Here is a 57,671-nt window from a genome sequence, read left to right on the forward strand (position 1 = left end):
CGCCACCGGAGCCTTTGCCTTCGCCCCCGCCACCGGTGCCGCCACCGGACTTGCCGCCACCGCTCCCGGCACCCTCACCGCCGCCGCTCTTGCCGCCGCCGGTTCCACCGCCCTTGCCGTCGCCATTGCCGCCACCGGTTCCGCCGCCACCCTTACCCCCACCGCCGCCGGTACCACCACCAGGATTACCGGTCGGCTCCTTATAGTTGTAACTGCCCGGCAGATCACCGGTAGCACCCATCAGCTTGTTCGGATCAGCGAACACCGGAATCAACCCCGCAAGCTGCGTCACACCCCCGCGATAACCCTTCTGACTACTCTGCGCATCACCCTTGTCCCAGAACGTCCGCATCGCGGTCAACGCACCATTCACATCAGTAGAACCATTGATATCGGTAACCTGACCACCCGCGTCATACTTCTTGAAATCCTCATACTCATATGAACGGTTTTTGATGAAAACGTTGAAATCGGCCGTATTACCGACAACATTCGACATCGACTCCATACCCCGCTGCAACGTATCCGTCGCCTGCAGATACTTCTCCAGGAAAGCCACCGCACGTTCGGCGCCACGACCCTCCCAATACCCATTCTTGAAAACAAAATCGACCTCGTCGACGAACTTCTGCACCGACCGCCGCCACAACACCCCCAACGCCTTCCACTCACCCGCGAGCCAGAACGTATTACCACCATTCTTCTCGATCATCGCAGCGATATTGGCGAAATCGAGCAGAACGAAGAAGTCACCACTCTCGATCGCCCCCTCGATCCGCCCCTTCGCACCCGAATCGAAACTCACACCCGAACCAGCAGTCGTCGGCAACCCCGGACCCGACTGCCAAGTGTTAGGCGCAGTAGCATGAAACTTCGACAACTCCGGCCAATGATCCGTCCCCTTCTCCGGGGCACTAAAAGTATGCGCATTATCATCATCGGTACTGCTATACGACTTATGCGCCGCAACAAACGTATTCGCCATCACCGTGACAATCGCCTGATGATTCTTCAAAATATCGACCAGCTCGACAGTCCGCTTGTCCTCGAACCTGTCGAACAACATCTTCATACTGTCCAACGTCGTCACACGTTGCGCGGCACTACCGACCGACAAATCCTTCTTGTTATCGATCGTCCACACGAACTTCGCAAAATGCTCCCCCGACACCAAATCGATAAACCCCTTGATATCGGCCGCGAACCCCTCAGCCGCCGACACCAACTTCCCCAGCCCGCCGCCATCAACTTTCAACAACTTCAACTTGCCGTCCTGCGCGCCCTTCAACAACCCAGACCACTCGGTCTGATCGAAACCAGGCCCACCCGACGTCATCCCACTCCTACCGTCAATTCACTGCGTCCGCCCTGAGTTTCTAGCACCGAACATTCGGGCGGTCACGCTGTAAGGCGACCGCAGCCCGGTCCGTACACCATCCGTTAACCAACGCCTTGCGATGGCTCGTCGCGGGACCGGCGCCCCAGCACGAGACGACGGCTTCCTACGCGCTCAGTCGCGTCGAGCGAACGAGCGAGGGCCGCTGGAGCACTGCGTCCAGGCGCATCAGTTCGCCTTCTTCCACCATGCGCCGGACCATTCCGTCACAAGGGATTTCGGCTCGGAAACAGGCACCGGCACCGTCGAGACTGCCGTGCGCTACGGCCACCTGCAGCAGGTCACGGGAGTAGTGCGCGAAATGGCGTGCCATGGCGCCGCCGCTGCTCGCGGCCTCGGTGGCTCGCACCAGCCAGCTCTCGAAACTCGGGTAGGGGTAGTGCAAAATCATCGGCGCAGTGACTGTTCCGCTCGCGCCGGTGAATCCGGTGAAGCTGTGTGTATCGACCGGCTCGATATCCGAATCGAGCCGGACGGCACTGCGATTCGCGGGCGCGTCGAGGAATGCGGAGCGCCCGCTGACGCGGAACAAGGTGCACTCGCGGAACGGGTCGGCGACCGGGTGCGGCTTCGGAACTGCCTCGTGGGCGATAAAGGAAACTTGCCCCGCCCCCGGGATCTGCCAGCGGCGCCTGCCGTCGTCGTAGAACAGTTCCCGCGGGCCGAGGGGAAGCAGCCAGGCCATACCGGCGGAACGCGCGGTCGCGACGGCAGCGTGAATATTGGCCACCGCACGCTCGACCGGATCGGCTACGGGAACACTGTTGTCGCACAGCAGTATCGGGTGCTCAGTGTCGCGTGCGAGTTCGCGCACGGCCGGATCATCGGAGTAGACAATGATCAGGTCCGCATGCACCGCATGGTGGTCGAGCCAGTCCGTTAGCCCGGGTTGCGGCCCGTCGACGGAGACGCAGATCGCCGTCGGCTCGGCCCGTTGCCGGTACCCCGCGCCGATTCCCCGATACACCGTCGTTGTCAGGTCGATCTCGTGCTGTATCAGGTAGTCGTAGTACTCCGCCCACGTGTTCACCCCTGCTGCGCGGGCCGCCGCGTAATTCGGGCCGCCGACCGGTCGGGTATGCCGCACGGTCACCGCGTCGACAATGGCGATCGACGAGGTGTCCGGCACGAATCTGGGCCAATGGAAGTCCAGGCCCCACCCGGTCTGGGTGGCGTTGAAGGTCGGCAGGCAGCGGAGCAGGAAATCCCGGCGAAAACACGGCGCCATGATCTCGACGAAATTCGTATACCGGAGCTCGAACCTGCGATCGACCAGCGTGATCTCGTGGGAGTAGTAGCTGTCCTCGGTGAGTGCGGGCTGGGACAGCGCGAGCCGATAGCGGGCCGCGTATTCGAACAGCTCATTGATGGACGCGGTGTCGGTGGCCAGATCGTCGTCCGGGAGCCAGATGTAGTCGTAGTCCTCGATCGTTTCGGCCAGATCGACGGTGAGCACGTGATGCAGCGCAGGCCATTTGGGGCCTTTGCGGTCCACCCGACGCACGTCGCCCGTGCGATAGCGGCGCGGGTCGTCACCGAAATAGCTCACGACCAGATCCCAGGTGCGCGGCTCCGGTCCGGCGAGCCATTGTTCGTGCAACGAGGTGTCCCCCGCCCGTAGCACCACCAGGTTCCGTCGCCGTCCGCCTGCGCGGAATACACTCGGCCGCTGCCGAATCGGCCCGCTTGTCACGCGGCGTACCAGCCCTCTCCCCAAAGCGTGCCGAGACGTTCGAAATACGTCTCGTACTGCGGGGCAACGGCATCGGTGGAGAATTTGGACACCGCGTAGTCGCGAATCCCTCGGTAGTCGAGCTTGTCGACCGCATCCGCGGCCTCGCAGAATTCGCGCAGCGTCCGGCAGCGAAAGCCCTGCACGCCCTGTCGCACAGTCTCGGTGAACACGCCCCAGTCGGTGGTGATCACCGGAGTCCCGCACAGCATCGCCTCGGCATGCACGCCGCCGAACGGTTCCAGGTACAGCGAGGGCACGAAAACCCCACGGGCCCGGCTCATCAGCTCGCCCCGGCGCACATGGTCGACCACGCCGACATACTCGGCGACCTCCGCAGGCGGTGCCACACCCGCGCCCGCGACAACCAACTTCACGCCGAGCCGCTGACAGGTGTCGACGGCGATCTGAATACCCTTCGCCTCGACCAGCCGGCCCATGAAGAGGAAGTAGTCGTCCTTCTCGTCGGAGAACGGAAAGTCCTCCACCTCATAGTAATTGGGGATGACCGCATCATAGAACTGACCGCGGGCGCTCATCACGCCTGGCACCGTGGAACGCGAACCGTAGACGGAGTGCATCCACGCGTAACTTTCGAACACCCGGTAGTTCGCGAACACTCCGCTGTAGCCGATGCCGAACTCGACGGTCATCAGCTCGGGGAACGTGTCCGCGATCGCCTGCTGGCAGGTGCCGCCGAGCACGCAGATGAAATCGCGATCCTGTCTGCGCTTGGCGATCTCGGTGATGGCGCGCTCATTGGTGGTGGTCCAGTGCGGATCGTAGGCGTTCCAGGTGAGGTTGTTGGGTTCCTTGTACAGATCGTTGCCGCCGAACCATTCGGCCTGCTCCGACTTCGACGCGATGGTGACGAATTCCGTGCAGGCCGCGTCGTTCTCCTCACCGCCGTACAGAAACACCTCGTGGCCCAGACCCGTCATCATTCCGGCGAAGCGCCGGATCTTCTGGGTGTAGGCGCACGGCTGATAGTGCTTGGTGGTCTGTGTATTGGGGAAATTCACGACATGAAAACGCATGGCAGAGCTCACGTTTCGGCTCGAAGGATGGACTGGTCAGCGGTCGATGATGGGCCGGACCGACAGGGGATCTTCGCCGACCGCCTCCTCCAGGTGCTCGGTACTGTCCAGGTAGGCAGCGCGTTTGCGCTGCTGTTGCTGTTGCTGTTGCCCGCCGGGGGCGCCGCCGCCCATGCCGCCACCCATCGGGTAACCGCCGTAGGGCATCGCAGCCGAAGGGGCCACGCCGGCCCGCGCGGTCACCGCTTCAGTGGAGTTGCCTGGCGCCGCTGCGCGAGGGAACAGTTTGTCCTCCAAGGGGTTTGCAGGTTTGCCTGCCCCGGCCGCGCTACCACCCGCCGAGCCACCACCCACACCGGCCGGCTTGATGTCGAAGCCGAACGGGCCGGAGGCGCCGGTGGGTCCTGAGGCGCCCCAAGGGCCGGAGGCGAACGGCAGCGAGGGGCCGGACACCATTCCTGATGCCAACTGCTGCAATGCCTTCGTCAGTGCCGACAGTGGTCCGGTTGCGCCGACGACCGGACCGGTGGCCCCACCGGGAACCATGTCTTTCCCAGACGATGGTGGGCGGGAAGATGATTCGGTTCCGCCGCCGGAACCCGGCGGCTTGCTACCAGATCCAGGTGGTTTGCTGCCCGCACTGCCCGCACCGCCGCCGGTGCCTTTGCCTTCGCCACCACCTCCAGTGCCGCCGCCGCTCTTGCCGCCGCCGGTTCCGCCGCCCTTGCCGTCGCCGTTGCCGCCACCGGTTCCGCCGCCACCCTTACCCCCACCGCCGCCGGTACCACCACCAGGATTACCGGTCGGCTCCTTATAGTTGTAACTGCCCGGCAGATCACCGGTAGCACCCATCAGCTTGTTCGGATCAGCGAACACCGGAATCAACCCCGCAAGCTGCGTCACACCCCCGCGATAACCCTTCTGACTACTCTGCGCATCACCCTTGTCCCAGAACGTCCGCATCGCGGTCAACGCACCATTCACATCAGTAGAACCATTGATATCGGTAACCTGACCACCCGCGTCATACTTCTTGAAATCCTCATACTCATATGAACGGTTTTTGATGAAAACGTTGAAATCGGCCGTATTACCGACAACATTCGACATCGACTCCATACCCCGCTGCAACGTATCCGTCGCCTGCAGATACTTCTCCAGGAAAGCCACCGCACGTTCGGCGCCACGACCCTCCCAATACCCATTCTTGAAAACAAAATCGACCTCGTCGACGAACTTCTGCACCGACCGCCGCCACAACACCCCCAACGCCTTCCACTCACCCGCGAGCCAGAACGTATTACCACCATTCTTCTCGATCATCGCAGCGATATTGGCGAAATCGAGCAGAACGAAGAAGTCACCACTCTCGATCGCCCCCTCGATCCGCCCCTTCGCACCCGAATCGAAACTCACACCCGAACCAGCAGTCGTCGGCAACCCCGGACCCGACTGCCAAGTGTTAGGCGCAGTAGCATGAAACTTCGACAACTCCGGCCAATGATCCGTCCCCTTCTCCGGGGCACTAAAAGTATGCGCATTATCATCATCGGTACTGCTATACGACTTATGCGCCGCAACAAACGTATTCGCCATCACCGTGACAATCGCCTGATGATTCTTCAAAATATCGACCAGCTCGACAGTCCGCTTGTCCTCGAACCTGTCGAACAACATCTTCATACTGTCCAACGTCGTCACACGTTGCGCGGCACTACCGACCGACAAATCCTTCTTGTTATCGATCGTCCACACGAACTTCGCAAAATGCTCCCCCGACACCAAATCGATAAACCCCTTGATATCGGCCGCGAACCCCTCAGCCGCCGACACCAACTTCCCCAGCCCGCCGCCATCAACTTTCAACAACTTCAACTTGCCGTCCTGCGCGCCCTTCAACAACCCAGACCACTCGGTCTGATCGAAACCAGGCCCACCCGACGTCATCCCACTCCTACCCGCTCAGCCGCTGCTGCCGGACACCTAACCACGAGCAACCAACCACGTCAGTCCGCCCGCAACCCGAACCACCAATCGGACACCTACGGTTAACCCTTGGGCGCTCACCGCGCATACCGTCCTGGTTCCAGGGAAGGGAAACAGACATGACCCCCGCAGATCTGATCGCCACCCTCGGCGCACGCGCATTGCAGACCCGCTGGTTGGTGCGCGCGCCGATCCGGCTTTACCGCGCCGGACTCGGGTTTCTTCTCGGTACCCGCGTCCTCATGCTGGAGCATGTCGGGCGCAAGTCCGGGGAGAAGCGTTACGTCGTGCTCGAGGTTGTCGACCAGCCGGGATCCGGCGAGTACATCGTTGTCTCCGGGTTCGGCCCGAAAGCGCAGTGGTACCGCAACATTCGGGCGCAGCCACAGGTGCGTATCTCTACCGGCCGCCTGCGGGACGCACCGGCGATCGCTACGCCGATGAACGAGGATGACGCGGCCGATGCGCTGGAGCACTACATCCGCCACCATCCGGCCGCGTGGAAGAGGCTGCGGAGCAGCATCGAGCGGGCGACCGGGAAGCCGGTCGACACGTTGCCGATGGTGCGGCTGCGTCTCGCCGGCTGAGGCACTTCGGGTTTTGCCTCGGATCTTGCGGGTAGTAGCCGTGACGGAAGGAGGGATGCCGACGAGACAGCCAGTTTTTGGGAAAAGTCCAGGTGGCAGGGGTATCCAGACCTTGCCGGACGATCGTGGAAACGGGGTGAGCACGATGGCGGAAACCCACGTCGACGACGATTTGTGGGACGAGTTCCATCGCGTCGTGAATATGTCTTCCCGCGAGTTGCGGGATTGGCTGCGTACCGCGAGCGCGGGCCCGGACGCCGAGGCGTTGCCGGACCACTCGGGGCCGCAGCTCGGTCAGCGGGTGCTGGCCATTCTCGGTAAACGGCGCACCGATCTGGTGGCCGAGGATGCCGAGGCGATGCGCAGAGTGGTGCGCGAGGTGACCGATGCGCGCCGAGCCGACTTGGAACCGGTTGCCGGCCAGGCACATTGGCGGCACCGGCTGATGTCGCTCGGCCACGATCCACTGAAGGGACCGTGACCATGCAGCATACGAAACTTCGCGAGATCGTCGAACGGGACGGCCCGTTCGCCTCGCTGTCCATCGACGCCTCGCACAACCCCGAGGATGCCGCGCAGCAACGCGACTTACGTTGGCGCGCTATCGAATACTCGAGCGCGCGGCCCGGCAGGTTGCCCATGTGGTCGCGGTGGTCGACCGTCGCGGCTCCGATATCTACACCGTCGACTCCGACGGCGCGGTGGTCGGGGAAACCGTGCAGGGCGAGGGTCATCCGCTGCACAAGATCCGCCACGGCGGCGGCTGGGCGGCGTGGTCGATTCAGCATCGGGTCGACGAGAAGATCCGCCGCAATATCGACGAGGTGGCGCACGAGGTCGGCAGACTCGCCGAGCAGGTGCAGGCCCGCGTCATCGTGATCGGCGGCGAGGTGAGCTCCCGTGCGGCGCTCGCCGACGCGCTGCCCGCACACGGCGCCGAGGTGGTAGCCGTCGAGGCGGGCGCCAGGGCAGCCGGCGCGGATCAGGGCGAATTCGACGAGCAGGTGCACAAGGTCGTCACCGAGGCGGCCGAGCGCGAACAGCGCCGTGTGCTGGAGCAATACGCCACCGAACGCGGCAGGCCCGACGGGTTGGCGGTAGCCGGGTTGGCCGAAACGACAGCCGCGTTGGGCGAGGCGAATGTGGACCGGCTGCTGATCAGCGGGATCGCGCTGGGTGATCGCCTGGTGCAAACCGAACCCGCGCCGATCCTTCCGGTCGACGAGGTGCGCGTCGCGGCGGGCGACACCCTGACCGCGAGCATCTGCCGTGCCGACGAAGCGCTACCGGTGGCCGCCTTGACCTGCGGGGCCACGATCACGCCGATCGACGAAGCGAGCGCACCACCGGAAGGTGTGGGCGCGCTGCTTCGGCACCGGCGGAACCACCCGCCGACGATGACGAGATCACGGGTGATCGCCCGGTACGCGAACGAAACTCCTAGATCAACCAACTCCGCCCGGAATCCCACACGGGTCGTGCGTATTTCCGGCATCGGTAGCCTGGTTCGAGGGCAGGAAACCGTTCCGCGCCGAACGGACAGTGTGGGGGCAGTAATGAGCAATGAATCGGTCGGACGGCCGAAGGGGTTGGGTAAGCGGGCGTGGGTGACCACGAAGCTGGTGCGTCGCATACTGCGCGCGCTGGCCTGGTCGAGGTTCGTGCGGGTCACCGTGCTCGGCCGCGAAGCCGTGCCGACAACCGGTCCGGTGATCGTGGCGAGCAATCACATCTCGATGCTGGACGCGGTGTTCCTCTGGGGCGCGCTGCGGCGGCGAGCCGTCGCCATCGCCATGGCGGAACTGTGGTCCTGGCCGGTCGTCGGGTGGCTGGTGCGGCTCATGCTCGTCGCCGCCGACGAGCATGAACCGTATAAACCCGGTGTCGCGAAACTGGCTCTGGCGACCGGGGTGCCGATCATTCCGGTCGGCACCACCGGCACCGATCGGGTGCTGCCGTTGCGCCGCGCCCGCGGCACCGGGCCTGCCTTCGATCGCCGCCAGCAGGTGACCATTCACTTCGGTGCACCCATCGACCCCGCCGACTTCGACGATCCCGACAAGCTGCTCGATCAGCTACGGCAGCGGATCGAGGACCTGCGCGCGGTGGAGTGACCCTGACGCTATTCGGTCGGAACTCCGATCGGCGTAGGGAGGAATCCGGATTTCATGAAGGCGCCGATATAGGTGTCGAGCACGCTCGCGTCGATCGGCAGGCAGGTGATCGCGCTTCCCGCGAGTGCGCGTTTCGTGTTGCCGCAGTCCACCACGAGGTTTGCCGTGCCACCCGCGTAGTTGCCGCCGAGCAGTGCGGCGCGCACCAGCGAGTCGTCGCCTGTCAGGTAGCGAGCATTGGCTTGCTCGGCGAGGCGCAGTTGTACGGCTTCGAGAGACGTTGTCTCGATGGGTATTCCGTGCCGGCGCAGACACTCGAAGATGTCTCGGATCGGCAGTGGTAGCTCGCTCACCAGGTGGTAGGCGGTGTCGGGCGCGGTGCCGAGGGAGATCTCCACGATGGCACGCGCCACATAGTTCACCGGGGCGAGCGAGATCGTCGCCGCTCCCACGTAGGGGGCCATGCCGAGGATCGCTGCCGCTCGGATCATGTTCCAGAACGAGTCGTCGGCGCTGTTCACCCCGACCTGCAAGTCACCGGAGACCAGGCCGGGCCGATAGATCCTGATCGGCACACCACGCTCCCCCGCCTGCAGGATCAGTTGCTCGGCCGCCCATTTGCTCGCAATGTAACCCTGTGCGGGCAGCTCGGCGGCGGTGATTCGAGTGTCCTCGTCGACCGGGGCGTCGGCGTGGACCGTGGACATCACCGTGTTGATCGTGGAGACAAAATGCACGGGCTTGATCCGTTGAGTTGTCGCCAGCCGCAACACCTCTCGGGTTCCGTCGACATTGGCGGCCCGCAGCCGTGCGTACGGCTCGAGGTGATTGACCTGAGCGCCATTGTGATAGATGACGTCGATCCGTTCGGCGAGCCATGCGTGACAGGTGTCGGACAGCCCCAGCGACGGGGCCGCGAGATCGCCCGGCACCGGGACGATTCGGGACTCCGGGACGTCGCCGCACAGCCGATACCGCTGCAACGCCTGGTAGATCCGGTCGCGTCCCGCAGCGACGGTGTCGGCCCGGACCAGGCACCACACGACGGCGTCGGTGCGGTCGAGTAGTTCCCGTAGCAGGTACGCCCCCACGAAACCGGTCGCTCCGGTCAGCAGCACGTCACGTGCGCGCCCATGGTGGATCGGCGCGATGCCGACGCCCGAAATCTCCGGTCCGAGCACGGCATCGGCGGCAATCAGCACCGGACTGTGCACCGGTGCATCCTCACCGGCTATGCGTGCCGCCAAGCTGCGCACAGTGGAAGCACTGAACAGCGACGGCACCGGCAGCTCGACACCGAGCCGGGCTGTCAGCGCGTGTTGCAGGGTAAGGGTGAGCAGCGAGGTGCCGCCGCGGGCGAAGAAGTCGTCGTCCGCGCCGACCTGGTCGACACCCAGCACCTCCGCGAACACCTCCGCGACAATCTCTTCGATCGGCGTCGACGGCCTCCGGAACGCTACAGCGTCGAACCGTGGCTCGGGCAACGCCTTTCGGTCCAACTTGCCCGCGGGCGTCAGCGGAAGACCGTCGAGTTCCATGATCACCGCGGGGACCATATGCCGTGGCAAGCTGCGTTCGGCATATTCGGTGAGCCCATCCGCATCGAACTCCGCGCCCGTCACACGCACATACGCCACCAGAACCGTTTCACCGGTAGGAGTTTCGTGGCCGACCGTCACTGCGAAGTCGACACTTTCGTGACCGCCGAGCACCGCGTCGATTTCACCGAGTTCGATGCGGAAGCCACGGATCTTCACCTGGAAGTCCGAACGCCCGACGTACTTCAACTCCCGAGGAGCGAGGGAGGCATCGGCCTGCTGCTCCGGTAGGCACCAGTGCACCAGGTCCCCCGTGCGGAACATGCGCGCACCCGGCTCGCCCCACGGATTCGCGACGAACCGTTCCGCCGTGAGCCCGGCCCGCGCGCGATAGCCACGGGCCAATGTCCCACCAGCCAAATACAATTCACCGGTGACACCGGGCGGCACCGGATGCAACCGCTGATCCAGCACCAACGCGGACACACCCTGCACCGGCCCGCCGATGGTGATGTCTCGACCCGCGGTCTGTGCGCCGAAGGTCGCGGCGATAGTGCCCTCGGTCGGCCCGTAGGCGTTGATATACCTCCGGCCCGGCTGCCACTTCGCCACCAGTTCCGGCGCGGTGACATCACCGCCGACCAACAGTGTTCCGGTCGCCACGCCGGTGGGATCGACCGTGCTCAATACGGCCGGGGTGACGCTGCAATGCGTCACCCGTTCGTCGCGTAGTACCGCAGCGAACTCGGGTCCGCCGATCACCGTAGGCGGCAGGATGACCAGGGTCGCGCCGACCGACAACGTGCACAGCCACTCCAATGCCGCCGGGTCGAAGCTCGGCGAAATCGAGTGCAGCAGATGATGTTGCGGCTCGAGTTCCAGGACCCCGACCGTGTGCTCGATCAGCCCGGCCAGCCCGGCATGGGTGACCAGCACGCCCTTCGGCACACCCGTCGAACCGGAGGTGTAGATCAGGTACGCCGGATTGTGCGGCCGCAGTGGAGCTGTCCGATCGGCGTCGGTGATCGGTCGCGCGGACCGCCGTGCGCACCCGGCCTCGATGGCCGGATGGTCGAGCATCAGCCACGTCAGCTCTTCAGGCAGGCGATCGACATACTCGGTGGCGGTCAGCCCGATCACCGCCGACGCATCGGTCACCATGTGCCGCACCCGATCCGCCGGATACGTCGGATCGATCGGGAGGTACGCGGCACCAGTCCTGGCGACCGCCAGCACCGCGGCCAGCATCTCGTAAGAGCGCGGGAAGGCGAGCGCGACAACACGTTCCGGGCCGACGCCGAGATTGATCAGGAATCGCGCCAGCCGGGCCGAAGAATCATCCAGTTCGCCGTAGGTGATCGATCGGCCCCGGTCCCGCACCGCGATTCGGTCGCGGCCCCACCGCACACCACGCAGCAGCAGGTCCGGCATCAGGGCACCTGTCATCGCCCGGGCGGGCTGGACCCTGGTGAGCGCGGCGTACTCGTCGTCGGCGAGCAGCGGAAGATCGCCCACCGGCATGTGCGACCGCGCGACGATCGCCGCCAGCAACCGCGTGAACCGGCCCGCCATCACCCGGATGGTGGCCTCGTCGAACAGCTCTCGCGCGAAGGAGAATTGCGCGGCCATGCCGCGGGCGGTCTCCCGGACGGCCAGCGACAGATCGAACTTCTCGATGCGGGGATCGAAATCGACTGCGGCAACGTCTAATCCAGACAGCTCGAAGGAGGCTTCCGGCAGATTCTGGAACGCGAACCCGACCTGAAACAACGGATTCCGGGCGGTGGATCTGGCCGGGTTCAACGTCTCCACCAGCCGCTCGAACGGGATATCCGCGTGCTCGAACGCCCGCAGATCGTCGTCGCGGACCTGCTCGAGCAACGCGGTGAAATCGTCCTGCGTACGGATCCGGGTGCGCAGCACCAGCGTGTTGACGAACATACCGACCACCGCATCGAGTTCGGCCTCGCCCCGGCCCGCGACCACCGTGCCGACCGCGATGTCGCCGGTGCCCGACCAGCGGGCCAGGAATAGCGCGAACGCGGTGTGCAGCACCATGAACACCGTCGCGCTCTGCGCACGGGCGAGCTCGGCCACTCCGCGCTGCACCTCGGGGTCGATCGAGAACAGCACCTGCCCGCCGGCGAACGATCGCGTGGCCGGGCGCGGCCGGTCGAAGGGCAGGGCAAGCTCATCGGGCAGGCCGGCCAGCGTGGTGCGCCAGTACTCGGCCTGTTGCGAGATCAGGCTGCCCGGATCCGACTCGGCACCGAGCGTGGCCCGCTGCCAGAGACTGAAGTCTGCGTACTGCACCGGCAGTGGCGCCCAATCCGGCTCCGCACCAGCGCATCTGGCCGCGTACGCCACCATGACGTCACGGGTCAACGGCGCCATCGACCATCCGTCGCTGCAAATGTGGTGCGCGACGAGCACCAGGACATGCTCGGAGCTGTCGATCCGCAACAGGCTGGCGCGCAACGGAATCTCGGTCGCGACATCGAACCCGGCGGAAGCCACCTCGATGATCCGCGCCAGCACAGCGGCGGCCTCGACCGGTTCCGGTGTGAGATCGAGAACGGCCTGCTCGGCGGGCAGGATCGACTGATAGGCCACACCATCGTGCTGCGGATATACCGTGCGCAGTATCTCGTGCCGCGCTATCACATCGTCGATGGCACGGCGCAGCGCCGGGACCGCCAGGTCGCCGGTCAGCCGCACCGCGACGGGGATGTTGTAGACCGCCGAACTCCGATCGAACTGGTTCAGGAACCACATGCGCTGCTGTGCCATCGACAGCGGAATCCGTTCCGGCCGGGGCCCTGCCACCAGTGCCCGGCGGCCGCCCGCCTTCAGATGCCGCCTCAGCTCGGCAGCCAGCGCGGCCACCGTCGGTGCGGTGAACAGCAGCCGCGCGGGCACTCGTGCGTCCAGTGCCGCGCCGAGCCTGGCCGCGACCTGCGTGGCCAGCAGCGAGTTGCCGCCGAGGGCGAAGAAGTTGTCGTCCAAGCCGGTTCGGTCGACGCCGAGCACCGTCGCGAACACGTCGGCGACCGTTTGCTCGAGCGGATGTTCCGGCGCACGGAATACCGCGGTCTCGACCACCGGTGCGGGTAGCGCTGCCCGATCCAACTTGCCATGTGCGGTCAGCGGTAATGCATCGAGGGCGACGAACGCCGACGGAACCAGGTAATCGGGTAGCACCGTAGCCAGCTCGCTGCGCAGCGTCGCCACCTCGGGTCGTCCGACTACATACGCGACGATGCGCTGGTCGCCCGGAGAATCGGTCCGGACGACAACGGCGACTTGGTGAACCGACTCCAGCGCCAGCAGGGCGGCCTCGATCTCACCGAGCTCGATGCGGAACCCGCGCACCTTCACTTGATCATCGGCCCGCCCCAGATACACCAGGTCGCCGTCGGCATTCCACCTGGCGAGGTCGCCGGAGCGGTACAGCCGGGAGCCGCCGGGGGTGAAGGGATTCGCGACGAACCGTCCCGCCGTCATACCCGCGTGGCCGAGATAGCCTCGCGCCAATTGCGTACCCGCGAGGTAGATCTCACCCGTCACCCCGGTCGGGACAGGGTGCAAGCGGTCGTCCAACACCCAGACCCGCAAACCCGGTATGGCAGAACCGATTACGCTGCGGTCGCTCGCCGACACCTGATGGTAGGTCGCGTGGACAGTCGTTTCGGTGATGCCGTACATGTTCACCAGCTGCGTCGCGGCGTGCCGGGCGCGCCAGTCGTCGAGTCGGTGGAACTCGAGGGCCTCTCCCCCGAACACGATGTACCGCAACGCCAGTGGGGCGGCCTCAGGGTTAGCCGACGCGCTGCGGTCCGCGTCGGCCAACTGGTAGAACGCCGAAGGCGTCTGATTGAGCACGGTCACCCGCTCGGTGCGCAGCAACTCGCTGAATTCCGCTGGCGACCGGGAGGTTTCGTAGTCCACGACGAGCAACGTGCCGCCGTGCAGCAGTGCGCCCCACAGCTCCCACACCGAGAAGTCGAACGCGTACGAATGGAACATCGTCCACACGTCACGATGGTCGAAACCGAACTGCGATCGGGTGTTCGCGAACAGCGCCACGACATTGCGGTGCGGGATCTGCACGCCCTTGGGACGGCCCGTCGAACCGGATGTGTAGATCACGTACGCAAGGTTCTCCGGGCGCAGCGCGGCCGTCCGGTCCGCATCACCGATCGGCGCGGCCTCCATGCCGAAGTCGCTGCCGCCCAGCTCGATCGAGGGCGCCGCGGTGGGCAGGGTGATCCCCGGCCCCGTCACCACACACATCGGCTCGGCGTCGGCCAGCAGGTAGGCGATGCGATCGGCCGGGTACGCCGGGTCGACGGGCAGGTAGGCACCGCCGGCCTTGACCGTCGCGAGCAACGCGACCACCAGGTCCAGCGATCGGGGCATGGCCACCGCCACCAGCTTCTCCGGACCGACACCCAGCGCAATCAGCTTGCGCGCCAGCCTGTTTGCGCGCGCATCCAGTTCCCGGTACGTCAATGTCTCGGTGCTGAATTTCACCGCGATCGCGTCCGGGCGTGCCGCCACCACGTCATCGAACAACTGCGGGAGCGTCTTCTCCGGCCGCGGCGCGAAGGCACGGGGGAACACCGTGGCGAAGAACTCGGTGAGCAACTCCGGACATCGTTGCGGCCGGGCGCCGATCGCGACCACCGCTGCCTGCGTGATGGGCACGGCATCGAAGACACCCGTCGAGCCTGCGGTCACACACGCGATGTCGTCGTCTTGGATAGGGCGCACCCGATCCTGGTGTGTCACCGGCTCACCGGGCAGCTGGGCGAGTTCGCTGCGCGTGCCGGGGTCATCGACTATCAGCCACTCGACCGAGCCGTGCTGATCCGTACTCGAGCCGCGGTCGAGCCATGGTGTGCCTGCGGTCAAGCCGAGCACCGGCCTGGTATCGGAGAGCAGGTACTCGGCCCGCTGCGTCGAGGCGCGCGCGTCGATCACGACGAAGCCCGCGCCGGTCTTCGCCACCGCCCACATCGCCGATACCGCGCCGAGCGGCGAGGCGACCGCGACCGCCACCAGGTCCCCGGGGCCGATGTCGCGACTGATCAATAACCGCGCCAACCGCGACGAGACATCGTCGAGTTCGCGATAGCGCAGCGCCGACCCCCGAAAAGCTATGGCAATACCATCGGGGTCGGACTCCACCGCCACCGCCAACAGCCGCGGCAGGGTCGCTGCCTTGGGCCGCCGCGTATGCACTGGGCGCGTGCGTACTGGTTCCCGCACTGGCCCGGACGCGTTATCCCTCACACCTATCTCTCCTACCCATTGCCCTACTCGGCAGATTGCCACTGTTCGCCACCAGCTATTGGTCATCTGACCAGTTAGTGGCGTATAGATGTTTCGGGGCCGGGGACGTTGCCGTCGCTCCCGGCCGTCGGATTCCTATCATGATCCCGACCGGTAAACGTTACATCGAGCGTCACCATTGAAAATAGCCGCTTAATAGCTATTTCCAGAAAATCGTACCGCAAATGGTTGACATTTCGCACCCGAAGACGCCTGAACGCCACTCGGCTTCAGCGCGTCACCAGACTTCGGTCGAACAGACGATTCATCGTCGCTACCGGCCCGAGCCTATGCATAGGCCACACACCACGACTCCGTCAAGACCCGACGCGGCGCGGGCCGACGCGCACCACCCTGTTCAGTTATAGTTAACATTGCGAAGCCGATTGGACAATAGCCTCATTACTGAGGTATTGCCTGATATTTGCTATCAACTACTATACAGGCGAAGCAGGTGATCTACCGCATATATATCATTTGAGTATTATTAGAAAACTATGATGATTTAATTACGTTTGCTCGGAGCAATGGGCGCCACATTCTGCTAAAAGCACCTTCGTGACTCTCCAGCCGAACCGGAACACCGGCAGCCCCACGCGAAGAATGTCACCTCGGCCGACTTGGCTTGCGCCCGTTGGGATTCAACAGCCACCCGGCCGCACCGCAGGCCTGAGCACCGTGCGCGGGCGGTTGCACGCCCGCTTACAGTAGGAGGGCGCAGCCCGACTATGTCCGAGCGAGCGGCACCGATGTGTAACAGTTTTGCCGCTACGGAAGACGCACTGGGTGGGGATTGGGGCAGCCGCGCGCCGGTCGAAGCTACAAGCCATAGGGAGTACTAGATAGATGCACGTTCGATGAAGCTTTCCGCACTAAGCCGCACCGCTGCGCTGCGGACCACCGTCGTCGCCCTCGCCGCCATGCTGTCCGCGAGCCTGCTCGGCGCCACCGCCTCGGCCGAACCGCAGAAGCCCTCGGCCGTCACCTCCATCACCAAGGAGGGTCGCACCTGGCACCTGAAGGTGTACTCGGCGTCGATGAACACCGAGATCCCGGTCGACGTGCAGCGTCCGGCCGACGAGGGCAAGTCGGCACCGAACCTCTACATGCTCAACGGCCTCGACGGCGGCATCGGCACCGCCAGCTGGCAGGCGCAGACCGACGCAATGCAGTGGCTGGCCGACAAGCAGGTCAACGTCATCTCGCCGATCGGCGGTCGCGGTAGCTACTACACCGACTGGCAGAAGCCCGACCCGGCGCTCGGCGTGAACAAGTGGAAGACCTTCTTCACCGAGGAACTGCCCCCGCTGCTGGACCAGACGCTGCAATCCACCGGCCGCAACGCACTCGCCGGGCTCTCGACCTCCGGCACCTCGGTGCTGCAGTTGGCCGAGGCCAAGCCCGGCCTGTGGAAGTCCGTCGCCGCCTACAGCGGCTGCGCGCAGATCGCCGATCCGGCCGGTCAGCAGTTCGTGAAACTGGCCACCGAGACCTGGGCGGGCGGCAACACCGAGAACATGTACGGTCCGTCCAACGACCCGCAGTGGGCGGCGAACGACCCGGTGATCAACGCGGAGAAGCTGCGCGGCACCCTGCTCTACGTCTCCAGCGGCAGCGGTATCCCGATGCTGGACGACGTCAAGTACTACCTCGGTAGCGCGCCTGGCCCGACGGGCGTGGCAAACCTCGGTCTCGGGGTGATCATCGAGGCGGCGGTCAACGGCTGCACCGCCAATCTGAAGAACAAGCTCGATTCGCTGAATATCCCGGCGACCTACCAGTTCAACCCGGTCGGCACGCACTACTGGCCGTACTGGGAAGAGGCGCTGCACAAGTCCTGGCCGCTGCTGGCGCAGGGTATGGGCCTGACCGCCTGATCGCTCAACTGTTTCCGATGGCCTGCCACCGCCGTACCAGGCGGTGGCAGGCCATTGTCAGTTCCGGTGGCTCCACTTCGGTGAGCTCGGTGTCGAAGGTGGCGAGAATCCCCGCGACACCGGCCCAGGACCAGGCGCCGAGGGTGAGCCGGCAGTGCTGCGGATCGAGGTGTTCGACGACGGATCCGCCGGGCGCCCAGCGGGCCACCGTCTCGGCCGCCAGCCGCAGGCGTGCGGTGCCGACGCATTGCCATTCGGCGGGGGTGTCGCCGCGGTCGTGACTGGTCATGACGAAGTGGGCGACGTCGCCGCCGGGGATATCTCGCGGGGTGAACGGCGTACCCGTCGGTGTCTGGAGGTGCAGACGGTCCACCCGGTGCACGCGCCAGGTGCTGTCCGCGAGGTCGTAAGCGACCAGGTACCAGCGGCCGGCCCAGACCACCAGGTGGTGGGGCTCGATGCGGCGCGGCGGGATGAAGTCGGCCTCGCGCGGATCGGGGCGCGTGCCGTCGGCACGCAGCGGTTCGACGACGAGCAGGTGCTGGTGGCGCACCGCTCTGCCGACTGTTTTCAGCGCATCCGGGGCGATGGGCGGACCCGGGAACTCCCAATAGTTTTGCAGCCTGGTCAGCCGTAGCGATTCCATGGCGGCGCGCAGTCTCGCGGGCATCACCTGCTCGAGGGTCTCCAGTGCGCGGGCGGCGTCCTGGCCGAGGCCGAAGACGGTACTCGGGGCGGTTTGCAACGCCACTGCGACGGCGATCGCCTGCTCATCATCGAACAACAGCGGCGGCAGGGTGTGACCGGCGCCGAGTTCGTAACCACCGGTAGGGCCGTGCACGGTGCGGATCGGGTAGTCGAGCGAACGCAGTGTCTCGATGTCGCGCCGCGCGGTGCGTTCGCTCACGCCGAGCCGGTCAGCGAGTTCGGGCAGCGACCAGCGGCGGCGGGTGGCGAGCAGCGACAGCAGGCGCAGCGCTCGGCGGGAGGTATCGGGCACCGCCACATGATGACCGATGTAGTGGCCATTCGATGTCCACTACCGGTGGCAGTCTCGCGTCCGAAGGTTGTTCGACATCGACCAGAGGAGCCGAAACAAGATGCGCATCATCGTCGTCGGGGGTGGAATCGGAGGACTGGCGCTGGCCGCCGGTCTGCGTCGGAAAGGGTTCGACGTGGCGGTTTTCGACCGCGACACCGACGTGGCCGCGACCGGCGGTTACCACATCACGCTCGATGGGCGGGCGCAGTCGGCGTTGCGCGAACTCGTCGCGCCGGAGATCTTCGAACGGTTGCTGGCCTCCGCGTCGGCGCTGCGGTTGCGGGAGCCGGACGCGCTGTGGGATCGGCGCGGGCGCTTGCTCGGGCACGGGCGGGATCTCAGCGGTGACGTCAGTGTGGACGTCGACCGGATCACGTTGCGGACCCTGCTGGCCGAGGCGGTCGGTGCCGATCTGCAGCTGGGTCGGACCGTCACCGCGGTCGGTCGGGCCGAGGACGGTGCACCGCAGGTGATGTTCGCCGATGGGTCACCTGTTCGAGGTGATCTGCTGGTGGGAGCGGATGGTGCGCACTCGCTGGTGGCTCGCTATCTGGCCGGTGGACCTACCAACGCGCCCGCTGGGATCATCGGTTTTTCCGGGCGGACTTCCGTCGGTGATCTCAGCTCGGTCCAGCGAGAGCGGCTCGGGCCGCGGTCCGGGCTGGCCATCGGTCCGCGGGGTGCGGCGCTGTACATCGGCTATCTCGATCCGGCCGGTAATGCGGTGCTCGACGCGCCTGAGCTACGGGCGGCGGTCACGGTGGGGCCAACCTATATCTGGGGAGCCATGTTTCCGGAGTCTGCCGCTACCGACGCGATGCGTGACGCTCCCGGAGGGGTGCTGCAGAAGGAGCTGCTGACCTGGTTCCGCGGAGTCGGCTGGAGCGAACGTTCGCTCGAGGTCATTGCCCGGGCCGATCCGGACAGTGTGGCCGCGTTTCGGTTCAACGCGGCCTCGACTCGGGCACGAGACCTCGCGCCCTGGCCGGCCGGGGTCATCACCGCGCTCGGCGACGCCGTGCATGCGACGCCGCCGACCGCGGGGATGGGGGCTGGTGCCGCCATCCGTGATGCCGCGAGTTTGGTTGCGAATCTGGGTGAGGTCGCGGCGGGTACTACCGCGCTCACGGTGGCGGTCAGTCGGTTCGAAGCGGATATGCGATTGCGCGGTAGCGAGGTACTGACAATGGCAATGAAGACGGTTCGATGGATACTGGCCACCGATACCCGGCTCGGCGGCGGTGCCGTTGTTGCGGCCGGCCCGATTTTGGCTGCTGCCACTAGGATTAGGCGGCGTTGATCGGCGGGCTCCACCGCCTCGCCAGTTCGTCGAGCCGGTCGCGGATTCGCCGAATCCGTTTGCTCGGTGCGGTTTTCGGGCAGCACAGCGAAACCGACAGTAGGCTCAGCGGTGCCCGCGTGGGATGCGGCGCGGGCGACTGCTGCAGGACACCGCCGAGTTCCGGCCCATATCCCAGATCGACCACGATCTGATCGGTCCGATATTCGATGCGGTCGGCGATCGGTATCAGCACCAGCGCCACTACCTCGGGCATCAGTCGCAGCAGCACGGCGGGCGCGAGGCCCACGATCACCGTGGTCGCCGCGACCGTCGGGCAGGCGACGAGCACCCTGCTGAACACGGTCCAGCCGACGGAGAAAACCCGGGAGCTCCGCGCGGGCAACCGTCGCGCGATCGCCTCGCCGACGGCTGCCAGCCCGAGACCCGACATCAACGCGCGCTCGATCCAGATGACGGGCAGATTGTAGTGGCGAAACACCAACTGCCAGAACGTCAGTCGCCCCTGCACCCGTTGCGCGAGCTGATGGGCGAGCACAGCTTCCAACTCACGCGGTTCGAGCAGGCGCAGTGATTCAGCAGGCACCGCGATCGTCCGGCCCGGCACCACGAATCGCCGGTCCTTCTCCCGCACCCACAGTGTGTAGGACGCGGCGGCCACACCGGCCTTATAGGCAACGTTCTCGAAAGCAGGAACCAGCTTGCGCGGCTCGTCGGACGTCGGCCGTCGTAGCCCGACCAGTCGCGCCACCCACCGGCGGTCCGAGCCACGGGCACACACCGCGGACCACACAGCACAGCCCAGCAACCAGGCCGCCGCCAGCGCACCCGGCAGCTCGACTCCCGCCGCACGGCCGAGGCCGTACAGCAACACCGTCACCAATGCCGCCGTCGGCACCGCCGACAACAGCAGCACCGTCCACGCCCGCACCCGATCCGCCACAGACCGCCGGGCCACAGCAGTTCCGCCTGGGTAATTCGCCGCAGCGATCACTTCGGAGGTCATGCCCGACGGTACAGCGGATGCCGCCCGCCCCGCTGAACCGGCAGTGACTGTTCGATGGCCATCCACTTGCGATTCGCACACATCCCGCCGCACCCTTCCCCCGCGTTCACGCTGTCGCGACGGCTGCCCACCATGCCACAAGCCGGTCGGCCAACCCATCCACCCCGTAATGCTCCCGATGGTGATACGGATTCAACCCGAAGTGCCCCTCGAGCTCAGTCCACAGAAACTCACTGACCTCAGCCCGCCCCGCCCCCGCCCCCAACCTCGTCAACAACGGAACAATCAAACATTCATACTCGTCGTCCACCAGATCAGCCACACCAACCGGATCCCATTGATTCAGTAGGTATTTCAGATTGTCCTCGATCTCCGCCGCCCACACCCCCGCATCGTCACACGGCCCAGCGCTGTCCCGGGGAGCGTCAGACATCGGGATCATCCCCATCACTGAAGTCGTACTCGTCGACGTCGAGTTCGGTTCGAGTCGCCGACAGGAACTCGAGAATCGGCAACGGCACGTGCCACCCGAACGGCCGAGACCATTGCCTCACCTGATCAGCCGACGAGCCGCCGGGCGCACCGCTGACACCGTCTGGATCATCGAAGTAGCGAACGACCTGGAGCACCGAGCTGACCTCATCGAGCGCCGCCAGCTCGATCAACCGGTCGCGCACCGGACTCAACCGCTCCACCAAGCGCTGAATCTGATCAGCCACACCATCGGCATTGCATTCGGCGTCGCGTTCGACGATCTTCCACGAATGGCAGCGAGGAAGGCGCCGCTCCACCGACTTGCTCCCCTGCACCAAGACCGCATCCGCATCCATCCCCAGCCACGCACTGATCTCCACCGCCGACATGACCTCGCTCTTGAGAGCGAAATAGCAGTACTGCCGAACCTTCACCAGGCAGATTCCACCACAGGCAGCCCAGCCATGCCCCTCGGCGCAGCGCCGGTAAGCGAAACGTCTTTACCTGACACCGGTTTCGCGCAAATGGTCGATCCGAGCCCATATCTGATCTTCGGGCGGGAAGTGGTGATCGAGGCCGCGGATCTGACGAAGTCGGTCGATGACAGACCTGAGTCTCGCTGCCATACCAGGGTTTTCAGCCCAGTAGTTGTCCGGGCTACGCAAGGTCGCCACCAGCAGGTCCCCCGGGTAGCAATGTCGGCGACGGTGCTGCTAGCCACTCGCCTTCCACCCAACCGCTCGAAGCAGGTCCGCGAGCCGGGCTCGCTATTCATACGTCCTGTCCACGTCCGATCGGAAGCAACACGAATCCTTCTCCGTCATATGCTCCGGTAATCACCAGCGCGAGGCGGGCGGAACCGGATTCGAGCCAGGCCCCGGCCATCGCGTTGCCGCGCAGCACGAAGGCGTTGTACATGAACGTCGGATCATGCTCGAGCAGAGTGCTTTCCACTGCTGATGCGGATTCACCAATCATGCAGACCGCGAATACGTCGTTCCCCTCGGCGATCGTCTCGGATGCGCCGAAGGGGCCTTCCGGGTCATCGGGCCTGCGCATCGGCAGCTCCACGATGAGTTGCGCACCAGGGAACCGATCGACCAGCCATTCAGCCAAGTCACCAACCACTGCCCGCCCCAACCCGCCATGCTTGAAGTCCAGCAGGCTACCTGCTGGCGCTCCCTGCGGCACCATCGCCAACGCCTGTGTTCCCGCGAGATGCGCAACCGCGGCACGGGACAACGACAGTCCATATCGGAGATTTTCCGCTGCGTACTCATAACCTGGCTTCCCGATTACGAGCAGCTCTGCAGTCATCTCTCGGCTCGGTCGCGCAGCCGCGGCCTGCCGAGGGCCACTGGATCGAAAAAGTTTCGCACGTGCGGATTCTAGGTGGGCTGGTCCTTCGCGCCGTGCGCGCGGCGGGCGGGGCACAGCGCCTATCGTCACTGCGATGAGCGCACACTTCGAGGAACTGGGCTGGCAGCAGACTGCGATGGGGGAGATCAGTTTGCGGCGGCGGTTCGATCCGACGGCGCGCATGGATGTGTTCGAGGTCAAGCTCGGGGATGAGTATTTGATGTCGAGTTTGTTCACGGTGGCGGAGCGTGAACTTGCTCGGTTGGGGCTTGCGCGGACTGTGGGGGTGGAGCTGGATGTGCTTGTTGGTGGGTTGGGGTTGGGTTATACCGCGCAGGAAGCGTTGGAGGACAAGCGGGTTCGGGCGCTTACAGTGATCGAGTACTCGGCTGCGGTTGTCGATTGGCACAACCGCGATTTGTTGCCTGACACTGCTGGATTGGCGGCGGACGATCGGATCACCTTGGTACGTGCCGACTTTTTCGCGGCGGCGGCGAGTACGGCGGGGTTCGACCCTGAACGTCCTGGGCGGACCTACGATGCGATCCTGCTGGACATCGACCACTCGCCACGTCATGTGCTGCACCATCCGCACGCGCCCTTCTACACGCAGGACGGGCTGCGGGCGCTGTCCGCGCATATCGCCCCGGGCGGCACGTTTGCCCTGTGGTCCGACGATGCTCCGGATGACGAATTCCTGGCTGTCCTCGACTCCGTGTTCGTCGACGTGGAGTCCGAGGTGGTCGCCTTCGACAACCCGCTCACGCGCGGCCGGTCGACCAACACGATCTATCTCGCCACTCGACCCTGACGGGCAATCGCCTCATTGTCCGCGCGGGATGACGTGCAATTCCACCGGACTCAGTTGTCCGGCATGAACAGTCGCGGTCATGTACGTATGCTCGGGCTGCCGTCGCCGATCCGTCGGCGAGCCGGGGTTGAGCAGCCGTAAACCGTTGTCCGCGACGGTGTCCCACGGAATATGACTGTGCCCGAACACCAGCACGTCGGTGTCCGGGAAGTCCCGCGCGCACCGCTGCTCGCGACCTTTGGCAGCCCCGGTCTCGTGCACCACCGCGAGCCGCACCCCGGCCAGTTCGGCCCGGGCGATCTCGGGCAGCCGCGCCCGCAGCAGCGGACCGTCGTTGTTGCCGTAGACGCCGATCAACCGTTTGCTGCGCGCCTCGAGCCGATCCAGCAACCCCACCTCGACCCAGTCACCCGCGTGCACGACGACGTCGGCCACGTCGACCGCTCGCCACAGCTGCTCGGGCAGATCGCGCGCCCGCTTGGGCACGTGCGTGTCGGACATGATGAGCAACCGCATGCCGTCCGGTCTAGCACGGGTGGCGGCCGGTACGGGTCAAGGCAGCCGGAGGATATTGATCGGCCACCAGAACCAGCGGCCGGTGAGCGCGGCGATGGCGGGCACGACGAACGAGCGGACGATCAGCGTGTCGAGGAAGAGTCCGATGCCGACGGTGGTGCCGATCTGCGCGATGTTGTGCGCGTAGCTCACGAGCATGGCGAACATCGTCACGCCGAAGACCAGCCCCGCGGTGGTGACCACCCCACCGGTATTGACCATCGACCGGATGATTCCGGTATTGATCCCCGCCGAGAGTTCTTCCTTGAATCGGCTGACCAACAGCATGTTGTAGTCCGCCCCGACGGCGACCAAGAAGATGAACGACACCGGCGCCACCGACCAGTGCAGCGGATTACCGATGATGTGCTGCCAGATGAGCACGGCCAGCCCCAAGGCGGACAGGTAGGACAGCGCGACCGTGCCGATCACCGCGATGGCCGCGACGAGACTGCGCAGCAACAACAACACCACGCAGAACACGAAGGCGAACGCGGCGACCACGCTGGTGATGAAGTCTTCCCGGACGAACGCCTCGATATTGAGCAGCGTGCCGCCGGGCCCGCCGATGCTGACCGTGCTGCCGGCCAGTGACGTGCCTTTCATCGCCTCCAGCGCCGTCGGAATGATCTTGGCGCTGAGATCCATGGCTTCCCGGCTGAAGCCCTCCATCTGCGGTGTCACGATCATCCGGGTCACCTTGCCGTCCGCCGAGAAGAAGAAGGCCAGTGCGCTTTTGAAGAGCGGGCTGTCGAACGCTTGGCTCGGCAGGAAGAAGAACTCGTTGGGATCGCCTGCGGTGAAACCCTTTCCGACTTCGTCCAGGAATTGGGTGATCTCCGAGATCTGCGGGAGCAGGATATTCAGCGTGCCCTGTAGCGGCGCGAGCACGCCGGTCACCTGGCCGATGAACTCCCGCAAACTGGCGACCTGGGCATCGAGCTGCGGAAGTGCTTGCGCGGCAGTGCGAACCCCGCTCACGAGCCCGTCGACGGTGTTGTCGAGCCGTCCGACATCGTCGAAGAGGGAGAACCCGGTGAGCGCCGCCTGGCAGGCGCGGACGTCCTGGCAATTCGGGATCGAGCTCACCATTTGCTTTGCGGGCCCGGCGGTATCGCGAATGGAGTTCAGCTTCTCGACGACACCGGCGACGGCCGACTGCAACGCGACCGCATTGCCGTTCACCTGGGCGAACCCCTGTTCCCCGGTATCGAGCGCGCCCTGCACCCCTTTGATGGTGAGGTTCAACTGGTCGATACGCCCGGCGAGACCGGTCAGATCATCGAGCCGCGGCGCGAGCATGTCCTTCAGCTGGGTGAAGCGGTTGCCGATGTAGCCCGCCTGGTTGGTCAGCGTGCCTTCCTCCAACGGAGTGGTCAACGGTCGGGTAATCCCTTGCACCGCACTGACTCCGGGCACCTTCAGCACCGCATTGGTGAGCTTCGCGAGCGCGATCAGATCGCCGGGATTGCGCAGGTCGTGATCGGATTCGACGAGAAACATGCTGGGCGCCATGATGTTCGGCGGCAGATGTCGATCGGCCGCCGCGATCCCGAGATTCGCCGGCGAATCGCTCGGTTGCGCGATGCGCTCGTTGAAGCTCGGTGCGAACGTCGGCAGCACCAGTATCGCGAGCACCAGCACGGCGAGGCTGGCCACCAGAACGGGCCCGGGCCAGCGAACCACCGAGGTCGCGATCCGCCGCCACCGCCGCTGTGACGACTGCGGACGCGGCTCGAGGAAACCGAGCCGACTGCCGAGCGCCAGCAGGGCGGGCCCCAGCGTCAAGGCCGCAGCGAGGGTGACGCTCACCGCGATGGTGCACGGCAACCCGGAGGTGCTGAAGATGGCGAGCCTGGTGAAGGACATGCAGGCGGTCGCGCCCGCGACGGTGATACCGGAGGCGACGATGATGTGCAGAACCCCGTGCAGCGCTGTGTAATACGCCGTTTCGGGGTCTTCTCCCGCGCGCCGGGCCTCTTGATATCTACCGAGCAGGAAGATGCCGTAGTTCGTGCCCGCCCCGAGCACGATCACCGCGAGCAGCGCGGAGGCGAAGATGGATACGCCGATGATCTGCTGCTCGCCGAGGTAGGCCACCACCGGCCGGGCCACCGCCAAACCCATCCCGACCGTCAACAGCGGCATCGCCACCGTGATCGGCGACCGGTAGACGCAGAGCATCACCGCGCCGACCAAGCCGGCGCACATCATGATGAGCAGCAGCATCGAGTCGTTGATGGAGACGAGTTCGTCGTTGACGACCGCGGACGGACCCGTCAGGTGCACTTCGATGCCCGGCGGCGGTGGATAGTCGGCGATGATGTCCCTGGCCGCCTGGGTGGATTCCATGGCCAGCGCCGTGCCCATATTCCCGGCCAGGTTCAACAGCACGTAGGACGCTTTGCCGTCGGAACTCTCGCTCGCCGGGGAGAAATTCGGATTGGACCAAAGGTCCATCGCAGAGTTGACGTGCTTCTTGTCCTGCGTCAGCCGGTCGAGCAGCGCCGAGTAGTACCGGTGCGCGTCATTGCCGAGCGGCGCGTCCCCCTCCAGCAGCACATAGACGAAATTGTTCGTCCCCGCCCCACCGAACGAATTGCCCATCTTGACGATCGCCTGCACCGAGGAGGCCTCGTCCGGCAGAAAGGACCGGGCGTGCCCGTTGACCACCGTCTCCAATTGCGGGACAAGAAGATTGAGCCCACCGGCGAGGAGTAGCCACACCGCCACGATCGGCACCGAGAATTTGTACAGCAGCCGCGCAGGCAACGGCCGCCCCGACGCGCGCCGGGCAAGCTTCCGGTCGAACGGCACCGAGAACTCCCCGCGCATCCGGCCGAGCACCTCGCGCACACGGATCATTCGCTCGCTCATGAGACCGGCACCGTGCAGTTGACCGCGGCGAACCGCCCGTTCGCCACCTGCGCGTCCCGGGCTTGCCCGTCGATGACGATCCGGCAGGAGACCTGGTCGGCTTCCGACTGCGCCACGATGCCGGTGGCCAGGGTCAGTTTGCGAGTGCGCAAGGAGGTCCGCCACGGTAGGTCGGCGGAGACGTCGTTGACGTTGCCGTGCTCGTCCAGATACGACAGCCGCACCGGTGTGCCACGCGGACCGTCGATCTCGTAGTCGACGACCTTCTCGCTGAGTCGCCCCAGCACCGGGGGCGCGCTCGAATGCCCGATCGCCAGGTCCGGGATCTCGCTCAAGCGCAGCCGGGCGATGAATATGGCCGTCAGACCCAAAACCAGGAATACCACGCCGTATACCCAGGCACTCTTCATGACGTTCTCCGCTGTCCGTTCGAACCCTTCGGCCGTATATTTCCGTGACGGACGGTAACAGATAAAATCCAACGTAGGCAATATGCCATATGGCATAGCTCGATTAGCGCATTGACCACCGCTTTTGATCGGGAACCCCGGCCGAGACCGGCACTCCTGCGCCTTTTCAGCCCCGCAGGATCAACCCGTCGTACACCCTGGTCTCGCCCGCACGCTGCGCGGCAACAGCACTGTTCGGCGGCCCGGCGGCCACGATCTGCTCCCCCCGATCAGTCGCAATGATCTCCGCGGGCAAGTGCAACCGCGCGACGATCCCACTGATCGGCGACGCGGTGAGCTCGACCTCGATACCGAACCGCCGCGCCAACCGCCCGACCACGTACAGCCCGACATAGCGCGTCGGCGCGACGACGAAGTCCTGCTCGCCGCGCAGCCGCGCGTTCGCCTGCGCCAGCTTGTCCGACGGCATCCCGATACCGTGATCGACGACCGCCAGCAGATACCCGGACGCGACCATCCGGCCGTAGATCTCCACTTCGACATCCGGCGGCGAGAAGGCGAGCCCGTTCTCGATCAGTTCGGCGAGCATGTGCGCCAGGCCGGTGACCACCCCGCCGACGATCGCGACCTCATCGAGCCGATGCACCACCACCGGGTGATAGTCGGCCACCTCGGACAGTCCGGCGCGGATCACGTCGCTGAGCGCGATCGGCTCGGCCCAGCGCCGTGGGCTCGCCTCACCGACGAGCACCAGGAGATTCTCCGCGTTGCGGCGCATCCGGGTGGCCAGGTGGTCGAGCTCGAACAGGTTGGACAGCCCCTTGGGATCGAGTTCCGTGCGCTCGAATTCGCTGATCAAGCCGAGCTGGCGGCGAACCAGGTTCTGATTGCGGCGCGCGAGATTCGCCAAGGATTCCTCGGTGTTGCGACGAACCAGGGCCTGCTCCGAGGCCAGTGCGAAAGCGGTGCTCTGCACACCATCCAATGCGGCTGTCAGGGCAGTGATTTCAGTGCTCGCGTCAGGTGCGGCGCGCACCGGCTCCGGCGGGAGCGGCTGGGAACGGTCGGCCGCCTGCCAGGCGGCAATGATGCGCGGCAGTCGGCGATCGGCCACATCGTCCGCGTCGGCGGCCAGCCTTGCCAGTGGGCGCACGATTGCCCGCACACTGACGAAAACCAATGTCGCCTCGGCGATTACCGCGATGAGCGCCGCGAGCAGGACACCGCCGAGGATCAGCGCGGCATGCTTACGCAGCTCCGCCGCGCGCTGCCGCACATCATCACCGATCACCTGTTGCACGCTGCGCTGCTCATCGATGACCGCCGTCATCTGCGCCCACCAGTACCCCGGATCCACCGAGCGCACCAGCGGTCCGGTGTAGGACGCGACGGCGGTCTGCTCCGATTCCGCTGCGTCAGTGGCAGTTTCACCATTCAGTACGGCGTCGAGCAGCCGCTGCTGGCGGTCCGTCGCGTACAGCGAGAACGCGGCGAGTCCTGCCGTCTTGGCCGCGCGAATCTCCAGGAATTGCCCGTACTCGTCCGGCCGGAACTCGTTGGCGGTGAAGACGCCATTGAGGAAACCGCGCTCCTTGGCCGTCTGCTCCTTCACGTCACCCACTGCGTACAGCGCTCGCAATCCGTGCCGGATCTGCTCGTCGCGCGCCGAGTCGAGGCCGAGCGTCAGACGATTCAGCACGGCGATGCCGTCGGTATAGAACTGGAAAGCCGCCTGCCTGCTGACCCGGTGGCCATCGATCTGCGCACGAGTCGTCGCGAGCGTCGCGAATCTGTCCAGAGCCGAGCGTAATTGGTCCCCACCGGCGGTTCCTGCGTCGAGTGTGCCGATCGCCCGATCGGTGCGCACCCGTTGATCGGCCAATGCCCGCTCCAGCCCGATATCGCCACCCAGCAACCCGTTGCTCAGGCCACGCTCCCGCTGTATCTCCTGCACCAGATCCTGCACCGCCAGTGCGTGCGACACCGCGGTGACGGTCGCTCCGCTCTGCCGATAGGAGCCGACCTCCCGGACCACGATCACCCCGAGCGACACCGACACCAAGACCAGCGAAACAATCAGAATTCGCCCCAATTGCCCACTGATGGTGCGCGGTCGAACAATTCGGCTGCGCGCAGCCGAACGTTCGCCACCCGGCCCGGCGATGATTTCCCTTCGGTCAGCGGCATTTTCCGATCGTCGACGTGCACGCACAGCCAGCTCCTCCGATTTATCGAAGCGATCGCTTCCCGGGTGAGCGCGGAAAGTCAGGTGCAGCCTCTATCCGCACCACCGGCCTGTCAACGCGAAGAACGGACAAATCAGGCACCCGTTACATTTCTAAACACGCTGGTAATCAACCATTTTCGACATGTCGATTCCCGCACAGCCGACCGGCGGACGCGGTGAGGTTCTACCTGAGGCCGTTCCGGCATAGGGTTTCCTTATGACGAGCAACCCGTTCTTCGAGCGCAGCACGCTTCCCTACCAGTTGCCGCCGTTCGCCGAGATCGGCGAGGAGCACTACGTGCCCGCGTTCGAGCGCGGCATGGCGGAGCAGCTCACCGAGATCGCCGCGATCACCGGCACGGACGAGGAGCCGACCTTCGGCAATACCGTTGTGGCCCTCGAACGCTCGGGCGCGCTGCTCACCCGGGTATCGAACGTCTTCTTCAACATCGCGTCGTCGGACTTCACCCCGGGGACCGAGGCGATCGAGGCGGAGCTGTCGCCGCGGCTGGCCGCGCACCGCGACGCCATCCACTTGAATGCCGACCTGTTCGCCAGGATCGAATCGCTCTACCGACGCCGCGCCGACCTGGACCTCGACGCCGAGGAACTGCGGTTGGTGGAGCAGTATCACCTGCGGTTCGTCCGGGCAGGCGCCGGACTGGACGATGCGGGCCAGGCGCGGTTACGTGAGCTCAACACCGAAATCGCGACAGCGACAACGGAGTTCGGGCAGAACAACGTGACGGCCAGGAACGCCGCGACGGTGCTCGTGACGAACGTCGAGGAACTGGCCGGGCTCAGCCCCGCCGAGGTGACCGCCGCGGCCGAGAACGCCCGCTCGGCGGGCCACGAGGGCGCGTGGGCGCTGAGCCTGCAGAACATCTCCAATCAGCCCGTCCTCGCCGAACTCGCGGACCGGGATCTGCGGCGCAGAGTGATGGCGGCCTCGCTGGAACGAGGATTGCCCGAGAACGGCGAACTCGCCGTCCGGATCGCCGCCCTGCGCGCCGAACGCGCCGCGCTGCTCGGCTACCCGGACCACGCCGCGTACGCGGTAGCCGACCAGACCGCGGGCACCCCGGAGGCCGTCGAGAAGATGCTCGGCCGGCTGGTCCCGCCTGCGGTGGCCAACGCCGAGCGCGAGGCGACCGAGTTGGCGGCGGCGATGCGCGCGGACGGCACCGACGACGAACTGCGCTCGTGGGATTGGCAGTTCTGGTCGCAGCGGGTGCGGGCCGAGCGGTTCTCGCTCGACGCCGAGGCCTTGCGCCCCTACTTCGAACTCGAGCGGGTGCTGCGCGACGGGGTGTTCTTCGCCGCCGAGCAGGTCTACGGAATCACCCTGCGCGAGCGCCCGGATCTGGTCGGTTACCACCCGGAAGTCCGGGTTTTCGAGGTGTTCGACGCGGACGGCAGCGCACTGGGGCTGTTCCTCGGCGATTTCTTCGCGCGGCCGTCCAAATACGGCGGGGCCTGGATGAACGAGCTGGTCAGCCAATCCCGGCTGCTGGAAACGCAACCGGTAGTGGTGAACAACCTCAATATCGTGAAGCCACCGGCCGGTGAGCCGGCGCTGCTCACCTGGGACAACGTCCGGACGCTCTTCCACGAGTTCGGGCACGCGCTGCACGGATTGTTCTCGGATGTGCGCTACCCGTTCTTCGCAGGCACCGAGGTGCCACGCGACTTCGTGGAGTTCCCGTCGCAGGTGAACGAGATGTGGATGGTCCGGCCCGAAATGCTGGCCAACTATGCCCGCCACATCGAGACCGGCGAGCCGATGCCCGCCGAGCTGGTCGAGCGGATGACCGCGGCGCAGCGGTTCGGCGAGGGCTTCCGGACCGTCGAGTATCTCGGTGCGACGCTGTTGGATTGGGCCTGGCATCGGGTGCCCGGCGCCGAGCAACTGGCCGGGGCCGATGCGGAGGCGTTCGAGGCGCAGGCGCTGCGCAAGGCCGGACTGGCCATCGAGGCGATCCCGCCGCGGTACCGGACGGGTTACTTCGCGCACATCTTCGCGGGCGGATACGCCGCCGGGTACTACTCCTATATCTGGAGCGAGGTGCTGGACGCGGACACGGTGGACTGGTTCGACGACGGTGCCGCGTCGATCCGGGAGAAGGGGGCGGCCTTCCGGCGCGAGCTGCTCGTCAAGGGCGGGTCGGTGGACCCGCTGGCGGCGTTCGAAGCCTTCCGCGGGCGTGCCCCCGAGATCGAGCCGCTGCTGGCCCGCCGCGGGCTGATCTGAGGCCCGAGAACGGCACGGCAGCGCACGCCGGTGGCGTACGCTCCGGAGGATCGCCGCTTGCTGCGCGAATTCGGTTGCGACATAGCCCGTTTGGAAACGATCGAGGCGGGAATGTCGCGAACACCCGGCCGGACCGCACCGGGGAGCCGATCCAGAGGAGCTCTGCTCGTGACACGAACCGCACTCGCCTTCGCCGCCGCCACCGCAACCGCGCTGCTCGGAACCGCTTCCGCCCAGGCCCAAGCGGACGACACCCCGCCGATCGTCGGAGGTGGCTCCGGCATCCTGGTCGACTCGAAGGTCGGTTGCACGTTGACGACCATCGGCAGGGACAGTGCCGATCGGCTCGTCGGTTTGACCGCCGGGCACTGCGGGGAGCCGGGCTCGGTCGTCGTGGTCGAAGGCGATCCCAACGGGGCGGCGGTAGGCCGGTTCGCCTACTCCGACCGCACGTTGGACTACGCGGTCATCGAATTCGATGCCCAGCGCGTGCGTCCGGTGCGCGGGGTCGGCGGCACCACCATCACCGATCTCGGTGCGCCCGCCCACTTTCCGACGGTCGTGTGCAAGCGCGGCAGCACCAGTGGGACGAGCTGCGGTGTCGTGTGGGGCGATGTGCGCGCCACCAGCACCGAGACCTGGACCCAAATGTGTGTGATGAAGGGCGATTCCGGTGCGCCGGTGGTGGTCGGCACCACGCTGGTCGGCATGGTGAACGCCTACCTCGGCGTCGGCTGCCTCGGGCCGCAGGTCGGCACCAACATCAGCGCCATCATGAACGACCTCAACGCGCGGGGCGGTGTCGGCGCCGGCTACCAGCCGCTCTGACCCACCCGCACTACGGCAGGTAGCGCGCCATCTGCGGGACCGCCTCGGCCAGGTGCTGGGCGTAGATCCCCTCGCCGATCCCGAGGAAGTACCAACACTGCGGTGTGCGAACGAGTTTGCCCATCGCCAGCCCCGTGTGTTGTCCGCCGCTGAGCAGGTAGCGGGTGATCTCGAGGCCCGAGGTGGTGTCGACCAGCCGGAAGTATGCGTTCTCGATCTGCGCGAAACTCTGCCCCGAGTAAGAGGTTACGAGGAAGATGACCGACGTCACCTCGGGCGCCAGCCGCGCAAGCTCGACGGTGATCACCTCGTTGTCCCCCGCGCCGTCCCCGGCCGGGCTGTCCCCACTGTGCGCGATCGCACCGTCGCGCGAGACCAGTTGCTCGTGGTACACGGTGTCCACCAGGACCTCCCCCGCGAAAACCAAAGCCGCCGAATTCAAGTCGAACCTGGTGCCCGGGGACACCGTGCCATCGAAATCGACCAGCAGGGATTGATCCGACGGATCCCACCCCAGCGAAACAGCAACATGCTCCGGTGAGGTGCCATCGGGATTCTGCAACGGGAAGGACAACCGTGTCCCCTTTCTCAGGGGCGAGCACGGTATCCAGCTACCGCAACGCCAAACTATCTCCAACTGTGCTCAGGGCTTGCACCGGTCGCTCCCGCCGTGCCTGCTCATCACCGAGAAGCTCGTCACCGTTGACGTTGCCGGGTGCGCCGCCACTCCGGGTTCGGCCCGCATCTCTGCCGACCGAACCCGGAAACAGCCCGTCATCGGCCGCATACCCCGCAAACCACGGATTCAATCGCGCAGATTCGCCACGCTCGCAATTCGACCGGTGCGGCGGTCCGGCGCAATACTGTCGCCCCATGGCTACCGACTGAAACCCGAGACTACTTCTGCTCGCAGGCGGTGACCGAACCTCGCGACCCTTGCCCCTTGATGGTGCAGGTGTTGGTGCCCGCGCTGCCGTCGACGAGGTTGTTGTTCACGTCGATGGTGATGGTGTCGTCGTCGTTGCCACCGAAGATGCTGCCGTTGTTGGCGATTGCGGTGATGGTGTCCTTGCCGGTGCCGCTGTTGGGATCGGCGCCCGCGATGGGGTCGGTGCCGTCGCCGAGGACGACGGCGTCGGTGGTGCCCACCGTGCCGACGTCGATCTTGTCGTCGCCGTTGCCGCCGATCAAAGTGGCGGCGCGGGTGCTCGGGTCCTTGTTGAGCGAGGTCGCCGACAGCGCGTCGTTGCCGTCACCGCCGAAAACGCTTGCGCCGAGGTACATGTCGGCGGCCTTGATGGTGTCGTTGCCGTCGTCGCCCCAGAGTGCGGCGCCCGTGCCGCCGAGAGTACCGCCGGTGAGGAGGTCGTCGCCGGGTCCGCCGTGGACCCAGCCGCCGGTCATCTCGTCCACCGTGATGGTGTCACCGGCCGCATCCGGGATGGGTGCGTAGGCATCGCCGTAGATATCGGCGGCGCCGACGGTGCGGTGGACCGAGATCGTGTCCTTGCCCGCTCCCCCGAACACGGCGTCCGGCGCGTCCGGCGCGGTGCCGCTCGGCGGGCGCTCGCCGAGACTGACGGTGTCGATGGTGATGGTGTCGTCACCGTCGTCGCCGGATACTCGGCCGCCGTGCGCACCGGCGGTCGTCTCCGGCTTGGCCGCTTCGGCCTGGAAAACATAACCGACACTGCCGATTCGGAGCACGTCGTTGCCCGACCCACCCACGACCGCACCGTGGCGCCCGACATTGCCGCCGGGCCCTTTCTGCATTGCGGCATCGCAGGCCGCCGGCCGGTCTTGCCCGCCGACCGTGATCTCGTCGTCGCCCGGACCACCATCGAGGATGCCGCCGTTGACATCGTCGGCGCCGAGTTCGGCTGCCGGACAAAGGAACCGGCCGACATTGCGCGCGGAGATCTTGTCCTTGCCCACGCCGCCGGATACCACCGCGCCCTCGAGTACGTCACCCTCGATCACGATGGTGTCGTCACCGTCGCCCGCGTCGAGCACCGAACCGGCCGTGAGGTTGTCCGAACAGGTGATGGTGTCGTTGCCTGCTGTCACCGCACCGGCGCAGCCCGCGGGCAACCCCTCCGCCCGCACCGGGGCGACCGCCAGCACCATTCCCGCCAGCAATGCGGAAACTCCCACCATCGACCGTGCACCGCGCGCTCGAACGACCACAGTTCATCCTTCCGGTCTCACCGACAACGATGTCCGGCGTGCACGCGTCGAGTGCGCACACCGCCGGTTCGTATTCGAACCTGTGAGCCGTTCGGATCGGTCGGGTCGTTATTCCACCGGATCGGATTCGTAGACCGGGATGCCCCTGGCGTCCAGCATCTGGATGATGCCGACGAACTGATCACGATCGCCGACGGCCTCGGGGACGTACTCATTGATCTCGGCGTGGGTGATGTACTTCTGTTCGTGCCCCAGCGCGATGAGTTCTTTCATTCCGGGATTCGCCATGCAATGTCTCCAGTGTCGGGTGGCCGAACGGCTGTCCGTCCAGGGACGGCCAAGGCTATCAGCGCGACCTGGGTGACGACTGAGATATCGCTGGACTCTTGATATTTGACTGCCGCAGCCCGCTGCGCGGCGACGCACGCTCGGCAGCAGACGCCGAGCCGGCAGACGAGCAGCGAACTATTTGGCGATGGTGAAGCCGGTGCCGCTCTCGTTGATCGGCCCGGGACCGAGCTCGCCATTCGTGGCGCCGATCGAATAACCCACCGGTTCGAATGCGGTCAACGGTTTTCCGTCGATCTGCACATTGGTGAAGGTGATCGGACTGAACGTCGGCAGCGCGCTGTTCAACTGTCCTTCGACGATGATTTCCGCGCTCAACGCGGGAGCATCGGACTCCGCGACGGTGGTCCGCGTCCAATTCTGCGTCACATTCGCCAGCGTCATGGTGTACGCCTTACCGTCGAAGCTGACGGAGGCGCGCATTGTGTCGCCAGGGTTCGAGCTCACGTCCGGATAGATCACCGGGTTCGCCGGATAGGCCTCCCACAGCGCCATTCGATACGTCTGCTGGGCACACATCGCGGCGCCCTGGGCCGAACCGGTACCCAGCAGCGCGCACCCGTCGGAGGCGGCCTGACCGATCTGGCTGTTCATACTCTGCGCGGCCCTGACCGCATTGCGGAACCACGCCGGATTATCGGCCACGGTGGCGCTGGCCAAATTGACGACCGCCAATCCCGGCAGCGAGGCGAGCGCGCCCGCCGGGCTGACGCAAATGGCCTCGGAACCGGTCTGCATCAACGGCAAGGCCTGCTTGCCGTTGACCTGCGTCCCGTTCAGCCCGACCCACGGCACAACGCGCTGGATCACGCCCGTGTCGGAGCAGGTGACCTCGGGTTCGACCCATTCCGCGCTGACGCTCTTGAAACTGCCCGTGACGACGTAACCGGCCCAGTTCGTACCGCGGATGCGCGGCGGCGTCTGCTCCGATTTCGCGCCGGGCGGCGACTTCGGTGCCGGTTTGGGCGCCGGCTCGGGTGCCGCCTGCGCGGGCACCAACGACGGCGAAACCAGCACCACCACGATCGCCCCCACCACCGACGCGGCGAGACGGCTTCGAATTCGCGTCCGACCCGGGGTAGTCGTCATGAAGGGCCACGATAGCCGAAAAGTATGGCCGAGTTGCGATGGCGCACCCTGCGGACCGCAGAAATTATCTCTATACCCGAAACCCGCGATTGTATTCATTTCGCGGACACTCCGGCGCAGCTGCACCACATCACCGGTTACTAGTGATTTGCTGAATTAGCACTACCGGCTTCGAGATTCACCCGTGGATACGAAAGGACCGAATCGATGATGCGGTACTTCATTCCTACCTTCGCAGCAGCCGTCTGTGCCATTTTCCTCGGCGCCGCCCCGGCGAACGCCGTCGCCACCGACTGCGCGGCCCCCGATGCGCCACCGATTTGCGCGACACCGTCGAGCAGTTGGAAAACCCATCCGGTGGGTTCCTCGCTCTCGCTACCCAGGGCCGGCGTCAAGGCGCTGGCCATGACAATGGTGCCGCCGCATCATTTCTGGGCGTTCGACAACATCATTACCCGGGAAAGCGGCTGGAATGTCTTTGCCGTCAATCCGGAGAGCGGCGCCTACGGCCTCGGCCAGGCCCTGCCGCCGCACAAGATGGGCACCCACGGACTCGACTGGGCGTTCAACCCGGTGACCCAGATCCGCTGGACCTACGACTACATGAACAAGCGCTACGGCAGCCCCATCGGCGCCTGGGAATTCTGGCAAGCGCACCACTGGTACTGATCCGCGACACAACGGGACGCGGCGCACCTAGTCTTGATCCGTGCGTCGGCTCCTCCCCCTCTTGCTACTGCCCCTCACTGCCTGCGCCGCGGAGCCGGCCCCGGCGCCGCCACCGCCGCCCACCACCACCACCGAACACGTTCGCACACCGCAGGACTGCACAAAGCTGACGGTCACCACCATGACCGTCGAGCCCGGCATCGCCTACATCTTCGGCACGCACGCCGAGTGGCTGCCCAAGGGCCAGTTCATCCGCGTTCGGGTGGCAATCACCAACACGGACAACACCTTCCGCACCACCCGGCCGAGCGACTACCACCTCGGCGACGCGGCCGATCGTCCGTACCCGCCCAGCGTCGACGCGATGGCGATCAAGCGCCAACCGACCGAGCTCACCCTCGGTGCCGGGAATCGCGTGGAAGTGGACCTCTGGTACGACATCCCGGTCGATACGTCCCCGAAACTGTTGCGCGACAGCACCTGTGTCACTACCATCCCGCTGCCCGGTTAGAACTCCGCGGGCGGGTGAATTACGGAGCGGGGATGCCGGACCACAGATCGCAGTGGTGGTTTCGGGATACGTCGGTGGTGGTGAACTTCTCCGGTTCGAGAACCAGCGTCTGGTCACCGGTGTGCCGGGGCCAGTCCGGCAGACCCTTACTGTTCGGATCGCCGGCCCGAACGAAACTGGACCAATAACGGACCATCTTGTCGGACAAGTCTTTCTGAGCAGGGCCGGCCGGCGGCGATGCCCCCTTCAGATCGAACAGGTACGGCAGTTCGAAGGCATGTGACGCGCCCAGCGGAAAGGGTGGCGAGGTGGGCAGGCCGGGCAGCGGCGCGGCATTGCGGTCCGCGAACTGATAGGCGTACACCGGGCCGGTGCGGACCAGAGATTGCGCCATGCCCGCGATCGGGCAGACGAAGAGGTAGTCGGTCATCACCGCGGACCAGGCCAGCGTCGGCTGGTCGTAACCGGTCAGCGGATAGCGCTCGGCCACCGCCGCAGCCTGGGGGCCGAACGCCGTCAGCAGCTGGGGATATTGCTCGGCGGTAATCGTCTGCTGGGCGGTGAAATAGGTGTACTCGTCATGGTTCGCACCGATGAGCACCGGCACCTTCGCAGCCTTGCCCGCACGGAAAGCGGCCAGCGGGTCTTCGGGCAGCAAGGGCTGACCGAAGATCGGACCGGGCAGCCCCTCCCCGCCCTCGCCGGTGAACTGCAACGGCGTCGCGGCGACCTTGTCCGCGGGCAGCGCGCGCAGGCACTGCGCGGTGGCGGCATCGGCGCCCGGGCAGCCGAGCGTCGCCGCGTATTGCTCGCTCTTGGCGACCGCGGTCGGCCGGTCGGCCTGCAATTCGCACGGGCCGCTCTGCAGGATCGCGCCCTGGAACAACCGGTCCGAGGCGGGCGACACCAGGTGATCACACACCGACATCGCACCCGCCGACTCACCGGCGATGGTCACCTTGGCCGGATCGCCACCGAAGGCGGCGATATTGTCGCGCACCCAGCGCAGCGCCGCCTGCTGATCCATCAGGCCGAAATTGCCGACCTGCCCGTCCTCGTGCGCCACCGAGGGATGCCCGAGAAAGCCGAGCGCACCCAGGCGGTAGTTGACCGTGACCACGACCATGTCGCCGGTCCGCACCAGCCGCGACGGGTCGTACCAGTCGCCGCTGCCGACGAGGAAGGCCCCGCCGTGGAACCACACCATCACCGGCCGCGGGCGCTCGGATGCGCCGCTCGGCGTCGACACGTTCAGGAACAGGCAGTCCTCGCTGCCCGAGAGCGGCCCTGGGCCTTCCCGCTGAAGACACTGCGCGCCGGGTGCGGTGGCGTCCCGCTCCTGCGACCAGATGGCCGGTGCAGCAGGTGGTTTCCACCGCAGTTCACCTGTCGGTGGTGCCGCATAAGGTATTCCGGAGAACGAGCGCACGTCCGCGGTCACCGACCCGCGCACCGGCCCGGACTGGGTCCGCACGACCGCCGCGTCGGTCGGCTGCGCCTCGTTCGAGTCGTTGCACCCGACTACCACCCCGCACACCACGGAGAGGACGGCGATCGTCACGGCCATCCGCCGTGCCCGCCACCGGAGCTTGTCGGACCAGTAGGGGTGCATCGCGGAGCCTCTCTGTCGAGTGACGGTCGGCTGAACCGTAGTGCGCCCTATCGCAACCCGTTAGGAAGCGCTGCCGGTGGCCGGACGCGACCGCCACCGTTCACATGCGGCGGAGTCGGCGTTCGCACGGTCCACGCCGTTGCGGGCACACCCCTGTGGCGTGTACCCCTCCCGATCGTAACCGGACCTGTCATAACCGGACCGGTTGTAACCGAAGCGGTTGTAGCCGAACCTGTCGTAACCGAAGACGTCGTAACCGTCCACCCCGTAGCGATCGTCGAAACCGTTGCGATCGTCGAAGCCACCGGGACGGTGGTGCGGACCCGTATTGAGGGTTCCGTTGGGGTTGGTGCAGCCGACATCGGTCGGCGCGTGGCATGGGATGGCGGAGGCCACCGGGACGAGGACCGCAGCCGGTGCCAATACCAAGGTTGCGGCGACCACGCTCCGCACCATCACCCGTCGGGCCCCACCGGAACGCACACTCTTCTTCGACACCATCGACCTCTGATTCACCTGGAACGCATACATCGCGTTCGGATTCGAGACAGACCCTTCCCACCGGAAGTTTTTCCTGGCGCGGTGGGCCGTCTAAAGCATTGCAGTGCAGCATTTTTCGGTCTGCGACTCCGATGAAGCGAAGATATCCGAAACGAAACTGTTTACGCCTCAGGGGAATCCCCCATTTCACCGTCGATCGTTGGACGTACGCTTCCGCAAGGTTCCCCGGGCGGCAGCCCACCGAACACTCATCGGCGCCGCACCCGAAACACGGCAAATCTCCATTATTGCGACCGATCGGTCGGACTTATTGGATAGGATATCGACATGACGAACAGGCCCCCGGCCGACGGGCGCCGAGCGCGCGGCGACCGATCCAGAACGGCCGTCCTGGACGCGGTTGTCTCGCTCGCCTCCGTCGAGGGACTCGGCGCACTGAGCATGGGTCAGGTGGCCGCCGAGGCCGGCGTGAGCAAGTCCGGACTGTTCTCGCTCTGGCGCGACAAGGAAGAGCTGCAGCTGGCGGCCATCGAGCGCGCGCGACTGCAATGGGCGGAGCGGGTGGTGCAGCCCGCTCTGCAAGCCCCGGCCGGCGTGCGTCAATTGTGGGCGCTGCACGAGGCGCGATTGGCGTTCTATACCGGCCGGGTGCTGCCCGGCGGCTGCTTCTTCGTGGCCGTCCAGCACGAGTTCGATGACCGGCCGGGACCGGTGCGCGACCGGATCGTCGATCTCGCTCGTGAATGGGATGCATTCGTACACAACATCATTCGCACCGCACTCGACGCAGGCCAGTTGCGGAAGGACACCGACCCCGGCGTGCTCGCTTTCGAGCTCGACGCGCTCGGCTACGCCGCGATCACCCGTTCGCGACTGCTGGAGCGCGACGCCGCGTTCGCGCAGTCACGCGCCGCCATGCTGTGGCGACTGCGGGCGTACTGCACCGACCCGTCGATTCTTCCCGCAGCCTGACCGGAACTTTGCGACCGATCGTCCGCGCGCCGGTCGCCGTCGAACAGTACGGCCGACATGACCGACCACCTGATGGTCGCCGCGCAACGAGGCGTAAGTTTATGCATAAGTTTCCCTGCCGTGGATAGGCAGAAGGGGTGGTACGACGGTGCAGGCCGAACCAGCGAGACCCGCCGAACGAGGTCCCGCTATCTCGCCGGATACAACCAGGTTGCGGACGTTTTCGACCAGCAAGCCACCTGGTCTACGCTGCGTGGGTCAGGTGGACCTCACGACGCATGACGAGTGGCAGAGCGCGCTCGCCGAGCTACCTGCTGCACCCGATATCCACCTGGAATTGTCCGAGCTCACCTTCATCGATACCCATGGCACCCTGATACTGGTGGAAGCCACGAATCAGTCGGCCGAGGGACGCCGGGTCGTGCTGCACAACCCGCCTGTGACGCTCGTCCGCATCCTCGAGCTGTTCTGGCCGTCGCTTCCCACAATTGAGGTAGACCGCGCATGACCATCACCACCGACCCGCTACCCACGGCAGACCCCTTCGTGCACCCGGCGCTGTTCTACAGCGACACCGAGGAGTACCTGGCGGGCACCGTGGGCTTCATCCGCGAGGGGCTGGCCAACAACGAACCGGTCGCGGTCTCGGTGCCGGGGCCGAACCTGGAGCTGATCCGCGCCGAACTCGGCGCCGATGCCGAGGCCGTGCGGCTGATGGACATGACCGTCGAAGGCCGCAACCCGGGCCGGATCATTCCGGGCGTGCTGCGCGCCTTCGCCGACACCTTCCCGACCGGCCGCGTGCGGATCATCGGCGAACCCATCTGGGCCGGGCGCTCGGCGACCGAGTATCCGGCGTGTGTCCAGCACGAAGCGCTGATCAACGCCGCGTTCACCGGGCGCGAGGTCACCATTCTGTGCCCCTACGACACCGAACGCCTGGACCCGGCCGTGCTGGTCGACGCGCACGCGACGCACCCGACCCTGATCGACGGCGACGGCGAACGCGCCAGCAACGCCTACGATCCCGACCGCATCGTCGCCTCGTACAACAAGCCGTTGTCCCCGCCGCCCGCTATCGCCAGCGTGCTCGCCTTCGACGCCGCGACGCTCGCCGAGACCCGGCACCGGGCAGGCGCCTACGCGCGCGGCCTCGGCATGGACGACGACCGGATCATCGACCTGGAGTTGGTGATCGCCGAGACCATCACCAACTCGGTGGTGCACGGCGGCGGCAGCGGCACGCTCGCGCTCTGGATCGAAGGCAGGCAGCTCCGCGCTCAAGTCCGCGACGCGGGCCACATCACCAATCCCCTCGCCGGCCGCCTGCCACCGGCACCGTTCCAATTCGGTGGCCGCGGCCTGCTGCTGGTCAACCACCTCACCGACCTGGTCCGCATCCACACCGGCGTGCACGGCACCACCATCCAGATGGATCTCCGACTGGCCTGAGCGGCCCGCGAAAAGGCCTGTCGCTCTTACTTGCCGGTGAACCGCGCCTTACGCCGCTCGACGAACGATTGAATGCCCTCCGCACCGTCGGCCGTCGCGAACAGTTGTGTGACATCGCCGACCAGGTGCTCGGCCGCGGCGGCATTGCCTTCGTCGCGAGCGCGGTGCGCGGAGGCGAGGATGGTGCGCACGCCCAACGGCGCCGAGTCCTCGGCGATCTCGGTGGCCAGGGTGCGCGCCGCGGCGAGCGCCGTCGCAGCATCGGGCGTGACCTGCTGAACCAGGCCGATCCGGTAGGCCTCGGCGGCATCGAACTCAGCTCCGGTGAGCACCCAGCGCATCGCGTTACCCCAGCCCGCTTCCCGCCAGAACCGCAGCGTCGCACCGCCGAACGGATAAATGCCGCGCCGGACCTCCAGCTGACTGAACCGGGTGCCTTCGGCGGCGATCCGAATGTCGGCGGCCAGCAGCAGCTCGATGCCGAGCGTCATGCACCAACCCTGTGCCACGGCGATCACCGGCTTGGTCCAGCGGTAGTTCAGCCGCCACGGATCCAGACCGTCCTCGGGATAGGTGATCGTGCCGGCGGCGAGCGCGGGCGCGACATCGACCAGGTCGAGGCCTGCGGTGAAATGCTCGCCGTGTCCGAACAGGACGCCGGCGCGCAGCTCGTCGTCGCGCTCGAGCAGGGCGTACGCGCGGGAGAGCGCCTCGAGCATTTCGCGAGTGAACGCGTTGCGCTTGTCCGGGCGGTTCAGCCCGATGAGCAGGACATGTCCGTCGCGTTCGACGGTAACGGTGTCGGCCATGGTCTTCAGTCAACAAGACAGTTATCGATTATGCAATAGACCATAATCAGCTCGTCGGGGCCTGCGCGACGGTTTGCTCAGGAGTCCGATTCGACTCGGCTCTGCGCCGCCAGCCGCTGGAAGGTGCCTGCGATGTACTCGATCCGGGTGTCTTCGAGCTCGGGTCTGGGATAGGTGGAGCGGAAGATCGCCTCGCCGTCGAACATGTGCACAATCGAGGTGGCCAGCAGACGCGCGATATCGGCGGGGACGGCGGGGCTGAGGGCCGCGACGGCGACGCGCTCGACGTCGTCGATCAGGGCGCGGGCGACCGGGGCGAGGCGGGCCCGCAGCTCCGGTTCGGTGCGCGCGGCGACCAGCAGTTCGAACCAGACCGTGTTGGTGTCCTGCCGGATCTGATTGCGGGCGCGATGCAGGATATGCGTCAAATCCAGTGGGCGGTCGGCGTTTTCGCGCAGGCGAATGTTGTCGAACGCGCGCATGTGCCTGCGGCCGACCTCCTCGGCGGCGGCCACCACCAGGTCGGTCCGCGAGTCGAAGTGCCGGAAGATGCCGCCCTTGGAAACGCCTGCGCGGCGGCTGATCTCACCGAGCGAGGCGTTGTGGTAGCCGACCTCGGCGATGGCCTCGATGGTGGCCTCGACGAGTTTGCTGATCGTGGCGGCGCGGCGCTGGGCCTGGGTTCGGCGCGGTGGCGCGGTCACCGCACCTGGGACCTGAGGAATCGCCCGGTGCGGCCGGTGCCGAGGATCGGCGCGGCCGTGCCGTCGCCGAAGACGTACTTGCCGCCGATGAAGACGGCCGAGACCGCTCCGTCATTGCGATTCACCATGCGAGACAGATTGTCATACTGCGCGACCGGGCTTTCGGCGTAGGCGTCCAGCGAGTCGTCCAGGTGCGCCGGGTCGATGATCACCAGATCCGCTCGGTCGCCCGCGCGCAGGTGTCCCGCGTCGATCCCGTACCAGTCGGCGAGCTCGCCGGTGAGCCGGTGCACGGCGCGCTCCAGCGAGAGGAACGGTGCCCCAGCGCGTTCGGCGTCGTGCACGCGGCGCAGGAAGCGGAGCCCGAAGTTGTAGAACGCCATGTTTCGCAGATGCGCACCGGCGTCCGAAAAGCCGAGCTGCACACCGGGATCTGCGCCGAGCTTGGTCAAGAACTTCGGCCGATGGTTGGAAATCGTGGTGCGCCAGCGCAGTTTGGTGCCGTGGGCGACCACCAGATCGAGAAACGCGTCCACCGGGTGTGTGCCGCCGCGCTCCAGGCCGACCTGGCCGAACGTCTTGCCGATCACCGAATCGTCCGGGCAGGAGACGATCTCGGCGTCGAAGAAGTCGCGGTGCCAGACCCGCATCCCGAACTTGGCGTCGTAGTCCTTGCGGAACCGCCGCCGATACGACTCGTCCTGCATCAGCGCGTTGCGCTCGACCTGGTCGGCGAGGTGCAGCGCGGCGGCACCCGAGCCGAACTCCTCGAAGATCACCAGGTCGATGCCGTCGGCGTAGACCTCGAACTGCACCGGCAGGTGCTGCCAGCGGAAGTCGCCGCCCAACGCGTTCAACGCGCGCGCGATCGGTCCCATGATGTAGACCAGCGCCGGGTTCGCCTTGATGTCGGCGGCCGAGAGCAGCGTCGTCTTCAATCGCTTGCGGAAGATGCCCAGGCTGCTCAGCGTCATCGCGGCGATACTGCGCACCGAGGCGATGTCGGGACCGGCCTGCAGTACGCGGCGTCGCCGTCGCAGAATCGCATTGAGGCGGCGCCGTTCTCGCGCCTTGGCGTAGGTCGACGGCAGCGTGCGTGAGCGGCAGGTGTCGCCGTCGATCTTGTCGAAAAGCAGCTGCTGCGCGGACATTCCAACGAATCCGGCATCGAGCGCCTCGGTCAGCGCCGCTTCCATGGCCGCTTGTTCTGCCGGCGTGGGCCGAACCTCTTTGCGGGTGGCGCGGTCGAGTCCCATCTGCGCGGTCCGGATATCCGAATGCCCCAGCATCGCAGCGATATTGGGGCCGAGCGGCAACTCCTCCAGCGCCGTGATGTACTCGCGCGCGGACTGCCAGGTCTTGACCTCGTCGACCGCCTCGATGACGTGGCGCCGCGGGATCGCCTCGACCCGGCCGAACAGATCGCCCGCGTCGGTCGCCTCGACGTGCACGGTCGACAGCGAACACGACCCGAGCAGCACCGTGGTGATGCCGTGGCGCACCGACTCGGTGAGCGCGGGCGTCTTCAGCACCTCGATGTCGTAGTGCGTATGGATGTCGATCATGCCGGGGACGACCCACTTGCCCGCGGCCTCGATGACATTCGGACAGCCCGTCTCGTCGAGCGGGTCCGCCGACACCGTGACGACACGATCCCCGCGAAGTCCGATGTGCCGCGTGGCGGAGGGCGAACCGGCACCGTCGAACCAGCGTCCGGACTTGATGATCGTGTCGTAGCTCACTCTCACATTGCAACCGATCGGTCACTAACCGTCAAGGGGTCAGTTCTCACACCGCACCGGAATCGGGTGCGCGCAATGATTTGCCATTACGTAACTCCACGCTCGGAGTACGGCCATCAACACCCGTCATTCTCATCCGAACGAATATGGAAACAGGGGCAGTGACTTTGCTCGATAACCGTCTCCACCATGCACAACGAGCAGCTTCATGAGCTCTCGCCGGGTCGGTAAATAGGCATCGACAATGCGAACGCGCCCGATGACTACCAATTGTCCGAATAGTTGCTGAATATACTGCTCGGACGCAGCTCCTCGGCGAACAACACCTTTGTTTCCCGTATTCGTAGAACCAGGATGGAGGGGCCGCATGCCCACACCGACACCGGCACGTGCCGATCATCCGCTCGCCCTGCCCACCGAAGCGGAGATCGCCGAGGTGCGCGCCGTCGTCGCCGACGCCGGGCTGATCGCGCCGACAACACGTTTCGTCTACGTCGGCCTGGACGAACCGGACAAGTACGCCGTCTACGACCGGTCGGACGCCACGCCGTTGGACCGCTGCTTCCGCGTGCTGCTGCACGACGTGGATCGTCCGAACGCCGTCGACCTGACCGTGTCGCTCGGCCGCCGCGCGGTGCTCACCCAGCGCACCATGGACGCGATCGTCGACGGCCAGCTGCCGGTGCTCGACGAGGAGTTCGAGCTGGTCGAGGCGGTGCTGGCGACCGATCCGGACTGGCTGGCCGCGCTGGCCGCCCGCGGCCTCGACGTCACCGAGGTGCGGGTCGCCCCGCTGTCGGCCGGCGTGTTCGACTACCCGGGCGAGGCAGGTCGACGCATCCTGCGCGGCTTGGCATTCCACCAGCAGCACGAGAAGGACCACCCGTGGGCGCATCCGATCGACGGGCTGGTCGCCTTCGTCGATGTCATGACCCGCGAGGTGTTGCGGGTGATCGACGCCGGGCCGGTCGACATACCCCAGGAATCCGGGAATTTCGACGACCCCGGTGTGACCGGACCCCTGCGCAGCACCCAGAAACCGATCGAGATCACCCAGCCGCAGGGGCCGAGTTTCACCGTGCGCGGCAATCTCGTCGAGTGGGAAAAGTGGTCGGTGCGAGTGGGTTTCGATGCCCGCGAGGGACTTGTCCTGCACCAGATCGGTTTTCACGACGGCGGCCGGGTGCGGCCGATCATCCATCGCGCGTCCATCGCGGAGATGGTGGTGCCCTATGCCGATCCGTCGCCGATCCGCTCCTGGCAGAACTACTTCGACACCGGTGAGTACCTCGTCGGGCGCTACGCCAACGCCCTCGAGCTCGGCTGCGACTGTGTCGGCGACATCACCTACTTCGACGCGGTCATCGCCGACGAGGCAGGCCGGCCGCGCGTCCTGCACAACGCGATCTGCCTGCACGAAGAGGATTTCGGCGTGCTGTGGAAGCACACCGACCTGTGGACCGGCTCGCGGGAGGTGCGCCGCCAGCGCAGGCTGGTGATCTCGTTCTTCACCACGGTCGGCAACTACGACTACGGCTTCTTCTGGTACCTGTACCTCGACGGGACCATCGGTTTCGAGGTCAAGGCCACCGGCATCGTGTTCACCGCCGCCTATCCCGGCGCCGACCACCCGTTCTCCACGCAGGTGGCCCCCGGGCTCGGCGCGCCGTATCACCAGCACCTGTTCAGCGCGCGACTCGACATGATGGTCGACGGACATCGCAACCAGGTGGCGGAGGTCGAGAGTGTCCGGCTGCCGATCGGCCCGGACAACCCGCACGGCAACGCTTTCACGCGGCGGCGCACCCCGCTGATCCGCGAATCGCAGGCCCAGCGGCTCGCGGACAACCGGGTCGGCCGCACCTGGCACATCAGCAACCCCGAGGTACGTAACCGCTTGGGGCAGCACGTCTCCTACGTACTGCACCCGGAAGGCAAAGAGACGCTGCTCGCCGCCGACGAGTCGCCCATCGCGCAGCGGGCCGCGTTCGCCACCAAGAGTCTCTGGGTTACCCGCTATGACCCGAAAGAGCGCTATGCCGCAGGCGATTTCGTGAATCAGCATCCCGGCGGTGCGGGACTGCCCGACTATGTGTCCGGCGACCGTTCGCTCGACAACGAAGACCTCGTCGTGTGGCATACGTTCGGCCTCACCCACTTCCCGCGCCCGGAGGACTGGCCGATCATGCCGGTCGCCTATACCGGCTTCACGCTCGAACCGGTCGGCTTCTTCGACCGCAACCCCACCCTCGATGTTCCGCGCACCGGCTCCGGCCACTGCGCCGGCTCGACCAGTCCCTGCCATGGAGCTCCCGTTGACTGAATCATCCACTGCCGGTGCACGATTACGCGGTTCGATCGGGGTGGCGGGGATCGTATTCCTCGTCATCGCGGCCGCCGCGCCGCTGACCGCCGTCGGCGGCGCGTTGCCGCTCATGATCGGGCTCGGCAACGGGGCGGGCGCGCCGACCGCCTACCTCGTCGCCGCGGGCGTCCTGCTGCTCTTCAGCGTCGGATATGCCGCGATGAGTAGCCATCTGGACGAAGCAGGAGCGTTCTACGCCTACGTCAGCCGGGGCCTCGGCCCTCGTGCCGGGCTCGGTGCGGCGGGTCTGGCTTTGCTGACGTATACCGCTATCCAGGCTGGGATCTACGGGCTGGCGGCGTCGACCGTCGACGAGCTCGTCGTGCACTACGGTGGGCCCGACTTACCGTGGTACGTCTACGCTTTCGCGCTGATGGCCATCGTCGCCGTGCTGGGTTACCGCAATATCGAGCTCGGTGCCAAGGTGCTCGGTGTGCTGCTGGTGGTCGAGATCGCCAGCATTGTGGCGTTAGCAGCCGGCGTGCTGAGCCGCGGCGGCGCACACGGCATCGACACCGTCTCCTTCACTCCGTCGGCGTTTTTCGACGGATCTCCCGGTGTCGCGTTGATGTTCGCGATCGCGTCGTTCATCGGGTTCGAGGCCACCGCGATCTACGGCGAGGAGGCCCGCGACCCGCGCCGCACCATCCCCCGGGCCACCTACCTCGCGGTCGGCACGATCGGCGTGCTCTACGCGGTGGCCAGCTGGGCGGTCGTGCTCGCGTTCGGCAGCGATGACGTCGCGGCGGCTGCGGGTGCGGACCCCGAAGGTCTGACCTTCACCGCCGCGCGGCTGTTCCTCGGCGAATCCGCCGCCGATCTCATGGCAATACTGCTGGTGACCAGCTTGTTCGCCGCCCTGCTCGCCTTCCACAACGCGATCTCCCGCTACGGCTACGCGCTGGCCCGCGACGGCATCGGTCATCCGGCGCTCGGCCATATCCACCTCCGGCACGGCTCGCCACACAAGGCCGCGCTCGCCCAGACGCTGTCGGCGGCGCTGCTCCTCGGCACCTTCGCACTCGCCGGCGCCGACCCCGTCCTGCAGCTGTTCACCTGGATGTCCGGCCTGGCCACCGTGGCCATGCTGCTGCTGATGTTGCTCACCAGCGTCGCCATCATCGTCTTCTTCCGCCGCACCGGCGTGGATCGCCGGGCCTGGCACACGGTGATCGCGCCCGTCCTCGGCACCGGTGGACTGCTGCTGATCACAGCGCTGGTCATCGACAACTTCACCACCCTGGTCGGTGGTTCCACCCTCGTCGCAATCGTCCTCCTGGCCACCGTCGCAGCCACCTTCGCGCTCGGCGTCACCCTCGCCCGCCCCGCCCCGAACCCCGCGCAGCCGCACACTTTCTGATTTCCCGCACATGAAATCGCATGCGATTCCCGGTGCGGGAAATCAAAAGGTGTGCGGCGGGCCGGGCTCGGTACGGCGCGGACGGTGGCGCGCGGGGCCGAGTCGGGACAGACTTGATGCCGTGAATCCCATGCCATTCGGCCCGAGCGCCGATGACCGCGCGGGTGCCCGGTGAGCGCCCTCGCGCGCGGCGAGAACCGGCCTGTACCCGCCGATCGGATGACGGTGACGGTCGCCTGCTCGGCCGGAGTCGACGTGTCGGCGCTGCTGCTCGGTGCGGACGGACGCGTCCGGTCCGACGCCGACTTCGTATTCTTCAACCAGCCGGTCGGACCCGGCGTCACCTATCGGCACGGCAGCGGCCGTGGCGACATGGTCGACGTGCAGACCAGCGCGCTACCGGCCGACGTCGACAAGGTAGTTGTCACCGCCAGCCTCGACGGCAGCGGACCGCCGACCTTCGCCCGCGCCGGCACGCTGCAGGCGACGATCGGCTCCGATTCGGGGACACTGACTTTCCCGATGGACGGGCTCACCACCGAAACGGCCGTGGTGTGCGTGGAGATCTATCGCCGCGGCGGCGCCTGGAAGGTGCGTGCGGTCGGGCAGGGTTACGACAACGGGCTGGCCGGTATCGCGACGGCGTTCGGGGTGAATATCGACGACGAACCCGAGGCGCCCACGCCGAGTGCGGCTGCTGCCGCACCGGTTTCGCCGCCGGGCTACCCGTCGCAGGCACCGCCTCCGCCACACGGCGCGCCCCCGCCGAACTACTCGCCCCAGGGCGCGCCCCCGAATTACCCACCAGCTGGCGCACCGCCGAACTATCCGCCGCAGGGTGCACCGCCGAACTACGCACCGCAAGGCGCACCACCGAACTACCCACCCCAAGGCGCACCGCCGAACTACCCGCCCCAGGGCGCACCACCGAACTACGCCCCGCAAGGCGCACCCCCAGTCCCCGCCTACGCACCGCCTGTCGCGCCCTCACCTCAGCAAGGAGCACTGCCCATGCAGAGCGATCTGTTCAACCCGAACCACGCCGAGGTCACCGGCGTCGGCATCCAGAAGCAGGGCAGCAAGATGATCAAGGTCGCCGTCAACGGCGAGGTCATGGCGCGGGCCGGTTCGATGGTGGCGTACCAGGGCGACATGCAGTTCAAAGCGCTGGGCTCCGGCGGCATCGGCCGGGCGATCACCCAGCGGCTCACCGGCGAGGGCGTTCCGCTGATGAACGTCTCCGGCCGCGGCGACCTGTTCCTCGCCGACAGCGCCGCCGACGTGCACCTCATCGACCTCGACGGCAGTGACGGCCTCACCATCAACGGTTCCAACGTGCTCGCCTTCGACTCGAGCCTGAGCTACCGGGTCCAGCGGGTGCAGGGTGCGGCCGGAGTCGCCAGTAACGCCGGACTTTTCAACTGCGTCTTCACCGGACGGGGCCGGATCGCCATCACCACGCACGGCTCGCCCGTGGTCTTGCAGGTGGATCAGCCGACCTACGCCGATCCGCAAGCGGCGGTGGCTTGGTCGTCGAGTTTGCAGACCGGGATCAAGCGCAACGACTCGTTCGGCCTGGGCAGGTTGCTCGGGCGCAGCACCGGTGAGGGTCTCACGCTGGCGTTCTCCGGTCGCGGCTTCGTCATCGTGCAGCCTTCGGAGCTGCCACCCGGCGGGTTCATCGGCGGCACCGGCGGCGGCCAGCAGGCCGGGCAAGGCGGGGGGCTGTTCGGTTAACCAGGGATAGTTCGGCTAACAATTCGCGCGCCACGATTGACCACACGCGCACCGTCCGCGATGATCGGCAGCACCTCGGATTTCTGAGCGTTGCGACGAGGCATTCCTATCACCCTGGCATTCGGCACAAAGCGTGGCGGTAAGGCGAAGAGAGGTCGGAAATTTGACGAGCAGCAGGCGTTTTCGAGATCGGGCGGCTAGATTCGCGGTACTGGCCGGGGTCGCGTCAGCCGGATTCGCCATGACGGGAACCGCGCAGGCCGAGCCGTTATGGCCCGGCGGCCCAGATATACCGGGTATTCCGGCCATCATCCAGCCGCCGCCACCCGCGCCGGTCTACGCACCGTGCACCGCGGCGAAGGTGCGCGCGTGCATGCGGCTGTCGACCAAGGAAGTGTGGTTGATGGAGGACGGCCGGACCGTCTTCGGCCCGAAGCCGATCGAGATCGGCAGGCCGGGATACGAGTCGCAGGTCGGCGTCTTCGATGTCGACTTCAAGCGGCGAGATTTCTGGAGCACAATGCACAATGCACCGATGGAATACGCAGTCTTCTTCGACGGCGATATCGCCACACACATCGGGCCACTCGATTCGATGTCGCACGGCTGCATTCGAATGAACCCCGATGCCGCCGAGGCCACCTTCAATCATCTGGAGCCCGGCGACATAGTCGAAGTCGTGGAGTAACACGATCTTTCAACACGCGAAACGGGATGCCCTCGACGGGCATCCCGTTTTTGCTCTCGGTAACCCCGAAGTCGGCCATCCCGGCCGTTCCGATAGGCGGCTACGGGGCCGCCACATCGACGCAGCCGGGGGTGGGGTCGACGACGTCGCAACCGGACGGCGGGCGGGTGGGCCGATAGTCGGGCGATACGCCGCCCGCTGCGATGGTCTCGGTGTAGGTGGCGACGGCCTTGGTGGGGCGGCGCTGCAGGGCCGGGTCGCCGAGCACGTCCACGGTGTAGAGGCCGAATCGTGGGCGGTAGCTGCCCCATTCGTAGTTGTCGGTGATGCTCCAGTAGTTGTAGCCGATCAGGTTCACGCCGTCGGCCTTGGCGCGTTGCAGCCAGTAGACGGTGTCGCGCAAGTGGTCGCTGCGGTTGTAGTTGCCCGTACCCGGCGTATTGCTGTCGTCGGAGTTGGCATCCTCGGTGGGCATGCCGTTCTCGACGACGTAGATCGGCAGGTCGGGCTTGCCGACCTTGCGCGCCTCCTCCGCATAGCGTTTCACCGCGTAGTAGATGCCCTCGGTCCGGATCGGCAGGTTCCACATACCGGGTGACCCGATGGCCGCGATGGACCGGACGGTGGCGGGTGGCGACGAGGCCGGCGGCTCGAAGGCGAAGTAGTAGTCGACGCCGATGTAGTCGAGGTGGTCGGCGATCTTCGCGAAGAGTCCACCGTTGACCTGATCATCGATTCCGGCGACGTAGCCGATATTGCTGGTCACCTGCGCGTCGGGGCGCACCTGGTGAATGTAGTCGTAGATCTTGTTGTGCGCCTCGGCCACCAGATCTTCCATCCGCCCCTGGTTGGTGGCGTTGTTGCGGACCTCGTGCATGATGTAGGCGACCGGCTCGTTGATGGTGACCCACAACGGATTTCGCGGGGCGTATCGGTCCACCACCTTGCGCATATTGGCCAGCCAGGCCTCCACCATTTCCGGGTTGTCCCAGCCGGTGTCCGGGGAATCGGAATGTTTGCCCTGGAAGGCGCCGTCGTAGGCCCAGCCCGGGTACACCCAGTGATCGAGGGTGAGCATCGGCCGCATGCCCGCCTTGACGATTTTGGCGATCACCGCGTCGTAGAAGCGGAACCCGTCGGCGTCCCACTCCAGCCGGCTCGTCGGTTGCAGCCGCGCCCACTCGATCCCGATCCGGAACACCTTCACCCCGAGCGACTTCGCCAGATCGATATCGGCGGCGTACCGGTTGTAGAAGTCGATCGCGCTCTGATATCGGTCGAACTCGGGGTGGCGCTCGATGTAGCGCACCCAATTGCTGTCGGGCGCATCGTTGCCCACGGAAACGCGATGCGCCGAAACCGAGCCCAGCGCACCTGTGCCGGGGCGGTCGTTGCCCGGCGCGTGCCCTTCCGACTGGAAGCCGGACGCCGCGACGCCCCAGAGGAAGTCGGGCCCGAGCGCGGCCACCCCCGCCGTTGGCTCCGGCTGAGCAACACTCTCGCCGGGGACCAGCAGCGCGGCCATCGAAGCCGCGAGTGCTACCGCGGCACGCCGTGTCCATGTGCGCATAAACCGTGAACTTAACCGATTAATTGCTGAACCCTCGGCAAGCTCGGTCCTCTCGGCGAGTGCAGGGCACGGAACACCCACGAGAAGCAGACCTGGCCACGCAGCCAGGCAGTTGCGAGAGCCGACGATTCTGCGCTGGACCCGCGTCAGTTCGTGGACATGCGCCGGTCGATCCGGGCGATCGTCACGGCAGTCGGGGCACCGTAGGCCCCGTTGCTGGCACCAGCTGCGGCCTCCTCCGCCGCGGCGGCGGCATTGGCGACCGTGATGTCGTCGGGGGCGAAGGCGGCGGCCTTCGCGGCGGCGAGCGCGGCGGCGGCCGCGTCCCCGACGGTGACCGCCGCGTCGGCGCTGGCGACCGCGTAGAAGGTGGCCTTGATCGCGTGGTTGGCGGCGACATACGCGTGCCATGCGGCGTCGCGGGTGGTGTTCGCGGCCGCGACGGCACGGGCGGCGCCGTGGGCGCGCGCGACATGGTCGACCGCCTTGTCCCGGTTCACCGCACGCCTGCTCGCGGCACTGGCCCGGCCCGCAGCGCTGGTCGCTCTGGCGCGCGCTTGGGCGAGCAGCTCACGGGTGTCGTCGACCTCCAGCACGGCGGTCCCCTGGGCGCCACCGGGCAGCAGCGGAATCACTTTGCCTACCAAGGGAACCCGCCGCCATCGAGCTGTGGAGCGCCCTCGCCGGACACCCCGAACCAGTCCCGGCCGACGCTGTCCTGGTTCCAGAAAGCCAGCGAATCCGTTGCCGCACAGTAGATTACGATCGCCAGCAGGGCAAAAGCCGCTAATTCCTTCGACAAACGCGTCACAGCGAACCTCCTCGATCGTTGCTCGTGCGCCGGTACACCCGGCGAATGCGGTAGGAGCCACACAGCATGCGCAGTGGGCGCACATCTCCGGATTGCCCGAATTCGATCCGGAGCCAACGGAAATGCGCGCCTGCCGCTAACCCAAGATGCCGAAAGTGAGAATCCCGACGAGGTTCTCCGTTACCGCGAGCACACTGTTCACTAGACCGAAGAGACCACTCAACATGACTGCTCCTGTGATTCGCCATTGACGGATCGATGACATTTGCCGAACGAGAGCACGAGCTGGATCGCCGAGGAAGGCTAGCGCACCTGTCCCCAAAAGGACAAAACACCTGCGCGCGGCGGCCGTCACCGGCGAAGCCGCAGGGCAGCAGCCATTTTCCCAGCTCAGCGCCTGATCAAAAATCTATCGAAGATTCTTCCATCCGAACGTACTCGGGTAACGAAGACACTATCGACGCCTGCCACTGACGGTTCCCGGCATGGTCAGCGTTGGACGCCCAACCGGGTTGTTCCCGCCACCTGGAGTTCTCGTAACGGGGCACCGACATTTCAGACTCGGCGTCGGATCGACCGCACGAAAACTGACCAGGTGGCTTGAAAACACAGGAAACGAAAGGGAGATCATGCTCGCACCGCTCCTCACTGCCATCGTTACCGCCCTCACCTCGGGCCTCACCAGCGTCGTAACCGCGCTTCTCGGCGGCTGATTCGACACGGTCCGGGGTGGCGGCGAAGCCCACCCCGGACCGGCGAACGCCGCAGGCCTTCGTGACCACTACCGGCCCAGAGCCGAGCAGAGCAATGTGAAGGTGGAGATAGTGCGTCGAATGCTGTTCTCCAGAACAGGTATTCGGAGACTAGGAACAATCGTCGCAGGTGCGGCCTTCGCCATGCATACCGGAGCAGGCACCGTCCCGGCTCAGCCTGCGCCCGGCCAATCACCGCGCTGCCCAGCCCTGTACGCCATCGGCGTGCCCGGCACGGGCGAATCATCTCCGGACGCGAACCCCTCGGCCGACCGCGGCATGCTGTCGGCGATCCTCCGGCCGATGCTGGCGGCGGAGCCGGACCGGGTCGATCGCGCCTATGTCCCCTACGAAGCGGGTTTCGGCGGTGCGGTGCCGGGCGGCCAAGTCCCCTACTCGCAATCGGTCACCGGCGGCCTGCAGCAACTGCGGGCGATGACGCAATCGGTCGTAGATCGGTGCCAGGACACCCGATTGGCCTTTGTCGGGTACTCCCAGGGCGCACATATCGCCTCCTTGCTCGCCCAGGAAATCGGCCGCGGCGAATCCCCCGTGCCCGCCGACCGGATCGCGGGCGTCGCCTTGCTGGCCGACCCCACCCGCTACCCCGGCGCACCGCTGTTCCCCGGCGCCGCGGGCAAACGCGCACCGGATCCCGCACCGGGCACGGTGTCGACCGGCCTGGCCGCGCTGCAGGCCCAGCCCGCGCCCGCCGCAGGTGGCGGAATCGGGCCACTGCGCGATCTCGCCCCCGACTTCGGCGCGCTCACCGGCCGGGTCGCGTCGTTCTGTATCGACGGCGATCTCGCCTGCGACTCCCCCGCGAACGCCCCGATCCTGCACATGATCACCAACATCGCCGGTCAGGCGCTGCTGCCCTTGGACGACCCGCTGACCGCGCTGTCATCGATCACCGACGCCCTGGCCGCCACGGTCAGCAAGACCGCGACCGACGTGGTCGACAAGGACCTGCACGGCTTCACCCCGGGCAGCCTCGTCCTGGCCCGCGACAAATCGCTGAGCGAACGACTCGCCGAAGCCTCCGACCCGCGCTCGGTGATCGACGACCCGACCGGGCAGGCGGCCGCGCTGCGCATCGCGACCATCACGCTGAACACCCTGACCAGCATCGTCGGCGTCGTGCTGCATCCGGAAGACGTCTGCCAGATCGGGGCCCTCGGCGCCACGGATCCGCTGGCCGGCCTGGCCACCCTCGGCGCCAAGATGTTCGCCGCGATGCCCAAACGCTCCGCCGCACCGCGGTTCACCCAGGTCGTCACCCAGGCGTTCAACGCCATCGGACGCCTGGTCAGCGACAACATCGAACTCGTGGACACCGAGGTGTGGGCGAAGTATCAGGACGCGGTGACCCGCCACGGCGCATATGCGGTCACCGCAGTCGACGCCGACCGCCCCTCGGCGCAATTCATCGCCGACTGGTTCGTCGAACTCGCCCGTGCGCTACCGGTGCCTGCTGAACCCAAACCTGGTCTCGCCCAGCCCGACAGCGTGCTCGTCACCATCCCTGATCCCGAAGTCCGGTCGCCCTCCGCCGGTAGCGCCACCAAACCCTCTACCCCGCAACGGAAGCCGAAGAACCCCGCTCTCGAGGTCGGTACCGGTGCGCAGGTGGACACCACTGATCCGTCGCGTGGTCGCATCCGGCCGGAATCCGCCGAGGCGAAGACCAAGCGCCTCACCACAAGTCGGCACCTCGTCTGGGCGTTGCTCCTTTCCGAAAGCGCCTGCCTGCTCTACTCGGGTCGCAGAAGGATCGTCCGTACGGGGTGGGACACAGACTTTCTCCATGAACGACAGTAGGCAGGTCCGATCGCATAATCGGCGATGCGGACCTGCCTGTTGCCGGATGAATCAGTAACGCGGGGAGGTCACTACCGCGGCATGATCGGCTTGGCCTTCGGCATGTCGCCGTCGGCGCCCGGCTCGGGGCCGAGGAACATATCGAGCCACTTGTCGACGGGTATGCCGCCGAGGCCCAGCTCCGCGCCGCCATTCGGTGGCCGGAGGAAATCCCGCAAAGTGGAGTTGAGTGTCGCCGCGAGTTCGGTTTCGACGGCTGCCGATTCGTCGCCGGTCTTGCCGCCCTTCCCCTTGCCCTTGCCCTTGCCCTTGCCCTTACCCTTACCCTGGCCCTTTCCCTTGCCTTTTCCGTTGTCTTCCTTGCCACCCAACGTGTCCGGCTCCGCGACGGCGTCGAAGTTCTGTGCCAGGGTGGTCGCGTTCGGCGCCGTGCCCGAATCTTGTTGCGGGGCGGCATTTGCCGCGCCCGCGGCAACGGCGAGCGTCGCCGTGACGGCGAACAGCCCGGTCACCGCGGCGATCGCGGTTTTGTGAAACATAGGTAACCCCTTTGTCGTAGCGAATGCGATACAGGCGGCCGACACGTGTCGGCACTACGACGTATTCGGATCGACGGCGCGTCTGGATCGGAGAATTCGGCGCGAATTGTCGCTACGACAGCAAAATTGCCCGAGCACGACCAATGAGGCCCGGGGGATCCCCGAGCCTCATCGGACTGTGTACAGCGATAGTGAGCCGCAGGGGCGACCACGACTCACTCTGCGGAACTGTCCCGAACTTCATGGGACTCGAACAGATTACCCAGTCGATCCCAATCCCGTGGCGATTCCGGATGGAATGTTCCGCTGACCGTGCCGACGCTGGATAAACGCAATCTTGCATTCGGTAGAAAGTGACACGCCCGCGCGCACAACCGCTTCGTGTGGATCCGTAACGGGCGGCAGTCCGATCCCGAATCACGGTTACCTCGCCGCTTTTCCGCGAGGCAGGAGTAATGAGGACGGGCCCGATGACAATGTACGGTTCTGGTTCGAAACCGATGCGGCGATCTCGCCGTACCGCCTGGCTGGTCGCGGTAGCGCTCGCGGTGACCACGCCGCTGGTCACGCCGCCGCCCCCGGCGAGCGCGCAGGCCGTGGTCGATCACATCACCCAGCGCACGGACCGCTGGCAGGAGGTATTCGTGCGGTCGCCGGCCATGGGCCGCATCGTGCAACTCGATGTTTTACT

General features: G+C 66.1%; 46 protein-coding genes (2 of these 46 cut by a window edge). 19 read left to right on the top strand and 27 right to left on the bottom strand.

Going from position 1 to position 57,671, the window contains the following annotated elements; translation table 11 throughout:
• The 4 genes from IBX18_RS35125 to IBX18_RS35140 form a co-directional block, all read right to left on the bottom strand.
• On the bottom strand, nt 1-1,336 hold the 5' portion of the coding sequence (locus IBX18_RS35125; RefSeq protein WP_194837770.1) for a hypothetical protein. Its footprint begins 560 nt before the window's first position; only the first 1,336 of its 1,896 coding nucleotides appear in the window; its start codon is at nt 1,334-1,336; the stop codon falls past the left edge of the window.
• A 166-nt stretch (nt 1,337-1,502) separates the two neighbouring features.
• Nucleotides 1,503-3,023: a DUF707 domain-containing protein gene (locus tag IBX18_RS35130; protein WP_194837771.1), complete on the bottom strand. Its 1,521-nt coding sequence runs from the start codon at nt 3,021-3,023 to the stop codon at nt 1,503-1,505.
• 62 nt (nt 3,024-3,085) lie between these two features.
• A complete protein-coding gene (locus IBX18_RS35135) occupies nt 3,086-4,165 on the bottom strand; it encodes a glycosyltransferase (RefSeq protein ID WP_194837772.1) in 1,080 nt (359 codons plus the stop codon).
• Nucleotides 4,166-4,201: 36 nt separating this feature from the next.
• Nucleotides 4,202-6,112 carry a hypothetical protein gene (locus IBX18_RS35140; protein ID WP_194837773.1) on the bottom strand — a complete coding sequence of 637 codons (1,911 nt, stop codon included), beginning with the start codon at nt 6,110-6,112 and terminating at the stop codon, nt 4,202-4,204.
• A gap of 158 nt (nt 6,113-6,270) precedes the next feature.
• Between IBX18_RS35140 and IBX18_RS35145 the strand changes: the two genes are divergently transcribed.
• The 3 genes from IBX18_RS35145 to IBX18_RS35155 all read left to right on the top strand — a co-directional run bounded on the left by IBX18_RS35145 (nt 6,271) and on the right by IBX18_RS35155 (nt 8,852).
• The gene (locus tag IBX18_RS35145; RefSeq protein WP_194837774.1) at nt 6,271-6,738 is read left to right on the top strand and encodes a nitroreductase family deazaflavin-dependent oxidoreductase; all 468 of its coding nucleotides are present in this window, start codon (nt 6,271-6,273) and stop codon (nt 6,736-6,738) included.
• 145 nt (nt 6,739-6,883) lie between these two features.
• Entirely contained in the window at nt 6,884-7,219 is a 336-nt protein-coding gene (locus IBX18_RS35150; protein WP_107654620.1) for a DUF3140 domain-containing protein, read from the top strand.
• A gap of 112 nt (nt 7,220-7,331) precedes the next feature.
• A complete protein-coding gene (locus IBX18_RS35155; RefSeq protein WP_194837775.1) occupies nt 7,332-8,852 on the top strand; it encodes a 1-acyl-sn-glycerol-3-phosphate acyltransferase in 1,521 nt (506 codons plus the stop codon).
• An 8-nt stretch (nt 8,853-8,860) separates the two neighbouring features.
• Here IBX18_RS35155 and IBX18_RS35160 read toward each other — a convergent pair whose 3' ends face one another.
• Nucleotides 8,861-15,634, bottom strand: a complete 6,774-nt coding sequence (locus IBX18_RS35160) for a non-ribosomal peptide synthetase (protein WP_194837776.1) — start codon at nt 15,632-15,634, stop codon at nt 8,861-8,863.
• 947 nt (nt 15,635-16,581) lie between these two features.
• Here IBX18_RS35160 and IBX18_RS35165 point away from each other — a divergent pair.
• On the top strand, nt 16,582-17,601 hold the full coding sequence (locus IBX18_RS35165) for an alpha/beta hydrolase family protein (protein WP_194837777.1): 1,020 nt from the start codon (nt 16,582-16,584) through the stop codon (nt 17,599-17,601).
• A gap of 4 nt (nt 17,602-17,605) precedes the next feature.
• Here IBX18_RS35165 and IBX18_RS35170 read toward each other — a convergent pair whose 3' ends face one another.
• Entirely contained in the window at nt 17,606-18,601 is a 996-nt protein-coding gene (locus tag IBX18_RS35170; RefSeq protein ID WP_194837778.1) for a YafY family protein, read from the bottom strand.
• A 100-nt stretch (nt 18,602-18,701) separates the two neighbouring features.
• Here IBX18_RS35170 and IBX18_RS35175 point away from each other — a divergent pair, with 100 nt between their 5' ends.
• The gene (locus IBX18_RS35175; RefSeq protein WP_194837779.1) at nt 18,702-19,943 is read left to right on the top strand and encodes an FAD-dependent monooxygenase; all 1,242 of its coding nucleotides are present in this window, start codon (nt 18,702-18,704) and stop codon (nt 19,941-19,943) included.
• Here the strand turns inward: IBX18_RS35175 and IBX18_RS35180 are convergent.
• The 4 genes from IBX18_RS35180 to IBX18_RS35195 form a co-directional block, all read right to left on the bottom strand.
• Nucleotides 19,930-20,949, bottom strand: coding sequence for a hypothetical protein (locus IBX18_RS35180; RefSeq protein WP_228542288.1), 1,020 nt, complete (start codon nt 20,947-20,949; stop codon nt 19,930-19,932). The two genes, IBX18_RS35175 and IBX18_RS35180, sit on opposite strands and share 14 nt — an antisense overlap.
• A 106-nt stretch (nt 20,950-21,055) precedes the next feature.
• Nucleotides 21,056-21,334: a hypothetical protein gene (locus IBX18_RS35185; protein ID WP_194837944.1), complete on the bottom strand. Its 279-nt coding sequence runs from the start codon at nt 21,332-21,334 to the stop codon at nt 21,056-21,058.
• 40 nt (nt 21,335-21,374) lie between these two features.
• Nucleotides 21,375-21,857, bottom strand: a complete 483-nt coding sequence (locus IBX18_RS35190; RefSeq protein WP_194837781.1) for a DUF4279 domain-containing protein — start codon at nt 21,855-21,857, stop codon at nt 21,375-21,377.
• A gap of 337 nt (nt 21,858-22,194) precedes the next feature.
• Nucleotides 22,195-22,740 (bottom strand): hypothetical protein, encoded by a 546-nt coding sequence (locus IBX18_RS35195; protein WP_194837782.1) that lies wholly within the window; start codon nt 22,738-22,740, stop codon nt 22,195-22,197.
• A gap of 136 nt (nt 22,741-22,876) precedes the next feature.
• Here IBX18_RS35195 and IBX18_RS35200 point away from each other — a divergent pair, with 136 nt between their 5' ends.
• Nucleotides 22,877-23,593 carry a spermidine synthase gene (locus IBX18_RS35200; protein WP_194837783.1) on the top strand — a complete coding sequence of 239 codons (717 nt, stop codon included), beginning with the start codon at nt 22,877-22,879 and terminating at the stop codon, nt 23,591-23,593.
• Nucleotides 23,594-23,605: 12 nt separating this feature from the next.
• On the opposite strand, the gene IBX18_RS35205 is transcribed toward IBX18_RS35200, so the two are convergent.
• From IBX18_RS35205 to IBX18_RS35220, 4 genes are all read right to left on the bottom strand, one after another.
• Nucleotides 23,606-24,109 carry a metallophosphoesterase gene (locus IBX18_RS35205; RefSeq protein WP_194837784.1) on the bottom strand — a complete coding sequence of 168 codons (504 nt, stop codon included), beginning with the start codon at nt 24,107-24,109 and terminating at the stop codon, nt 23,606-23,608.
• A 36-nt stretch (nt 24,110-24,145) separates the two neighbouring features.
• Nucleotides 24,146-26,983, bottom strand: coding sequence for an RND family transporter (locus IBX18_RS35210; protein ID WP_228542319.1), 2,838 nt, complete (start codon nt 26,981-26,983; stop codon nt 24,146-24,148).
• 38 nt (nt 26,984-27,021) lie between these two features.
• Nucleotides 27,022-27,435, bottom strand: coding sequence for an MmpS family transport accessory protein (locus tag IBX18_RS35215; RefSeq protein ID WP_194837785.1), 414 nt, complete (start codon nt 27,433-27,435; stop codon nt 27,022-27,024).
• A gap of 166 nt (nt 27,436-27,601) precedes the next feature.
• Nucleotides 27,602-29,647 carry a nitrate- and nitrite sensing domain-containing protein gene (locus IBX18_RS35220; protein WP_306796549.1) on the bottom strand — a complete coding sequence of 682 codons (2,046 nt, stop codon included), beginning with the start codon at nt 29,645-29,647 and terminating at the stop codon, nt 27,602-27,604.
• 232 nt (nt 29,648-29,879) lie between these two features.
• On the opposite strand from IBX18_RS35220, the gene IBX18_RS35225 reads away from it, so the two are divergent.
• On the top strand, nt 29,880-31,913 hold the full coding sequence (locus tag IBX18_RS35225; protein WP_194837786.1) for a M3 family metallopeptidase: 2,034 nt from the start codon (nt 29,880-29,882) through the stop codon (nt 31,911-31,913).
• 168 nt (nt 31,914-32,081) lie between these two features.
• Nucleotides 32,082-32,741, top strand: coding sequence for a serine protease (locus IBX18_RS35230; protein ID WP_194837787.1), 660 nt, complete (start codon nt 32,082-32,084; stop codon nt 32,739-32,741).
• 10 nt (nt 32,742-32,751) lie between these two features.
• Here the strand turns inward: IBX18_RS35230 and IBX18_RS35235 are convergent, their stop codons facing one another.
• The 4 genes from IBX18_RS35235 to IBX18_RS35250 all read right to left on the bottom strand — a co-directional run bounded on the left by IBX18_RS35235 (nt 32,752) and on the right by IBX18_RS35250 (nt 36,365).
• Nucleotides 32,752-33,378 (bottom strand): TerD family protein, encoded by a 627-nt coding sequence (locus IBX18_RS35235; RefSeq protein WP_228542289.1) that lies wholly within the window; start codon nt 33,376-33,378, stop codon nt 32,752-32,754.
• A 260-nt stretch (nt 33,379-33,638) separates the two neighbouring features.
• Nucleotides 33,639-34,928, bottom strand: coding sequence for a hypothetical protein (locus tag IBX18_RS35240; RefSeq protein ID WP_194837788.1), 1,290 nt, complete (start codon nt 34,926-34,928; stop codon nt 33,639-33,641).
• Nucleotides 34,929-35,036: 108 nt separating this feature from the next.
• Complete coding sequence (locus IBX18_RS35245) at nt 35,037-35,216, bottom strand: RNA polymerase sigma factor region1.1 domain-containing protein (protein WP_159080163.1); 180 nt, start codon at nt 35,214-35,216, stop codon at nt 35,037-35,039.
• A 177-nt stretch (nt 35,217-35,393) separates the two neighbouring features.
• Nucleotides 35,394-36,365 (bottom strand): G1 family glutamic endopeptidase, encoded by a 972-nt coding sequence (locus IBX18_RS35250; protein ID WP_194837789.1) that lies wholly within the window; start codon nt 36,363-36,365, stop codon nt 35,394-35,396.
• A gap of 207 nt (nt 36,366-36,572) precedes the next feature.
• Between IBX18_RS35250 and IBX18_RS35255 the strand changes: the two genes are divergently transcribed.
• Both IBX18_RS35255 and IBX18_RS35260 read left to right on the top strand, forming a co-directional pair.
• Nucleotides 36,573-37,034: a transglycosylase SLT domain-containing protein gene (locus IBX18_RS35255; RefSeq protein WP_228542290.1), complete on the top strand. Its 462-nt coding sequence runs from the start codon at nt 36,573-36,575 to the stop codon at nt 37,032-37,034.
• Nucleotides 37,035-37,074: 40 nt separating this feature from the next.
• The gene (locus tag IBX18_RS35260) at nt 37,075-37,545 is read left to right on the top strand and encodes a DUF4352 domain-containing protein (RefSeq protein ID WP_194837790.1); all 471 of its coding nucleotides are present in this window, start codon (nt 37,075-37,077) and stop codon (nt 37,543-37,545) included.
• 19 nt (nt 37,546-37,564) lie between these two features.
• Here the strand turns inward: IBX18_RS35260 and IBX18_RS35265 are convergent, their stop codons facing one another.
• Nucleotides 37,565-39,157 carry a carboxylesterase/lipase family protein gene (locus IBX18_RS35265; RefSeq protein ID WP_228542291.1) on the bottom strand — a complete coding sequence of 531 codons (1,593 nt, stop codon included), beginning with the start codon at nt 39,155-39,157 and terminating at the stop codon, nt 37,565-37,567.
• A 60-nt stretch (nt 39,158-39,217) separates the two neighbouring features.
• Entirely contained in the window at nt 39,218-39,673 is a 456-nt protein-coding gene (locus IBX18_RS35270; RefSeq protein ID WP_194837791.1) for a hypothetical protein, read from the bottom strand.
• 312 nt (nt 39,674-39,985) lie between these two features.
• Between IBX18_RS35270 and IBX18_RS35275 the strand changes: the two genes are divergently transcribed.
• The 3 genes from IBX18_RS35275 (at nt 39,986) to IBX18_RS35285 (ending at nt 42,082) form a co-directional block, all read left to right on the top strand.
• Nucleotides 39,986-40,630 (top strand): TetR/AcrR family transcriptional regulator, encoded by a 645-nt coding sequence (locus IBX18_RS35275; RefSeq protein ID WP_194837792.1) that lies wholly within the window; start codon nt 39,986-39,988, stop codon nt 40,628-40,630.
• A gap of 253 nt (nt 40,631-40,883) precedes the next feature.
• Nucleotides 40,884-41,138, top strand: a complete 255-nt coding sequence (locus IBX18_RS35280; RefSeq protein ID WP_167768960.1) for an STAS domain-containing protein — start codon at nt 40,884-40,886, stop codon at nt 41,136-41,138.
• On the top strand, nt 41,135-42,082 hold the full coding sequence (locus tag IBX18_RS35285) for a sensor histidine kinase (RefSeq protein WP_194837793.1): 948 nt from the start codon (nt 41,135-41,137) through the stop codon (nt 42,080-42,082). The genes IBX18_RS35280 and IBX18_RS35285 overlap by 4 nt, the downstream gene beginning before the upstream one ends.
• Nucleotides 42,083-42,108: 26 nt before the next feature.
• On the opposite strand, the gene IBX18_RS35290 is transcribed toward IBX18_RS35285, so the two are convergent.
• From IBX18_RS35290 to IBX18_RS35300, 3 genes are all read right to left on the bottom strand, one after another.
• Nucleotides 42,109-42,891, bottom strand: a complete 783-nt coding sequence (locus IBX18_RS35290) for a crotonase/enoyl-CoA hydratase family protein (RefSeq protein WP_194837794.1) — start codon at nt 42,889-42,891, stop codon at nt 42,109-42,111.
• A 77-nt stretch (nt 42,892-42,968) separates the two neighbouring features.
• Nucleotides 42,969-43,595, bottom strand: a complete 627-nt coding sequence (locus tag IBX18_RS35295; protein ID WP_194837795.1) for a TetR/AcrR family transcriptional regulator — start codon at nt 43,593-43,595, stop codon at nt 42,969-42,971.
• Nucleotides 43,592-45,337, bottom strand: a complete 1,746-nt coding sequence (locus IBX18_RS35300; RefSeq protein ID WP_194837796.1) for an amidohydrolase family protein — start codon at nt 45,335-45,337, stop codon at nt 43,592-43,594. The genes IBX18_RS35295 and IBX18_RS35300 overlap by 4 nt, the downstream gene beginning before the upstream one ends.
• Nucleotides 45,338-45,704: 367 nt before the next feature.
• Between IBX18_RS35300 and IBX18_RS35305 the strand changes: the two genes are divergently transcribed.
• From IBX18_RS35305 to IBX18_RS35320, 4 genes are all read left to right on the top strand, one after another.
• A complete protein-coding gene (locus IBX18_RS35305) occupies nt 45,705-47,660 on the top strand; it encodes a primary-amine oxidase (protein ID WP_194837797.1) in 1,956 nt (651 codons plus the stop codon).
• Nucleotides 47,641-49,062 carry an APC family permease gene (locus tag IBX18_RS35310; protein WP_194837798.1) on the top strand — a complete coding sequence of 474 codons (1,422 nt, stop codon included), beginning with the start codon at nt 47,641-47,643 and terminating at the stop codon, nt 49,060-49,062. The genes IBX18_RS35305 and IBX18_RS35310 overlap by 20 nt, the downstream gene beginning before the upstream one ends.
• A gap of 219 nt (nt 49,063-49,281) precedes the next feature.
• The gene (locus IBX18_RS35315) at nt 49,282-50,799 is read left to right on the top strand and encodes an AIM24 family protein (protein ID WP_194837950.1); all 1,518 of its coding nucleotides are present in this window, start codon (nt 49,282-49,284) and stop codon (nt 50,797-50,799) included.
• 241 nt (nt 50,800-51,040) lie between these two features.
• Entirely contained in the window at nt 51,041-51,487 is a 447-nt protein-coding gene (locus IBX18_RS35320) for a L,D-transpeptidase (protein ID WP_194837799.1), read from the top strand.
• A 100-nt stretch (nt 51,488-51,587) separates the two neighbouring features.
• Here IBX18_RS35320 and IBX18_RS35325 read toward each other — a convergent pair whose 3' ends face one another.
• From IBX18_RS35325 to IBX18_RS35335, 3 genes are all read right to left on the bottom strand, one after another.
• Entirely contained in the window at nt 51,588-53,057 is a 1,470-nt protein-coding gene (locus IBX18_RS35325; RefSeq protein ID WP_194837800.1) for a family 1 glycosylhydrolase, read from the bottom strand.
• 146 nt (nt 53,058-53,203) lie between these two features.
• Nucleotides 53,204-53,704, bottom strand: a complete 501-nt coding sequence (locus IBX18_RS35330) for a hypothetical protein (RefSeq protein ID WP_194837801.1) — start codon at nt 53,702-53,704, stop codon at nt 53,204-53,206.
• The gene (locus tag IBX18_RS35335; protein ID WP_194837802.1) at nt 53,698-53,868 is read right to left on the bottom strand and encodes a hypothetical protein; all 171 of its coding nucleotides are present in this window, start codon (nt 53,866-53,868) and stop codon (nt 53,698-53,700) included. The genes IBX18_RS35330 and IBX18_RS35335 overlap by 7 nt, the downstream gene beginning before the upstream one ends.
• Before the next feature lie 896 nt (nt 53,869-54,764).
• Between IBX18_RS35335 and IBX18_RS35340 the strand changes: the two genes are divergently transcribed.
• On the top strand, nt 54,765-56,441 hold the full coding sequence (locus tag IBX18_RS35340; protein ID WP_194837803.1) for a cutinase family protein: 1,677 nt from the start codon (nt 54,765-54,767) through the stop codon (nt 56,439-56,441).
• Nucleotides 56,442-56,512: 71 nt separating this feature from the next.
• Here the strand turns inward: IBX18_RS35340 and IBX18_RS35345 are convergent, their stop codons facing one another.
• Nucleotides 56,513-56,980 carry a hypothetical protein gene (locus IBX18_RS35345; protein ID WP_194837804.1) on the bottom strand — a complete coding sequence of 156 codons (468 nt, stop codon included), beginning with the start codon at nt 56,978-56,980 and terminating at the stop codon, nt 56,513-56,515.
• A 500-nt stretch (nt 56,981-57,480) separates the two neighbouring features.
• On the opposite strand from IBX18_RS35345, the gene IBX18_RS35350 reads away from it, so the two are divergent.
• Nucleotides 57,481-57,671, top strand: partial view of an alpha/beta hydrolase family protein gene (locus IBX18_RS35350; protein WP_194837805.1) — the start only. 790 nt of this gene lie beyond the right edge of the window; the window shows 191 of its 981 coding nt (coding positions 1-191); the start codon lies at nt 57,481-57,483; its stop codon lies beyond the right edge, outside the window.

Source organism: Nocardia sp. XZ_19_369 (assembly GCF_015355715.1).
In the GTDB taxonomy this organism is placed as follows: Bacteria; Actinomycetota; Actinomycetes; order Mycobacteriales; family Mycobacteriaceae; genus Nocardia.

Bases quoted from the DNA above. Each gene is read 5' to 3' on its own strand.
- IBX18_RS35135 (WP_194837772.1), bottom strand. From the start codon at position 4,165: ATGCGTTTTCATGTCGTGAATTTCCCCAATACACAGACCACCAAGCAC.
- IBX18_RS35140 (WP_194837773.1), bottom strand. From the start codon at position 6,112: ATGACGTCGGGTGGGCCTGGTTTCGATCAGACCGAGTGGTCTGGGTTG.
- IBX18_RS35145 (WP_194837774.1), top strand. From the start codon at position 6,271: ATGACCCCCGCAGATCTGATCGCCACCCTCGGCGCACGCGCATTGCAG.
- IBX18_RS35150 (WP_107654620.1), top strand. From the start codon at position 6,884: ATGGCGGAAACCCACGTCGACGACGATTTGTGGGACGAGTTCCATCGC.
- IBX18_RS35165 (WP_194837777.1), top strand. From the start codon at position 16,582: ATGAAGCTTTCCGCACTAAGCCGCACCGCTGCGCTGCGGACCACCGTC.
- IBX18_RS35175 (WP_194837779.1), top strand. From the start codon at position 18,702: ATGCGCATCATCGTCGTCGGGGGTGGAATCGGAGGACTGGCGCTGGCC.
- IBX18_RS35180 (WP_228542288.1), bottom strand. From the start codon at position 20,949: ATGACCTCCGAAGTGATCGCTGCGGCGAATTACCCAGGCGGAACTGCT.
- IBX18_RS35195 (WP_194837782.1), bottom strand. From the start codon at position 22,740: ATGACTGCAGAGCTGCTCGTAATCGGGAAGCCAGGTTATGAGTACGCA.
- IBX18_RS35200 (WP_194837783.1), top strand. From the start codon at position 22,877: ATGAGCGCACACTTCGAGGAACTGGGCTGGCAGCAGACTGCGATGGGG.
- IBX18_RS35205 (WP_194837784.1), bottom strand. From the start codon at position 24,109: ATGCGGTTGCTCATCATGTCCGACACGCACGTGCCCAAGCGGGCGCGC.
- IBX18_RS35210 (WP_228542319.1), bottom strand. From the start codon at position 26,983: ATGCGCGGGGAGTTCTCGGTGCCGTTCGACCGGAAGCTTGCCCGGCGC.
- IBX18_RS35215 (WP_194837785.1), bottom strand. From the start codon at position 27,435: ATGAAGAGTGCCTGGGTATACGGCGTGGTATTCCTGGTTTTGGGTCTG.
- IBX18_RS35225 (WP_194837786.1), top strand. From the start codon at position 29,880: ATGACGAGCAACCCGTTCTTCGAGCGCAGCACGCTTCCCTACCAGTTG.
- IBX18_RS35245 (WP_159080163.1), bottom strand. From the start codon at position 35,216: ATGGCGAATCCCGGAATGAAAGAACTCATCGCGCTGGGGCACGAACAG.
- IBX18_RS35250 (WP_194837789.1), bottom strand. From the start codon at position 36,365: ATGACGACTACCCCGGGTCGGACGCGAATTCGAAGCCGTCTCGCCGCG.
- IBX18_RS35255 (WP_228542290.1), top strand. From the start codon at position 36,573: ATGATGCGGTACTTCATTCCTACCTTCGCAGCAGCCGTCTGTGCCATT.
- IBX18_RS35265 (WP_228542291.1), bottom strand. From the start codon at position 39,157: ATGCACCCCTACTGGTCCGACAAGCTCCGGTGGCGGGCACGGCGGATG.
- IBX18_RS35275 (WP_194837792.1), top strand. From the start codon at position 39,986: ATGACGAACAGGCCCCCGGCCGACGGGCGCCGAGCGCGCGGCGACCGA.
- IBX18_RS35285 (WP_194837793.1), top strand. From the start codon at position 41,135: ATGACCATCACCACCGACCCGCTACCCACGGCAGACCCCTTCGTGCAC.
- IBX18_RS35290 (WP_194837794.1), bottom strand. From the start codon at position 42,891: ATGGCCGACACCGTTACCGTCGAACGCGACGGACATGTCCTGCTCATC.
- IBX18_RS35305 (WP_194837797.1), top strand. From the start codon at position 45,705: ATGCCCACACCGACACCGGCACGTGCCGATCATCCGCTCGCCCTGCCC.
- IBX18_RS35310 (WP_194837798.1), top strand. From the start codon at position 47,641: ATGGAGCTCCCGTTGACTGAATCATCCACTGCCGGTGCACGATTACGC.
- IBX18_RS35315 (WP_194837950.1), top strand. From the start codon at position 49,282: ATGACGGTGACGGTCGCCTGCTCGGCCGGAGTCGACGTGTCGGCGCTG.
- IBX18_RS35320 (WP_194837799.1), top strand. From the start codon at position 51,041: ATGACGGGAACCGCGCAGGCCGAGCCGTTATGGCCCGGCGGCCCAGAT.
- IBX18_RS35325 (WP_194837800.1), bottom strand. From the start codon at position 53,057: ATGCGCACATGGACACGGCGTGCCGCGGTAGCACTCGCGGCTTCGATG.
- IBX18_RS35340 (WP_194837803.1), top strand. From the start codon at position 54,765: ATGCATACCGGAGCAGGCACCGTCCCGGCTCAGCCTGCGCCCGGCCAA.
- IBX18_RS35345 (WP_194837804.1), bottom strand. From the start codon at position 56,980: ATGTTTCACAAAACCGCGATCGCCGCGGTGACCGGGCTGTTCGCCGTC.